Genomic DNA, 57,671 nt, shown 5'->3' on the forward strand with positions numbered 1-57,671 from the left:
ACATCTTGATCTCCCACTTGAAAGAAGTCTATTTTTTCCGAAGTATCAAACGCTGTCCGGCTCCGCATAATTCCTTTATGGTATGTTGCCAACCAAAGATAATGATCGTCATCCGCTACAATAGAACAAATCTCATTATGCCTGTCCTGATAAAAACAATTATAAAACTGCATACGCAAATCCGACCAGATAACTCCTCCACCATCCGTACCTATCCACAGAATACCATGTGAATCGTAATAAGCCGCAATCATCCTCGTTTCAAGATTGCGGTACATCAAAGAAGAAGTGTTACTATAAACTTCCGTCAATATCTCGTCCTGATTATTTTTATCTATTGTCATCACCGTATATCCATTCCACGTTACGGCCAGATATTTATTCTCATTTAATTTGATAACGCTGAAAACATCTGTATGAGAAAGTCTGTCGGATACCGGAGCCACATGATAAGTCAACTGCTTAATTTTCCCGGTTCGTTCATTATAATAAATAACCCCATGAGCAATTGTAGAAATCCATATCCGACCATCATCATACAAAACAGAATTTACAGACAGGCTACCGGTACGCCCCAAGTCAATCACCCGAAAGGAATTCAGGTTTGTCGCATCCAACAAGATAATTCTACCTTTTTCATCAATCAGGCAGATACTTTTTTTATCCGAAGAATAAGTGATGGCAACCAAAAGATTATCCTGATTATCCCAGCCTGTATATTTTTCTTGAACCCGAAGTCGAAGCTCACCCTCTTTTGATGCGCACCGCTTCATTAAATGCAGCTCACTCCCGGAAATCACCCAAACCAACGAATCGTTCTTCTGCAACATCCCCCAAGATGGAATCCTTTTTTCCGAGGAAGAAACCACAGACAAAAACCGCTCTTTTTTCAAATCAAATGCAGAAAAGACACCATTATCCACAAATGCCAGCACCCCGTCAAAAACCTCCTTTAAGTTTGAGATACTAGGATAACTATTACTTTGTTCAAAATTCGTAATCTGCCTGCCGTCATAACGACTCAGTCCGTTTCGGGTTCCAAACCAAACGAAACCTTCTTTATCCTTATAAACAGCAGATACGGTATTGTCGGCCAATCCGTTTTGCATATTGAGCAGATGCACGTCTTTTTCTAAAAAAGCATAACACACATCCGGCAGTAATATACATACTCCAATTATAACCAGTGATAAGATTTTAAGGTTCATATTTAATTCATTACCTATAGCAAAGGAATAAAATAAAAAAGAGATAGCAACAAAGATTCACGAAAAAATATAGAGATGCATTAAACATGCATGCTGAATGAAATGAACGTGTATTAAGCCACTTCACTGATTAACATACATTTGCAATGTATTAACCTAATGTCTAATTAAAAAATAGAGAAGCATGAAAAAAATCTCAATTCTATTTTTGATATTGCTTTGTAGCTGTACATTCCTGTACGCACAGCAATTCAGCATCACCGGTGTAATCACGGATAAAAAGCTCAAAGAGCCTATTATCGGTGCCAGTGTCATTGTCAAAGGGACAACCAATGGAACGGTGACAGACCTTGATGGAAATTTCACATTACAAGTTTCAAAAGAAAATGTGTTGGTTATCTCTTTCATCGGATACATCACACAAGAAATTAAAGTCAATGAAAACCAATCTTCGTATAACATCCAAATGTCTGAAGACACACAAACGTTGGATGAGGTTGTCGTAGTCGGTTTTGGTACACAAAGAAAAGCTAATCTGACAGACGCTGTAGCTACAGTAGATACTAAAGTACTAGATTCCCGCCCCGTCAGTAACTTAGGCCAATCATTACAAGGTACTGTTCCCGGTTTAAATTTATCTGTTGGAGGATTAGGAGGACAATTAGGACAAACAATGAACGTAAACATTCGTGGAACAGGTACGATTTCTACAGGTTCTAAAGCTGCTACGTTAGTTTTAATTGACGGTATAGAAGGCAATATGAACAATCTGAATCCGGATGATGTAGAGTCTATCTCCGTATTAAAAGATGCAGCCGCCAGTTCTATTTATGGTTCACGCGCAGCATTCGGCGTGATTTTGATTACTACTAAAAAAGGTAAAGCAGGAAAAGCCAGTATCTCTTATTCCGGAAATGCCCGTTATGCCGGTCCTAACCATTTGCCGGATTTAATGAATTCCTATCAATTCGCTAATTATTTTAACGAAGGTAGTATTAACGGAGGAGGAAAAGCTATTTTTGATGAAGATACCATGGAACGTATCCAGCAATACATGAATGGTGAAATTACAACCAGCACTATTGCCAATGCAAATGGTAACTGGCAATTCCATGAAAAAGCCAATGACAATGTAAACTGGTACAAAACCCACTACAAATGGGCATGGTCTCAAGAGCATAACCTGAATATCAACGGAGGCAGTGATAAAAGCCAATATTATGTATCAGCCAACTATCTGGATCAAGACGGCAACCTGCGTTACGGAAATGATTCCTATGAACGTATTTCAACCAATGCAAAATTTAATGCACAGCCTTTTAAATGGTTGGATATAGAAGTCAATACTAAATATGTTTATACCAAATTAGACAACCCTCTTTACAGCGACATGAATGGCTTATTCTATCATGATGTGGCACGCCTATGGCCTACAATGCCGTTTAAAGATCCTAACGGTCACTATATGCGCAACGGAAAATTGGGACAACTTACGAATGGAAGCCGTTCCATTACCAGTAATAATAACGTTTATCTGCAAGGACAACTTGTTTTTCATCCTTTGAAAAACTGGAATATATATGCAAACGTAGGGTTACGCTTGATTGACCAAGTACAAAGACAGAATCTGAATAAAGTATACGAACACAATGTAGCCGGAGAAGCATTAGAGCTGGCATATGGTGGAGAATATGCAGTAGGACAAACCGGAGCCATGCAATATTGGACTAAAGCCAATCATTTAACAACCAGCTTATATAGTGATTATTCTTTTTCATTCGATGAACATCAATTCAAAGTAATGGCAGGAGTCAATACAGAAAAATACAACAACCGTTATCTTTCTGTGAAACGTATGGATCTCATTACCGAATCAGTACCCGAAATCGGCACTGCAACAGGCGAAGATAAAATAAATGAAGCCAGTGCTTACACTTGGGCTACAACGGGGTTCTTTGGACGTATTAACTATGATTACTCTAATAAATATTTTATTGCCGGTAACTTGCGCTATGACGGTTCTTCTCGTTTCCTCCGAAAAGACCGTTGGGGACTGTTCGGTTCGTTTTCTTTAGGCTGGAATATGGCGGCCGAAGATTTTTTCCCGGTAGATGAAAATATTATCAACCAATTAAAGCCTCGTGTATCCTGGGGTACACTAGGTAATCAAAATACGAATTCTTATTATCCCATGTATTTATTGCAAACAGTCAAGACCAATGGAGGAAGCTGGCTAATGGGAGACTCTAAACCAACAGTTGCCGGTATGCCCGGAACAATTAGCAGTTCATTGACTTGGGAAACAGTACAATCCTTAAATATTGGTTTTGATTTAGGAATGTTCAGAAATCGACTTAACGTAAATTTCGATTATTTTATCCGTAAGACATTGGATATGGTCGGTCCGGCTTCTGAAGTTGCTTCTATCTATGGCATCGGTATGCCGGCAAGCAATAACACAGACTTACGCACCAAAGGATGGGAAGTAGCCGCCAGTTGGCGTGACAGAATAGGACAAGTTAATTATAATATAGGCTTCAACATGGCAGATTCCCGCTCATTTGTCGACAAGTATCCCAACAAATCCAAATCACTCAGCACCTATTATAAAGATCAGGAATTAGGAGCCATTTGGGGATATGTAACTCATGGAATAGCTAAAAGCCAATCGGAAATGGACGAATGGACAAAAGATAACAAGCCTTCATGGGGCTCAGGCTGGGGAGAAGGTGATATTATGTTCGAAGACCTTAATGGAGATAAAGTAATCAACGAAGGAGCTAATACAGTAGACGATCCGGGAGACCGCAAAATTATTGGTAACTCCACCCCACGTTTCAGATTTGGCTTAGATTTAGGAGTTGAATGGAAAGGTATCGACTTTAGTATGTTCTGGCAAGGAGTCGCAAAACGCGATTTATGGCTGGATGGTCCCATGTTTTGGGGAATCTCAGGAGGAGAATGGCAATCAACCGGCTTAAAAGAGCATTTGGATTATTATCGCCCAGAAAATACAACTTCTGTATTTGGTCCCAATACCAATGCTTATTTTCCCAAAATGTATATGAGCAAAGATATGAATCAAAAAGTACAAACGCGTTACTTGCAAAACGGTGCCTATGCCCGTTTAAAAAATATCCAACTAGGGTATACTTTCCCGACACAAATCATCAACAAACTACATATGCAGAAATTACGTGTATATGTCAGTGCCGAGAATGTATTGACTATCACCAGTCTACCTAGCGGTTTTGACCCAGAGACAACTTATTCAAATTATTCTGATGGAAACTCCGGCAAAACTTATCCACTGCAAACAACTATATCTTTTGGACTAAATGCAACATTCTAAATAACAAAACATATGAAAAAGATTCTATTATATACATTCATAGCCGCTGCAAGTACTCTTACGACTTCATGCAATGACTATCTGGATTGTGAACCTATCACTTCCGTCAGCACTAATGTTTATCTTTATTCTGAAACAGACCTGGCTGCTTACGCTGCTAAATTTTACAATGACAGTGAAAACGAAAATAATGGAGAATATGGCAATATTCTCCCATCCCATGGTTCTGCTACTTATAATTTAGGTCTGTTCCAAAAAGATAATGGAACCGACAATCAGACTGCCGACTCACCAAGCAAACTCTTCGTAAAAGGACAATACCATGTCGGCGATGACGACTTATGGCATAAATATTTCCGTAAGATACGTGCGACCAATTATTTTATCCAAACTGTAACCGAACGCTATGAAAACGGAGAAATATCCGGTAATGATGCCAATATCAGACACTATATTGGCGAAGTATATTTCTTCCGTGCCTATATTTATCTCACAGCATTGCAGAATTTGGGTGATTTCCCCATTCTGACTGAAATATTACCGGATGATTACGATGCCATACGTGAAGCTTCCAAACGGCGTCCACGGAATGAAGTTGCACGCTTTATCTTATCTGATTTAGATAAAGCCTATGAATATATGCTCCCCAACGCTCCCGTAAGTAACCGATTAAACAAAGACTGCGCTGCATTAGTAAAAAGCCGTACAGCCCTATTTGAAGCAACATGGGAAAAATATCATAAAGGAAGCGCATTTGTTCCCGGTGGTCCCGGATGGCCTGGTGCTTCAATGGATTATTTAAAAGATTTCAGCTTTGATATCGATGCTGAAATTAAATATTTCCTACAGCAAGCAATAGAAGCAGCTGATATCGTAGCTCAAGGACATAGCTTGCACAACAATTATGCCGCACTATTTAATTCTATTGATTTAAGCGGAATAGATGAAATTTTATTATGGCGTAAATATAGTGTCAACTCAGATGCCACTTCTTTCCACTTTGTCGTAAGCTATTTACAACGCAATGGCGGAGGTAACACAGGTTATACGCGCTCCATGGTAGATTCTTATCTGATGGCTGACGGCCTACCTATTTATGCCAGTACCAGTTATCAAGGAGACGATACATACGAACATATCTTTACCGACAGAGACGGACGCATGGGACAGACGATTTTAAAAACCGGAGATCTGTTATCCGACGATCCCAATTTCGCTACTTGGATAAAGAAGAGTGATGGATATGGCTACTTTTACCGCCCTGAAATTTTCGAGGCCCAAAAAGAAAATAGTAATCCGACCGGATATTGTCTGCGCAAAGGATTGAACACATCCGGAGATATGCAATCAACAAAAGAGTCCTATACAGGATGTCCCATCTTCCGTGCAGCAGAGGCCTACCTGAATTATATAGAAGCTTATTACGAATTAAACGGAAATCTAGGTGGCAACTGCGATAAATACTGGAAAGCTCTTCGTACACGTGCCGGTATGAGTACAGACTATCAAAAGACCATAAACAATACAGACATCAGTAAAGAAAAGCAAGATTGGGGAAGTTATTCTGCCGGTCAACAAATTAATACAACTCTGTACAATATCCGTCGTGAACGACGTATCGAATTGGTATCAGAAGGGTTCCGTATGGCAGACTTAAAACGTTGGCGTGCTTTGGATCAAGTAAAAGATGTGCATGTGCAAGGATTTAATTTTTGGGATAGCATGTATCAGCTGTACACAAATCCTCAAGCCGAAGATGCTGCAACCCCAATTGCCAAAATAACACTTTTAGAATATGGCGTAACAGACAAGACAGCCAATATTTCAGCAAAATCCGACCCATATGCAGAAGGAAAATATTTATTACCTTATCGTAAAAATGCTGCTAATATTGGTTTCAGTGGACTAAATTGGAATACAAGCAAATATCTGTATCCTATTAGTAACAAGCAATTCCGCCTGACTACCGCTGTTCCGGGTTCTAACGAATATGAAAGTTCTACCATTTATCAGAATCCCGGATGGAGCAGAAATGATGGAACTTTACCTGAAGGTGAATAAGTTTTCAAAACAATAACAAGCATTTATGGGAAGGAAAAGGAAATTTTCCGAAAAGTTTTCCTACCTTCCCATAACATATTCACATTATATGAATATCTTTGTTTTAATGATGAAGTTTTGCTGATGCTATTTATCAACGCTTAAAATAAGAGCTTTTTAAATTAAGTTTTTGACAATTACACAATAAAACACAATCAGTCAGGAATGATGAAACCTCTATTAACCCTTTGCAGATTATGAAGAAAAGACTTAATATATTCTTGCTGGCATTCCCTTTGTGTCCAGTATTCCAGATTCAAGCTCAAGAAAAACCTAACCTGGTCTTCATCATGGCAGATCAATGGAGAGGAGATGCTTTAGGTTGTCTCGGAAAAGAACCTGTCAAAACACCTTGCCTGGACCAACTGGCCCGTGAAGGAGTGAATTTCACCAATGCTGTCAGCAGCTATCCCGTATCTTCACCGGCACGAGGCATGTTGATGACAGGCATGTATCCGCATAAGAACAAAGTAACAGGCAATTGCAATTCTGCCAACGCTCCTTATGGAGTAGAACTTCCACAAGATGCACGCTGCTGGAGTGATATACTTAAAGCCAATGGATACCAAACAGGATATATCGGCAAATGGCATCTGGATGCTCCTTATGAACCGTACATAGATACTTACAACAACCATGGTGCAGTTGCTTGGAACGAATGGTGTCCAAAAGAACGCCGGCACGGTTTTGACTATTGGACCGCTTATGGCACTTACGACTACCATTTAAAACCCATGTACTGGGACACTGACGCTCCCCGGGACAGTTTTTATTATGTCAATCAATGGGGACCGGAGTATGAAGCCGACAAAGCGATTGAGTACCTCAACGGACATATAGATAAAACGCAGCCATTTGCCTTAGTCGTATCCATGAACCCTCCACACACCGGTTACGAGTTGGTGCCCGACCGATACAAGGAGATGTATAAAAACCTGAATGTAGAGGCATTATGTACCAACCGTCCCGACATTCCCGCCAAAGGCACTGAAATGGGCGACTATTTCCGAAACAATATCCGCAATTACTATGCCTGCATGACCGGAGTCGATGAAAATATAGGTCGGATAATCAACGAATTGAAACGCTTGGGTTTATTTAAAAATACTATTGTAGTATTCACTTCTGACCACGGCATCTGCATGGGGGCTCATGAACAAGCCGGAAAAGATATCTTTTATGAGGAATCCATGCGAATTCCCGTCCTTATCTCATGGCCGGAAAAAATAAAGCCGAAAACCGACCGAACAACCATGATAGCTTTTGCCGACTTGTATCCGACCCTGCTTTCCATCATGGGCTTTCAGCAACAAATACCGGAAGAAGTACAAACATTCGACCTCGCTTCCGTTCTCCTCTGCGGAAAAGAAAACAACCGCATTGTCCAACCCTATTATTACATACAGTCATCCAATCCGACAACAGGCTACCGGGGATTACGCACCGACACACATACGTTTACTATCCATGCAACCGATGGAAAGGTAGATAAGATTATTCTATTCGACAGGAGATCAGACCCTTATCAAATGAATAATATAGCTATGCAGCATCCCAAACTGGTAAACCGACTGAAAAGCCAATTAAAAACATGGCTGCAAAAAACAGAAGATCCATTTTTAAATTATTTATAACCCATGAAGATACTATATACATTCCTTCTCTTCCTTATGAACTGTGTACTGAGTGTTGCACAACCGGAAATCATTGTACCCAAACCGCATCAATTGAAATGGCATGAAGCGGAAATGGGAGCCGTATTTCATTATGACCTCCACGTATTCGACGGCATCCGCTACGGACAAGGCAATAACCGTATCAGCCCCATTGAAGATTATAATATATTTAATCCTACCCAACTGGATACTGACCAATGGATTCAGGCAGCCAAAGCCGCAGGCTGCAAATTCGCCGTACTCACAGCCACGCATGAAACCGGCTTCGGATTGTGGCAAAGTGACGTAAACCCATACTGCCTGAAAGCTGTAAAATGGCGTGACGGCAAAGGAGACATTGTCCGCGACTTTGTCAACTCCTGCCGTAAGTATGGTATCCAGCCGGGCATCTATGTAGGCATCCGGTGGAATTCACTTCTGGGTATCCATAATTTCAAGGTAGCCGGTGACGGAGAATTTGCCGCCAACCGACAGGCGTGGTATAAACGCTTCTGCGAGAAAATGGTGGAAGAACTTTGCACCCGCTATGGAGATTTATATATGATTTGGTTTGATGGCGGAGCCGATGACCCACGAGGTGACGGTCCTGATGTGGAACCCATCGTCAATAAATACCAGCCAGACTGCCTGTTCTACCACAACATAGACCGTGCTGATTTCCGCTGGGGAGGTTCAGAAACCGGCACAGTGGGATACCCCTGCTGGTCCACTTTCCCGGCCCCCTGTTCACATCATAAACGTATTGAAAGCCAAAAAGACCAAATAGCCTTATTAAAACAAGGTGACCCCGAAGGAAAATACTGGGTACCGGCTATGGCAGACAGCCCCCTGCGTGGTGCCAACGGCCGCCACGAATGGTTTTGGGAACCCGATGACGAGAATAATATCTATCCATTGACAACGTTGATGGATATGTACGAAAAATCAGTGGGTCGCAACGCTACGTTAATCATCGGGCTGACCCCAGATCCCGATGGGTTATTGCCGGCAGGTGACGAACAGCGTTTAAAAGAATGGGGAGAAGAAATAAACCGGCGCTTTGGTACACCATTGGCGGAAACCCAAGGCCGGAAGCAACGGCTTACGCTGAATCTGAATGAAAAACAACCGGTCAACTACTGCATCATCCAAGAAGACATTGCCAAAGGCGAAAGAATACGCCAATACAAGATAGAAGCGAAAGTCAACGGAAAATGGCAGACAGTATGCTCCGGCGAGTCTGTGGGACACAAACGCATTGCGCACTTCGAACCGGTAGAAACCACCGCCTTGCGCCTCACCGTAACCCAATCCGTTGCCGTACCCGAAATCAGACATTTCAGTGCCTATAACGTAACCCTCAAATAAAAAATCATGAGAGAATATAAAGCAATATTCATTTGTATCCTGATTTGCAATGTATTTGTTTGTCCGAAATCCTTCGGGCAAACAGATTACACATATGAAAAAGGAAAGTCATTCAAGAACACAAACGCTTTGTCAATGACAGATACGATTGATTTAACTTCCATTTCTTCTCCCATACCCTATAAGAAATCCATACCCGGACAAACCCAGACTATTGCCTGTCCGGTACGGTTACCCGGGTACGTCCGAGGTATTTTCTTCAGCCGAGACTCCCGTCCGGGAGATTTTGAATGGCCCAACAATACCAACCGGCTCCTACCTTGGGTGTTCAACGATTTAAAAGAATTAACCGACACCCGCTATCCGGGAATACCTTCCAATGCAGCCCCATCTACGTTGGGAGATGCATTACTGCTGGAACTGACAAACGGAGAATACTTGTTTGCCAAAGCTGTTGCCGGCCGTAACAGTTTAAGCTGGCTGCAAGTAAACGATAACGGCTCTGTCACCCTATATGTATCCACCTTAGGAAAAGACTATCTGAAACCGGAAGTCCCTCTTCTACTCATCCGACAAGGAAAAGATATTTATTCAACCATTCGGCAAGCCTATCAAGCGCTGATGAAAAATACGGAAACCGCCGACTTAAAAAGCCGTACAGCCAAGGAATATTTCGAAGCTTTCCGCTATCTCGGTTGGTGTACATGGGAACATTATCATGATGATATAAACGAATCCAAGGTAATAAACGATATGAAAACGATAGAGGCATCTGGCATTCCTATCCGGTATGTACTGATTGACGACGGTCATCTCGCCCACAAGAACAGGCAACTGACCGGTTTCATACCGGATAAACAACGTTTCCCGTCGGGATGGAAAAAAATCATGTCATACAAAAAAGAAAATAAAATCAAATGGATCGGACTGTGGTACAGCCTTTCGGGATACTGGATGGGATTATCCCCCGAAAACGGATTTCCACAAGTCATCCGACAAGCCCTATACCCACACGCCGGCAGCCTTCTGCCAGGAACGGACAGCACCCGCATCCGTTCCTTCTATCGCTACTACGTCAGCACCTTAAAAGAACAAGGATTCGATTTTCTGAAAGTAGATAACCAAGCTTTTACGCTGCCACTCTACATGGGAGGGCATGAAAGTATCCGCCAGGCAACCGACTGTAACCGAAGCCTGGAAGCCGAGATCCACCGGCAAAATATGGGATTAATGAACTGTATGGCACAGAACATCATCAATACCGACCATACGTCATACAGCAACAGCACCCGTGTCAGCATAGACTATAAGAAATATGATGAGGATATGGCAAAATCACATCTATTCCAGTCTTATACCAATACCCTGCTACTAGGACAAACCGTATGGCCCGACCATGATATGTTTCATTCCTGCGATACCGTTTGCGGCACTTTGATGGCACGTTCCAAGGCCATTTCCGGAGGTCCGGTCTACCTGTCGGACGCCCCCGGGGACTTTATCAAGGAAAACATCTTTCCTTTAATTGACAAACAAGGCAAACTGTTCCGCCCCGAAGCTCCTGCCGTACCTATGCCTGAATCTATACTGACCAATCCATTATGGAGTGGAAAAGCATATCGAGTAGCAGCTCCCTCAGGCAACGGAGCAATGACATTAATCTGTTACAACCTGAATGTTTCCCCCCGACATCAGCAAGTCCAGGCCACTATAAAAAAAGAAGATTATTCTCTTCGGAACAGTTTTGAGAAAATGTCTGCCACCCCCGAAGAACGCGTGCTGCTTTATAATTGGGAATCACAAAAGGCAGAAGAACTATCAGACAGCAGTACATTCGAACTTATCGGATTTACAGACAAACTGTTTCATCTCTGCCCCATACGGAAAGGATGGGCAGTCATTGGCATACAGGAAAAGTATCTGTCCCCGGCCACCGTCCAAACTATCTCTTTAACAGAGAACCGCTTGGTGCTGAACGTACTATGTACAGGTACACTAAAAGTATGGATAGAAAATTCCGGCAAGCAAGAACTGAGAAGTATTTCCATAGATACCCCCCAAAAAATTGTAATCGAAAAATAACTTATAAAACTAGCCGATATGAATAAAAAACTACTTGTATCTTTCGCTCTCGCTTCCTTAACAGGAATCTCGACGCAAGCAAAAGAAAAAATGTCTTCAGAAACAACCCAACAACGTCCCAATATCATCTTATTTATGGTGGACGACATGGGTTGGCAAGATACATCCTTACCTTTCTGGACACAGAAAACACATTATAATGAAGCCTACGAAACTCCCAATATGGAACGTCTGGCCAAGAAAGGGATGATGTTCACACAAGCATACGCCTGCAATATCAGTTCCGCTACCCGTTGCAGTCTGATAACGGGTGCTAACAACACCCGACATCGTGTAACAAACTGGACACTTGAAAAAAACAAAGCTACCGACAGACCAAGCAATACAATAGAATTGCCAGACTGGAACTACAACGGAGTCAGCCAAGTAACAGGAACGCCCAATACCTTTGTCGGCACTTCTTTCGTTGAGTTACTCAGACAGAACGGTTATCATACCATCCACTGCGGAAAAGCTCATTTCGGTTCTATTGACACACCGGGAGAGAACCCTACCCATTGGGGGTTTGAAGTAAATATAGCCGGACATGCCGCCGGTGGTCTGGCTACTTATCTGAGCGAACAGAACTACGGGCACACCCGCGATGGAAAGCCCTATTCACTAATGGCCATCCCCGGCTTGGAAGATTATTGGGGAACAGGTATATTTGCAACAGAAGCCCTGACACAAGAAGCCATCAAAGCATTGGACAAAGCAAAAAAGTACAATCAACCTTTTTATCTATATATGGCACATTATGCCATCCACGTTCCTGTTGACAAAGATATGCGCTTCTTCCCCAAGTATATTAAAAAAGGACTTAGTGACAAAGAAGCCGCATATGCATCCTTAATTGAAGGAATGGATAAAAGTCTGGGGGATTTGATGAACTGGTTGGAAAAAAATGATGAAGCAGACAATACCGTTATTATTTTTATGAGTGACAACGGAGGGCTAGCTGCCGAACCCGGATGGCGCGACGGACAAATTCACACTCAAAACGCTCCTCTCAATAGTGGCAAAGGCTCCTTATATGAAGGAGGAATACGCGAACCAATGATTGTAAGCTGGCCCGGAGTAGTCACCCCGAATACTCGTTGTGACAAATATCTTATAATTGAAGATTTTTATCCTACCATACTTGAAATGGCGGGTATCACAAACTATAAGACAGTCAACCCTATAGACGGTATCAGCTTTATGCCCCTGCTGAAAGGTACAGGAGACCCGTCCAAAGGACGCGCACTGGTATGGAATTTCCCTAATATCTGGGGTAATGACGGACCAGGCATCAATCTGGACTGCTCTATCCGCAAAGACGAATGGAAACTGGTCTATTATTATGAAACCGGTAAAAAAGAACTTTTCAACATACCAAATGATATCAGTGAAAAAAATGATGTAGCAAAGCAACATCCCGGCATCGTAAAACGGCTCTCCAAGGAATTAGGGAACTATTTGCGAGCAACAGGAGGACAACGTCCCACATTCAAAGCCACAGGAAAACCCTGCCCATGGCCTGATGAAATCTAATTCCCGTCAGTATATGAAATATGCCCGACTACATTTTCTTGATGTAATCGGGCATATTCCAATGTATTATGTATTCCTGCCGGACATACCCAAAACCACCGGAATAGCCAATTAATAAATTATAAACAATATCGATAAAATCCGCTAAGCGTTTTCCTTAAAAGCCTTTTCTTCCGCTTCACTGATTATCTGCTCGACCACATCCGTTTTCTTAATCTCCTCCAAAGAAAGATCCGGAGTAACGGCCCCACTGTCTGAAGGCTTACTATCAGAAACCGTTACCTCCTCCTGAGGCAACTCACGGGCAGTCTTAGCCGCAAAAATACATTCAATAAAGCCGGAATCATTCTTTATTTTTCCCAAAGCCACACGCGCAGCCATTTGCTGAGACTCTTTTTTAGAATAACCGGTTCCTTTTCCTCCCGAAATACCTTCCACCAGAACTTCACTCTCGAAAGTCGGATTATATCCCTGATCGTGTGATTGGGTTATCAGCTCAAAGGTAACCTCAAAACGATTTTTCTGGCTCCATTCTATCAACTTGGATTTAAAGTTTACCTCCTTACGGGAAATCTTCTCCAAATTTATATAAGGCCCAATAATACGATGCTCCATGAAATATTTACAGGCACGATATCCCCTGTCTAGATAAATAGCACCTACCAATGCTTCGAATGCATTGCCGCACATATAGCTGTTATGAGAAGACTGGCGGGCCGTATACTTGATCAGCTTATCCAAACCAATCTCTATAGCCAAACGATTCAATGTTTCACGCTGCACTATTTTAGAGCGGGTATTCGTGAGAAAACCCTCACGCTTTCCTTCAAACCTTTTGTAAACAATATCTGCCACCACAGCATCCAGAATAGCATCCCCCAAGAATTCCAAACGCTCATTATTAAGCAAACGCCCCTTTTCAGACTTCACTGATAAAGATTTGTGAAGCAAAGCCTGTTCGTAGATGCTAATGTCTTTGGGATAGAATCCAAGCATCTTATAAAAACGAAGATAAGACTCCCTATCCTTACGAAAAAGAAGTCTTATCCTATCCTTTATATTGCTAAACACGATTATTCAGCATATTTTTTTACGATTACACATGCATTATGTCCACCAAAACCGAAGGTATTGCTCAATGCAGCGTTTACTGTACGTTTCTGAGCTTCGTTGAACGTGAAGTTCAAGTTATAATCAATGTTTTCATCATTATCACCTTCCTCATGGTTGATAGTGGGCGGAACAATGTCATTCTTCACAGCCAATACGCTGGCAATAGCTTCTACCGCACCGGCAGCACCCAACAAGTGTCCTGTCATAGACTTAGTAGAGCTGATATTCAGTTTATAAGCGTGATCTCCAAATACATCCTTGATAGCTTTCACTTCTGAAACATCACCTACAGGAGTTGAAGTTCCATGTACATTGATATAATCAATATCTTCCGGTTTCAATTCCGCATCTTCCAATGCGTTCAACATCACCAGTTTAGCGCCCAATCCTTCCGGATGAGAAGCTGTCAAGTGATAAGCGTCGGCAGAAGCGCCTACACCGGCAAGTTCCGCATAAATCTTGGCACCACGTGCTTTTGCATGTTCCAATTCTTCCAAAATCAGACAGCCTGCGCCTTCACCCATCACAAAGCCATCACGGCTTGCACTAAACGGGCGGGATGCACGTTCCGGATCATCATTACGGGTAGACAAAGCATGCATAGCGTTAAAACCGCCCAAACCGGCTTCAAAAATAGCAGCTTCCGCACCACCTGCCACAATTACATTTGCTTTACCCAAACGGATATAGTTAAATGCATCGGCAATAGCATTTGATGAAGATGCACAAGCAGAAGTTGTTGTGAAGTTAGGACCGTGGAAACCATACATGATAGAGATCTGTCCCGATGCAATATCAGCTATCATTTTGGGGATGAAGAATGGGTTGAATTTCGGTCCGACAGTATCTTTATTCAGTGTATAATTAGCTACTTCCTCTTCAAAAGTATGAATACCTCCGATACCTACACCGTAAATTACACCTATTCTATTCAAATCTTCTTTTTCGAGGTCCATTCCAGAATCCTCCACCGCTTCTTTAGCAGCTGCAATGGCATACTGTGTATACAGATCCATTTTGCGAAGTTCTTTACGGTCAATGTAATCAGTTCCATTGAAATTCTTCACTTCGCATGCAAAATGAGTCTTGAATTTAGACGCATCGAAATGAGTAATAGGTCCTGCCCCGCTTACCCCCTTCACCAGGTTTTCCCATGTTTCTGCAACATTGTTACCTACAGGAGTAAGAGCACCAAGACCTGTTACTACTACTCTTTTTAATTCCATATTATAAAATAAGGATAATTACTTAGCGTTAGCTTCGATATAAGAAACGGCGTCACCTACTGTACCAATTTTCTCAGCCTGATCATCAGGAATAGAAATACCGAATTCTTTTTCGAATTCCATAATCAGCTCTACAGTATCCAGTGAATCTGCGCCCAGATCGTTAGTGAAGCTTGCTTCTGTTGTAACTTCTGATTCTTCTACACCTAATTTATCAACGATAATAGCTTTTACTCTTGATGCAATTTCAGACATAACTTTAATTTTTTAGTTAATAAATTGAATTATTTTATTTTCTTTGCGGTTGCAAAGGAATAAATATTTCTTGGGCTGAGCAAATATTCAGGCAAATAAATGCAGAATTTTGCACATTTTTTTGTTTTATGTGCACCAAAATAGAGAACATCATGAAGAAAATCGCAATTTTAGCTTCAGGAGAAGGCACGAATGCTGAAAGAATTATTCGGTATTTTTTAGAGAAAAGAACAGCTGAAGTAGCATTGGTTATCGTCAACAAAGCACAGGCCGGTGTACTCAAGCGAGCTGAAAGACTGAGTGTTCCGTCACTTATCCTCACAGCCCAAGACTTTGCCGACGGGAAAGCACTGGAAATACTGCACCAATATCATATTGACTTTATTGTACTGGCAGGCTTCCTCTTGAAAGTACCTGATGCCATTTTGCATGATTATCCGAATAAAATAGTAAATATTCATCCGGCCCTCCTTCCCAAGTTCGGTGGTAAAGGTATGTACGGTTCCCGCGTGCACCAAGCTGTCATAGCTTCCCATGAAAAGGAAAGCGGCATCACCATCCATTATATAAATGAACGATATGATGAAGGAAATACCATTTTCCAAGCCACCTGTCCGGTATTGCCCACTGACACGCCAGATACATTGGCAATACGGGTGCACCAGTTGGAATACGAATATTTCCCTCGGGTGATTGAAGCGACTATTCTAGGCAAAAATCTTTCAATCTAATACGAAAAAACTGAAGAGCTTTGCCTATCCGATAATTGACAGTCTGCACCGACACCTCCAGCTTGTCAGCAATTTCTTTATGGGTCAGTTGTTTATACCGACTCATAACATATACTCTTTGCAGTTCTTTAGGAAGAGAATGAAGGGCTTCCATATAGGTATTAAACAACTCCGTGCCATAACAAGAATCCAATGCCGGCAGAGATTTCAACTGTTGGCTCTGATATTCTTCATATACCTGACGGGTAATATGGGAACGGGTGATTGAATTCAAAGCCCTGTTCCTGACACTGGTAAATAAGAAAGATTTCAGCGACAAGTCCTCTACCAGCAACTCACGTTTTTCCCACACATACATCATCAAATCCTGCACTATCTCTTCAGCCTCTTCAAGAGAAACATACGAGGAACAAAACAAACATAGCGGCTTGTAATAAGAAGCATAAACCAGGGAAAATACTTTTTGATCTCCCGACTTCAAGGTTTTAATAATTAAGCGGTTATCATTAAGGTTCATAGGTCATTTTTAATTTAAGGTTACACAAACATAAGTATTTATTTCAAAATAAGAAAACAAGAATGAGATAAAATACAAAAAATATAAGTTTTTGTTTAGTAACCCGGTTATGATATTTGTATTAATAATGTTGACCGACTTAAAGAGAGATTAACAGAAACCTTAATAAATAAACCTTGATAAGTTAACCTTAAACTGAATGCCTATGCGAAAAACTATCAAATCAAACCTATTGGGTAAACATGCCCAATTATCAACAAACCTATTATTTAATCTGAAAACAAAAATCTAATAAAGAACGAACCTCAAAATCTAACCTTATGAGACGAATTTTTACTTTTTTCCTGACATTCCTATTGGGAGTGTTTGTAACAGCATTGTATGCACAAACGCATACAGTCAGCGGTACTGTAATAGATAAAGACGCTAACGAACCTCTGATCGGCGCAAACGTATTAATTAAAGGTACAACTATCGGAACAGTGACTGACCTCGACGGAAAGTATACCCTGCAAGCCGGTGACAAAGACATTCTGGTATTCTCCTATTTAAGTATGAAAACCATAGAGGAACCTGTAAACGGACGTACAGTAATCAACGTAAAAATGGCATCGGATACAGAAACACTGGGTGAAGTCGTAGTAACGGCAATGGGTATTAAACGCCAATCCGAAACACTGACCTATTCTGCGCAAACAGTAGGAGGTAAAGACGTTAATGACATCAAGAGCGTCAATATGATTAACTCCCTGCAAGGTAAAAGTGCCGGTATGATGATCACACCGAACTCAACCGGAGCCGGCGGTTCTTCCAAGATTCTGTTCCGTGGCAATAAGTCCATCAGCGGTAACAACCAACCGTTAGTAGTAGTAGACGGAGTTCCTGTCATGATGAATATCACCAACTCACAAGTAGACAGCAACTACGGAGGCCAGCGAGACGGTGGTGACGCCATGTCTACAATCAATCCGGACGACATCGCCCAAATCACTTTGCTGAAAGGTGCATCGGCAGCAGCGCTTTATGGTGCGGTAGCAGCCAATGGCGCCATTATGATTACCACCAAATCAGCACAGTCGGGTAAAGTTTCCGTTAATGTATCCAGCAACACCACGATGGAGAGCCCAATGGTGCTACCCGAATTCCAGACTACTTATGGAATGAGCGACAACGGTACTTTCAGCTGGGGTGAGAAACTAAGCAGCAAAGCTCCAAACTATGCAAAAAAATTCTTCCGTACCGGATTTACAACGAATAACTCCATCTCCTTAAGCGGAGGCAATGAAAATATCCAATCTTATTTTTCCTATGCCAATGTCTATTCACAAGGCATCACTCCCCAGAATGACTACCGAAGCCACAATTTGAATTCAAAAGTAGGTTTCAATATTCTGAAAGACATTCATATTGATTTCACGGCCAAGTTTACCAACCAGCACATCACCAATCAGGCAGCTGCCGGTTACTTATGGAATCCGCTGACCGGTGTTTATCTCTTCCCTAGAGGAGAAGACTGGAATGGCTATAAAGAGAACTTCGAGGTATATGATCCCGCAAGAGGCTGCTATGTCCAAAACTGGACAAATACACAACAACAGCAATTCGGTAATCCATATTGGATGTTGAACAGACAGACCCCTATCACCGACCGTAACCGCTATGAATTCGGCGGAAGCATCAAATGGAACATTACTCCGGATCTGAATATCCAAGGACGTATGCGTTACGAAAGAGGAGAAGAACACTGGGTACACAATGCTTACGCATCCAGCGTAGGAAACCTTTATCCGATGGGACGCATGAAAGACAACCGCTATTTCAGCGACCAACTTTATGGCGATGTTTTAGTAAGCTACAACCATACATTCAATGATTTTTCTCTATCCGCTACCGCTTCCAGTTTTACAAAAACCAAAACCTCTCATGTAGACCTATGGGGCGAGGGTTCCCAGTTCTCACAGCCCGGTTCCGGAAACATTTTTTATCCGAACATCTTTACTCCGAACAACTATTATGGCAATATGTCCACCGTGGGCAAAGATGACAACTGGATGACCCAAAAACGGCTGAACTCAGTATTCGCCACCGCACAACTCGGTTACCGTGAAGGCATATTCCTTGATATATCAGCACGTAATGACTGGTCTTCGGCATTGGCTTTCACAGAAAGCTGTTCATTCTTTTATCCCTCTTTTGGCGGTAGTGTCCTGCTGAACAAATTTGTAGATATGGGTAAGAACATTGATTTGTTCAAATTCCGTGCAAGCTATTCTATCGTAGGTAATGACGTACCTGTATTCATGAGTAATCTACTCTATTCTCTAGGTTCTCAAGGTGCCATCACTCCCCCCGACAAAGCTCCATTCAGAACATTGAAGCCGGAAAAAACCCATTCTTTAGAAATTGGTTTTGACGGTACATTCTTACAGAACCGACTGAATATCAACCTGACTTATTATAAAACCAACACTAAAAATCAGTTCTTCTCCGTTGCGGCTCCTTACGAATCAGGCTTGAGAAACCGTTATGTAAACGCCGGTAATGTAGAAAACAAAGGCTTTGAATTCAATATCGGATGGTACGAGCAGTTCACTGACAACTTCAGCTGGAGTACCAACCTGAACTTCTCTTATAATGATAATAAAATCAAAGAATTGGTAGATGACCTTCCCAACGGACTGACATTGACCGATTTCGGAGGTGCAAAAGTTATATTGAAAGAAGGCGGCCACTACGGAGATCTGTATGTACGTCATCTGATGCGTGATGAGAACGGCAAACCCTTGCAAAACGAAAAAGGAGAGCCTATCGTAAGTGGTGATTCTATGGACGAACTGGAATACGCAGGCAATATGAATGCCAAAGTAAATATGGGATGGACAAACACATTCCGCTACAAAGACTTCTCACTATCGTTCCTGATTGATGCTAAATTCGGTGGAAAAGTGATTAGTATGACCGAAGCCGCCTTGGACGGATGGGGCGTATCGAAACGTTCAGGTGAAGCCCGTGATGCCGGCGGTATTACAGTGGACGGAGTAAAATTTGATGCCGACAAGTACTATCGTACCACCGGTAACAACAACTTCAACAGTCCATACGCTGTGGAGAACTATGTTTATGATGCTACCAATATACGTCTTCGTGAAGTGACTTTCGGTTATACCTTCCGTAACTTGCTGGGTGCAGGCAAGAACCTGACAGCAGCCATCATCGGCCGCAACCTGTTTTTCTTCCATAAAGACGCCCCGATGGATCCGGATGTATCGGCAGGTACAGGTAATGGAATACAAGGTGTAGATATGTTTGCACTGCCTACCTCACGCAGCTTTGGTCTTAATTTAAAACTTAACTTCTAATGCTTGAAACTATGAAACGGAATAAGATATTAACATACGCCTTCTTAATGGCAATCCCCATGACTACAGGAAACATCTTTTCTTCCTGTACAGACGACTTCGAGAAATTGAATACCAGTAACATACAGGTAGATCCGGCAGACCTTCCTTTTGCCGCACAATGTACCGAACCGATGACCTACTGTTATCCTCCTCAGCAAAATATGTTCCAGTTTTGGACCAACCTGACTATTGACCTTTATGGAGGTTATTTTATGACTCCCAACGGTAACTTCACCAACGGTGATATGGGAGAGAACCGGGGACATAGCGGTGGTATGTACGAAAACTATTATCTCCATATTTTCAATAACACCCGCCGCATCATCGCACAATGTGACGCCAGTGGTGAAAGAGGCCTGTCAGGCGTGATGCGTATCGTACAGGCTTACGGAACATTGATGACCACAGATGCCTACGGACCGATACCTTACAGCTCCATCCTATCGGGAGAAAACGAAGTGTATTTCGAGTTCGACAGCCAGAAAGACCTGTATAAAGCCATGCTTGAAGATCTGAGTACAGCCATTACTGACATCAGTGCCATGGGAGCAGATGAAATAGCCAAATTGAAATCCTTTGACTGTTGGTGCAACGGCGACAAAGACCTATGGGTAAAAATAGCCAATACGATGAAACTACGCATGGCGTTACGCCTGTCCAAACGGGAAACCGAAGCCGGCAACGCCGGAATGAACCTTAAGGCAATCGCTACCGAGGCTGCCCAAAACACTTTGGCAACAGTCAACAAGGATATTCTGATCGATAAAAGTCTTGAGAATGAAATGTGGCTGATGTTCAATTGGGGTGATTGTGGGTTCAATGCCAATCTGGTAACTATTATGAGTGGAACCAAAGATCCGCGCCAACCGTTATATATGACCCTGAATACCGGAGATATCAAAAACGAAGCCGGTACTACCACAGTAGCTGCCAATAGTCAATACCTGGGTATCCGTTTTGCCAGTGGCCTGCCTGCCAAACCAAACAGTTGGGGTAACTTCTCCGGTTGGATTCAAGGAAACAACGGTTCCTCTTATTCCATGCCACTGCCCATCATGAAAGCAGCGGAAGCCTATTTCCTACTGGCTGAAGCAAAATTAAGATGGGATATTGGCAGTGAAAGTGTAAAGAACCTATATGAAAATGGAATCCGTGTTTCCATGACTAATGAATTAGCTTATCGGGGGGCTTATGCCGGAATCAAAGAATATCCGGAAGGAGCAGTAGATGCCTACATCAACGGAACAAGCACCCAAATAGACTATACAGATCCCATCAAAGCCGAATTAAGCACTCCGGCTGTAAATAAATTAAGTGTAAAATGGGATGAGAGCGCAAGCAACGAAGAAAAGCTGGAAAGAATCATCACCCAAAAATGGCTCGCCCTATTCCCTCTATCCACCGAAGGCTGGGCAGAACAACGCCGCACCGGCTATCCACGCTTCTTCCCTGCATTCGTCAATGAAAGTAATGGAGCCGTAAACACAGAAGAAGGTGTGCGCCGCGTAATTTATAGCAGCCAGGCTTATGATGCCAACGCTAAGGGAGTAGAAGGCGGAATCAAGCTTCTGGACGAAGAAAATTCCAGCAAATTCGGTATTTCCGGCGACAAAGGCGGTACACATCTTTGGTGGGATAATGCTGATAAAGGAAACTTTTAAAGGCAATATTTTAAGGTAAAGACTGTGATTTTTGTTTCAATAGGTATTCCATATTAAAGTTTCGGATAGGGTAGACCGTGAGGTTTGCCCTATTTTATGACTACCTCCGAAAAGCCGATACAATAACCTCCCGCACCCGAATTGTTATCATTACTAAATGAAATTAAAGACTTTTTCATCTCTTGTTGCTTGGCAAATAAAAGAAAAGCCGTAAGTTTGCTTTCCAAAAAAGAATAAAACACAGGATGCAATTATCACCCAAGGAATTTGAATACCAATTTCGCTGTCTTTACCGTCCGCTGAATATGTATGCCCTGCGCTATACTGAAAATCTGGATGACGCAGAAGACATCGTCCAACAAGCCTTCTCTGATGTATGGGAGAAGCTTGTCGGAGGCACATCTATTCAAAACCTGAAAGCTTATATGTACCAAACTGTACGTAACCGCTCACTCACACTGATAACCAACCGACAAACACACTGTGAAACAACCGAACTGACAGACTTGGAAGATTTAACAGAAGAAGAACGCATCATCCGGTCAGAACGTGACGCGCGTTTATGGACAGCCATCGACCACCTTCCTACCGAACGGAAAAAGATCTTTCTGCTTTCCAAACGTGACGGCCTTACTTATCAGGAAATTGCCACCGAACTGGGTATTTCTATAAAAACTGTCGAACATCAAATCAGTAAGGCACTGAAAACATTACGAGAAACAGCCATTAAAATATATACTTTTTTCTTCGGATAAAAAAATCGGCAAGCGAATAGGGGGATTTTGTCTTTTCCCTGTCTTAACAATAAAAAGAAAGAAGATCGCATGGAGAAAGAAGAGAAAGATATTCGTTTTGTAGCCCGGTTCTATCGGGAAAACAGGCTGGACACAACACAAGCCTGGCAAAAACTAGGTATCGGCAAACAAAGAAATAACTCTATCTTATTATATAGACTGATAACTATCGCTGCTGTCACTTTCCTGATAGCCGGATTCAGTTGGTGGTGGATATACGACAGGCAAGACTGGATTGTCATTGCCTCATCCGCACACGCTGTCAAAGAAGTCACGCTTCCGGACAACAGCCATATTACGCTGGCAGAGAATTCGGCCTTACAGTATGACCGCTTGGCATACGGTAAAAAAAACAGGAACGTCACTTTAAATGGAAAAGCATATTTTTCAGTCACACATCAAGAACAATGTCCTTTCAGGGTACAGACCGAACTGGCAAACATACAAGTACTGGGTACACAATTCCAAGTAACGGCAAATGCAAATCAGACTTCGGCAACCGTAGAGTCTGGAAAAGTCCGTTTTTATAACAAAGAACAAAAAGAGGCTATTCTGACAAAAGGCATGTATGCCTTCATTAACCAAAAAGGACAAATGCAAATAAACAAACAAAGTGACCCCAACACTTTTGCATGGAAGACCCACGTGTTTGTTTATAATGAAGCCCCCTTGAAAAAGGTAGTAAAAGAATTAGAAGAAGTCTATAAGGTCCATATCGGCGGAATTCCACAAAAAGAGTACTATCTGACCACGACCTTTGACAATACTCCGATAGAAGACATAATTGAAATCATAAACCAAACACTAGATACGAAACTAGACATAACCCAATGATGCAATTCCATTCTAAATTTTCTTTTCTTCTGCTCCTTTGCCTCATGCACATTTGTATTGAGGCAAAAGGAACAGAACATGATGAGCCCCTCGTAACATTAGATATGAAACAAACCCCCATCCGTAAAGTTTTGGCAGAAATCACCCGGCAGACAGGTGTAACCTTTTCGTATGAGTCCTCCTTAACAAAACATCTGTTACCGATAGATATAACAATAACCGCCCAGCCGTTATCCCACTGTTTGCGCATTCTGTTTCAAAAACTGCCCGTAGAATATATACAATCAGGCAAATACATCATCCTCAAGAAAAAACAGAAAAACATTGTAATCAGCGGCTTCATACGAGACAAATCCTCCTCAGAGTCCCTTATAGGCGCCTCCATCTATGATGCCAAAAGCCATCAAGGAACAACCAGCAACGCCGACGGCTTTTTCAGTCTGACTCTGGAAGCCGGAAACGATGTATACCTGAACATCTCCTATGTAGGTTATGACAGTTTCCACCGTTCATTCACACAATTGGAACAAGACACGCTGCTTCCGGTTCTGCTGAACAGCCACCAGCAATTAGCCGAAGTGGTAGTGACCGGAGAATATACCTCTTCTCCATTAGTCCAAACATCCGATATGGGACATACCCGTCTCAACAAAGACCTGATCCAACAAACCCCGGTATTATTCGGAGAAGCTGATATTATAAAAACTCTACAGACCTTGCCGGGTGTATCGGCAGGCACAGCCGGATTGGCAGGAATGTATGTGCGGGGCGGTAATGGAGACGACAATCTTTATATGATAGAAGGGAATCCGTTATACCAGATCAACCATGTGGGCGGTCTGTTTTCCTCCTTCAACGCCGAAGCCGTAAAGGATGTAGAATTCTTTAAGTCCGCCTTCCCCGCCCGTTACGGAGGAAGACTGTCCAGCGTAGTCGATATCCATACAAAGGATGGCAACATGAAAGAATATCACGGAAGCGCCATGCTGGGACTGACCTCAGGCAGCCTGAATCTGGAAGGTCCGTTGGTCAAAGACCGGACCTCATTCAACTTTGCATTACGCCGTTCATGGATTGACGCGCTTTCGGCCCCAACCATCGCCATCTGGAACGCTACCAGAAATAAAGGAGAAACCCAAATAGTGGCACGATACGCTTTTACCGACATGAACTTTAAACTCAACCACCAGTTCAATGACCGCAGCCGCGGATATGCCGGTCTTTACTGGGGAAACGATTTTTTGAAGGGAGGAGAAAAAAGAGAAGGTGACAATGGATATGAAAGCAGAAACACCGGCAGACTGCGATGGGGAAACATCATGGCATTTACCGGCTGGTCATACGTATTCAACAACCAACTCTTCGGTAATGTGAATGCCGCCTTTACCCACTATTCTTCCACCTTGAAAGGAGACTACTACCAAGGAACAGAAGCCAACTACGTATCACAGGAAAGTTCAACCCGGAACCGCATTGACGACCTCAGCATACGAGCCAATTTCGATTTCCGCCCCAATGCTTCCCACCAGTTGCATTTCGGCACTCATTATATTTACCACCGTTTTCATCCCGTAGACGAAAAATCGCATTTTTCCAATGGCATGACCACCCAGACCAGACAAAACAACGACACTGCCCTACCTGCACATGAATTAGGCATATATATGGAAGAAGACTGGAAAATGAACAAAAGAATACGTTTGAACGCTGGGGTTCACCTCGGACTATACACCATTGACGGGAAAACGTACACTTCCCTGGAACCCCGTTTTTCCAGTCGTTTCCTGATCAATCCGCAACTCAGCCTCAAAGCCTCTTATACCCGGATGAGCCAATATGTACATCAAGTCAATGAAAGCTACATCAACCTGCCCACAGACACATGGATACCGGTCAGCCGCAAGCTGAAACCGATGCAGAGCGACCAACTGGCTGTAGGAGCTTATTACACCACCGGCAACAAAATCTACTCTTTCTCCATAGAAGGATATTATAAATGGATGAAACATCTGATGGACTATAAAGACAACTACCAGTTTCTCCCTCCTTCCACCAGCTGGGAAGACAAACTGACTCAAGGAAAAGGACGTTCTTACGGCGTAGAACTTATTGCCCGCAAAGAAAAAGGGAAAATAACCGGATGGGCAGGCTATACTCTAAGCTGGAATGACAGACAGTTCACTGAGATAAATAAAGGCAAGCGTTTTCCTGCCAAATTCGATAACCGGCATAAATTCAATATAATAGCCAATTGGAAAATCAAGCCCAAACTGGAGTTGACCGGAAGCTGGACCTACGCAACCGGTAACCGGCTCACGGTTTCTTTCGAAAACTACCAGGCCGTTTCTCCCCAACATCCGTTTCCGGGAGGCAGCCTGGTTCCTCCTTATATAGATTCAGGCGGATTAGACTATTATACGGAACGTAATAATTTCCAACTTCCCGCCTATCACAGACTCGACTTGGGCATCAATATTTACCGGCCAAAGAAAAAGAACCGGATGGGAATATGGAATATCAGCATCTACAATGTCTATTCCTACATGGCACCCGTCAGCATACGCAAAGGATGGTGGTATAATAACGACTGCTTCTATACCCTGGGCATAGTTCCCATTATACCATCAGTTTCTTACACTTATAAATTTTAAATGATTATGAAACATCTGCTATATACATTACTTCTAGGAGTGTTCCTTACCTCCTGTTATCGAAAAATAGATTTGAACGAATATCGCACTACGCCCAAAATGGTAATAAACAGTGTAGTATCCCCCGACACAGTGGTAATGGCCTCCATCACCCGGACCTGGTTCTATCCAGACAAGAAGCCTTATGTCAATCTCCCTCACGCCCATGTGGAGCTCTATATCAACAATCAATACATAGAAACCATGCAATGGAAAACACTGAATAATCCCCGGAACCCAGACCAGCCGGATACCTTATTCCTTTCAAATACAATCCCGGCAGAAGGAGACCGGATAAAAATTGTTGCATCCACCCCCGAATATGGTACGGTAACGGCAGAAGATATCATACCAAAGAAAGTAGCTATAAAAAACGCCAGTCATACAATTAAAAAAGGTAACGGAGTTTATCAAGGAACAATTTCCGACTATTTTGAAATATACTATGAAGTCACGTTTGATGAATTTCCGGAAAAGAACAATTATTATCTGGCCAAAATCACACAAATAAAAACGGGCTATTACGGTTACTACGAAACAGAAATAGATTATATAGATCCTGTATTCAAGGAACAGGATGCCATATTGGACGAAAGTATGGCATTCAACGGATTGGAAAAAAGAGGAGGAGCCCTCTTTACCGACCAAAGCATTAACGGACAAACCTATACTTTACAAATAAAAGAGACAACGGCAGAGTTAGACGAAACAGAACAAAGAATCATTTCCATCTATTCCCTTTCCGAATCCTACTTTTTATACCTGTTGTCCTTACAAAAAATTGCCGGAAGCACGTTAGAAGGAGGCTTGGGTAACATTGGACTAGCCGAACCTCTACGGGTTTACAGCAATGTGGAGGGAGGAACAGGTATTCTGGGCGGCAACCAACATTCGGAAACAACTATAACATTGAATAACCCATCTAAAAAATAATTGATTATGGATACATTACAACAAGCTCCCGCCTTATGGTATTGGAGCGAACCCGCATCGGGATACAGCATTGAAGATTGCGAACAGATTGTAGCAGAAGAGATGCAAACAGCAAAAGCAGACTAAAAGTTCTGGCCACCGTAGGGGTACATTGAAATGTCCCCCTACGGTAAAAAAGAAATTTCACGCCTCAATGGATAATTCCCCCGCAAATGTTCAAATTCTTCGGGATGCCGTTTCAATGCATCACTGTCACGAGTCGGATCATACACCTGTAGAAAAGCCTCTTCCGGATCAGAAGAATAATCCATATACGGCAAAGCGGGCGGTACTATTTTAAAATCAGCCTGTATATGGAAGAAGTTACAAAGCTCCTCCAATGCCATCCGTGTAGCATTCGACTTTCCGTCAGCTGAATACCCTGCTATATGAGGGGTTCCCAAAAAAACTTTCTGCAACAAATCCGGGTGAATATCCGGTTCATTTTCCCACGTATCAATAACCGCATCACGTATCCGGCCTGTCTTCAGCGCATCAAGCAAAGCCAATGTCTCTATTACTTCTCCACGAGAAGTATTCACAATAAAAGGTTTCCGTTGCAAACCGGCAAAGAAATCCGCATCCGCCAGATGGAACGTTTTATATTTCCCATTCCTGTTCAGCGGAGTATGAAAGGTTATTATATCACATTCCCTTGCCAGTACAGACAAATCCACAAATTCCGTTTCCCCCCGGTCCGCACGTGGAGGATCATTCAGCAAGACCCGCATCCCCAATGCCTCCGCCATACGTTGGATACGGCTTCCCACATGTCCTACCCCAACAATCCCCAGACAGCTTTCTTCCAATCTCACCCCCTTCCGGCGTTTCAACAATAATAATACCGAATGCAGGTACTGCTCCACACTGCCGGCATTACAACCGGGACAATTTTTCCATACAATTCCCGCCTCATCACAATAGTCCACATCAATATGATCAAAACCGATGGTCGCAGTAGCAATGAATTTCACCTTGCTTCCTTCCAGCAGTTCACGGTTACAACGGGTACGGGTACGGATCACCAATGCGTCAGCATCCCGTACATCCCCGGCGGTAAAACCACTGCCGGGCAAATACACCACTTCATCGGCTATCTGTTCGACAGCTTCATGTATATAAGGTATTTTATTATCTACAATTATTTTCATCTTTCAAAAACTTGCTTGGGAACAAAGGTAGACACTTTTACCGAATAATAATTGGCTGATTAGAAAACTTTGCATAGATTTGTACATTCAATAAAACAGCTGTTATGTCCAAGATTCTTGTAATCTGCTTTTCATCCATCAATAATGTGGCAATGGCAATCCCGGTCATTCACTCATTGGCTACGCAATATGCCCAGCATCAAATCATGGTGCTGAGCATAGACACATTCTCCCCCTTATTCGAGAATGTGCCGGACAATGTTATTTTCCGTGGGGCAGATTTCAGAGGAGAACATGCCGGATTAATGGGTCTGGGATGGCTGTACAATGATTTAAAAGAAGAAAAATTTGATGCCGTAGCCGCTTTCCAGCCCACATTCCGCAGCCGTTTTCTTTGCTGGCGTTTTCGTCTGGCAGGCATAAAAGCAGCCCACATCAAGCAGAACAGGCGGGAACTGCAAAAACTGATACGGCGGAAACATAAAATATATACAGAGCAAGACTCCTTTTTTCAGCGCTGTGCCCATACGCTCAGTCAGATAGGTTACCCCATCCGGTTAAGTTTCCTCTCCCTTTTCGGAAAGAATAAAGGCAATATTTCCAGCCTGGCTCCGTTAACCGGTGAAAAGAACCAAGAAACATGGATTGGAATCGCTCCCTTTGCAACACATGTAGGCAAAATCTATCCGTTGTCAAAGCAAGAGCAGATCCTCAAACATCTATCTGCACGCGACCATACAAAAATCTTCTTATTCGGAGGCGGGAAAAAAGAAATCAAAGTATTGGAAGAATGGGCCCAACATTTCCCCAATGTCATCTCAACAGCCGGCAAACTAACCATAAATATGGAATTGGCCCTCATGAGCAATATGGACGTCATGCTGGTAATGGATGCCGCCAATATGCACCTTGCATCATTAGTGAACATCCCGGTTGTGTCCATTTGGGGGGCAACGCATCCCTGTGCAGGCTTTGCAGGATGGAATCAGTCTGCGGCAAACACAATACAGATAGACCTGCCCTGCCGTCCTTGTTCCTTATCCGGAGAAAAGCACTGTTATAGAAAAGATTATGCCTGTCTGCAAGGCATAACTCCCGAAATGGTAATAGAACACATAAACAAAGTCATCAGTTAAATGAAACAAATAAATCTCATATATTATTCCGTTTTCTTCTTGTGGTATTTGCTTTCGCTTCTACCCTTGCGATTCTTATATTTCATATCCGATCTTCTTTTTTATCCGCTCTATTATTGCATCCGCTACAGACGTAAAATCATACGCAATAATTTATCAAACTCATTCCCCGAGAAAGATTTAAAAGAGATTGTCCAAATCGAGAAACAATTTTACTCTTTCTTTTGCGACTATATAGTAGAAACGCTCAAGTTATTCTCCATTTCAAAAAAACAACTGATGAGAAGAATGACTTTTGAAGGACTGGACGAGATAGTGGAAAGCATGAACAAAAAGAACAAAGACTTCTGTTTTATCTATTTAGGGCATTATTGCAACTGGGAATGGATTGCATCCTTGCCTTATTGGATTTCCAAAGACATATCCTGCGGACAAATCTATCATCCACTGTACAATCAGGCTTTCGACAAACTATTTCTAAGATTACGCAACCAGTTCGGAGGCGAATGCATCCCCATGAAAACGACTTTGCGCCGCATCATTGAATTGAAACGGACAAAGCAAAAGGCAATTATCGGATTTATTTCGGACCAAGCACCCAAGTGGAACAGCATACATCACTGGACTGAATTTCTAAACCAAGAAACACCGGTTTTCATCGGTACGGAGAAAATAGGCAAACAAGTGGACGCCTTGATTTATTATGCTGACGTAACACGGGTCAAAAGAGGATACTACCACTGCCGGCTCAAACCATTGTGCGACACCCCCCGGCAAGTACCCGATTTTGAATTGACCGATTTGTTTACCCGAGAATTGGAACAAACAATAAAAGCGCATCCCCAATATTGGCTCTGGAGCCATAACCGCTGGAAAAGAACCAAAGAAGAGTGGCTGCGCAGACAACAGGAAGAAACTAAGTGATTATGGAAAAATATGATTATTTGATAGTAGGTGCCGGTTTGTTCGGCGCCGTTTTTGCCCACGAGGCAAAACGAGTAGGTAAACATTGCCTGGTAATTGACAAGCGCAATCATCGCGGAGGCAATATCTACTGTGAAGATATAGAGGGCATCCATGTACATAAATATGGTGCACATATCTTCCATACCGACAATAAAGAAGTGTGGGACTATGTAAACAGCTTTGTCGAATTCAACCGATACACCAACTCCCCTTTGGCTTACTTTGACGGGAAATTATACAATCTTCCCTTCAACATGAACACTTTTTATCAGCTGTGGGGAGTAAAGACTCCAGCGGAAGCCAAGGCCAAGATAGAAGAGCAACGTAAAGAATTTGACCATATCGCCACCCCCGCCAACCTGGAGGAGCAAGCATTAAAGCTATGTGGAAAAGACATTTACCATCGCCTTATCAAAGGTTATACAGAGAAACAATGGGGACGTTCCGCCAAAGAATTACCGGCATTCATCATCAAACGTATTCCTTTCCGTTTCATTTATGACAACAACTATTTCAATGACAGCTACCAAGGAATCCCCAAAGGCGGATACAACGCCCTTATCGATGCGTTACTGGAAGGAACCGAGGTTCGTCTCAACACCAATTATTTCAACAACCGCAATGAACTGGACGCATTGGCAAACAATATCCTGTTCACCGGATGCATAGACCAGTTCTTCGATTACCAATGCGGACATCTGGAATACAGAAGCCTGCGCTTTGAACATAAACAGCTGGAAACAGAGGATTTCCAAGGCAACGCAGTAGTCAATTATACAGAACGTGAGGTACCCTATACCCGAATCATTGAGCACAAACACTTTGAATTCGGCACACAGCCCACCACTGTAATCACGTATGAATATCCCGATGATTTCGCGCCGGGCAAAGAACCTTACTATCCGATAAACGACAAGCGGAACACCGAAATGATGAGCCAATATAAAAAACTGGCCTCTGAGCGGAAAGACGTTTTATTCGGAGGCCGTCTGGCACAATACGCATACGCCGACATGGACGATACCGTAGCCGCCGCCCTCGCCTTATGCAAAAAGACATTTAAATAAAAGGAAATCCTTGGACTCCCCAAGGTTTTCCGCTAAATTTGCATGATATTCCTAAATTGACAAACAACATAGATAACAAACCAATGAAGTGCCTTCATATCATAACACCCGTAAAAGATTCGATTGACTCCACGCTTGAAACCGTAAAAGCAATCATGGAATCGGATATTTTGGTTCCTTTCACTTATACTGTCTATAACGATTTCAGCACGGAAGAAAATACCCATCGGCTGGAAGAGGCCGCCCGTCAATGGAATTTTCGTCTGGTCAACTTATCAGACCTGACCGACCACCCCTCTCCCAACTATCTACTGGTGTTACAAACAGCACAAAAAGAAGCCATCGAAGCAGATGCAGGATTACTGATTGTGGAATCGGATGTTATTGTCAAAAAAAACACATTGCAATCACTATACAATGGAGCATTGCAACAGAAACAATGCGGAATTGCAGCCGCTGTGACAACCGATGAAAAAGGCGTAATCAATTACCCCTACCTACACGCCAAAGGACACGAGAATCAAGTGTACCCGGAAAAAAAGCATTGCAGCTTCTGCTGTTCACTACTCACCCCCGGACTGCTGAAAGCATTTGACTTTCAGACATTAGACCCAAGCAAGAACTGGTATGATGTGACCATCTCGCACGAGTCACTGAAACGAGGTTTCCAAAACTACCTGTTCACCACGTTGCCCGTATGGCACAGGCCCCATAGCAGCCGTCCGTGGAAACAACTGAAATACAAGAATCCTTTAAAATATTACTGGTTGAAATATACCAAAGGACTAGACAAAATTTAACACTATTATAATGATATGAGCAAGACAGAGCGTTTGTTTCATCCCCGCACCTTAGTGATTCACCCTGATTTCAAAAATCTGGAAGAATTTATAGTATCCATTCCCGAACGTTTCCAAAGGAATGAAGGTACTGTTATTCACCAAGGGCGCAATGAATTGCGGAAAATGGAATACAATGGCAAAGAATATGTTATCAAATCCTTTCACAGCCCCCACCTTATCAACCGGTTTGTATATGGCATATTTCGTCCATCCAAGGCAAAACGCTCTTACGACCATGCAGAAATGCTGCTGAAAATAGGTGTAGGCACTCCGCAACCGGTGGGATATATGAATATACGTTCAGGGCTGCTGTTCGATAAAAGTTATTATATCAGCCTCCTCTCCACCTGCCCCTACATTTACGACAACCTGTTCACACAGCAATTCGACTACGCCGAGGAAGTATTCCGCGCCATAGGCAAAGTGACCGCCCGTCTTCACGAACACGGATACGCCCACAAAGACTACGGACGTGCCAACATCCTGTTTCAGAAAACTCCCAATGGCATAACAATAGAAATTGTCGATTTGAACCGGATGTACATCGGCCCCATAGATATGAAGACCGGCTGCAAAAACTTTGAACGCCTGCCGGCAACTCCACAAATGCACCGATGGATGGCAGAAGAATACGCCAAGGCACGGAACTTTGATGTGGAAAAATGCTTTGAGCTCATGAGAGCCTATAGAAGCGTACAGCCGGGAAAAATAGATAACCTTTACTAAAAACTAAATGCATCATGAACATTATAGCCGTAGTTGTAACCTACAACCGAATGGAACTTCTGAAAAGAAATATTCGTTGTCTGCAACAAAACAAGCCGATATCTTCCATTGTAATAGTAAATAACGGAAGCACGGACGGTACAACGGAATGGCTTGCCGCACAGGAAGGGCTGACAGTAATCAATCAGACCAATGTGGGCGGTGCGGGAGGATTCTATACAGGCATACAATACGCTTATCAGGCGGGTGCCGACTGGATTTGGTGCATGGATGACGATGTATTTCCGCGGGCCGACTGTCTGGAACAACTCTTGCCGTATACCGGCAAGAAAGATATCGGCATACTGGCCCCTCGCAGGTTGCTCGAAGGAGAAATATTCACCCATGACTTCCAGGCATACAACCTGAGCAATCCTTTTGTATCCATGTACAGCAAGAAACTGGCAGGACGGCACATCACCTCACCGACAGAAATTATGGGAACAGCTTTCGAAGGTCCGTTCATCCGCCGCGAAGTCGTTGAGAAGATAGGTCTTCCCAATAAAGACCTTTTCATTTTCTGTGATGATACAGATTACTGTCTCCGCACCATACGGGCAGGGTACAAAATACTCTATATACCTGATGCCCTGATGGATAAAGAGAAATTCTTCTCCAACGACACATGGAATGAGCGAAGCAAGAAGAAAAAGTGGAAACGCTTTTATCAGATCCGTAATTCAACTTATTTAAACCATCACTACGGACGCAACATAGCAGTGAAATATCTTCGCGGCTTCAACGGAGTAATGGGATATATTTTCATCGCGTTGTTCACCAGTCCGTTTGCAAAAGCCTATCAATGGAAAGATATACCCCGATTATGGAAAGCCTATTGCGACGGAATACATGAAAAACTTGGAATTATGAGCTAAAAAACGGCAACACTCTTACAAGTTAATGTTTCATAATAAACTAGCATTTATATACTATATTTACAGAAAAAGAGTAAATTTGTTATATAATTAGATATCAGAATATTATGAGAAAACTAAGGATTACGTTATCTATTATAATGAGTTCAGAATAAAACAAATTCTTTTGACAATAGTATTAATTATCTCTAATATGACAGGTAGAAATCAATAATCATTGGTTATTTATGAGCAATTTATTACTATCCAAAATAGGGCACGTTATATCCGAATTTCCTTTGGCTTTTAAACAAACGAAAGAAGTCAAATTATTCATGACATTGCTGGTAAAAAACGAAGAAGGGATGCTGGAAGAGAATTTACAGTTCCATAAAGCGATGGGAGTGGACGGGTTTATCATTACTGATAATAACTCCACAGACTCAACTCCGGACATTATCCGTAAATACAAACAAAAAGGGTGGATTAAAGAAGTGATAGAAGAAAAGGCTACCAACTATGAACAAAAGGACTGGGTAGACCGTATGATTTGGAAAGCCAAAACCATTTATAAGGCCGACTGGATTATCAATGCCGATGCCGACGAATTATGGTATGCCCCTACCGGCAATTTGAAAGATGAATTATATGCCACCAATGCCAATGTGCTGAATTGTGAAATGAGAAGTGTCTATCCTGAAGAAGAAAAGCCCTTTTGGCAATGGGATAAGACTGTAAAAGCGGTAACCGAACCTGAAAAATATGACTTGTCACTCTATTCGCTGTTTGAGCGTCAGAACAAAAAAGTCATTCACCGGACTGCCGGTTACCTGCAAATTTCAATGGGAAACCATAAAGTAACCATGTTCCCACAAAACTCTGCCGACAGCCATATCCATGTATATCATTACAATATACGCGGCAAGCAGCAGTTTATGGAAAAGATGATAAATGGCGGCAAGCAACTGGAGCAACACAAGGGCAGACACGGAGGTCGCCACTGGCGCTACTTCTATCAGTTACATAAAGAAGGAAAACTAGAGGCTGAATATGAACGTGTTATCGGCAGTGCTTATTTTGAAGCACTTCGCAAAGACGGATTCATTATTCCGGATGTAACGATTCCTAATTTCTTTAAAAGATTAAAACCTGATATATAATGAAACATGCATTTCTGATTATCGCCCACAATGAATATCCGGTACTGGAGGTACTACTTTCCATGTTGGACGATGAACGTAATGACATTTATTTGCATATTGACAAACGGGCTACAGAACTGTTTCAGCAAATAAAAAAAGTCAAAATGCAGAAAGCCGGCTTTTATTTAATAGAAAATCCCATCAAAGTATATTGGGGTGATATCAGCCAAGTACAAGTAGAATATCTTCTCTTTGAAACGGCCTTATCACACGGTCCCTATGCTTATTATCATTTATTATCCGGAACGGATTTGCCCATAAAAAGCCAAGATTACATTCATGCTTTTTTCCAGCAGAATGCCGGTAAAGAATTTGTAGGCTTTTGGCAGGATGCCGCTCATCAGCGTGATTTGGAGCGCAAAGTATTCCGATACTATTTTTTTACAAAAAGGTTAAAAGATAAGGAACATCTGTTACATGGAATTACAGCATTAATCCGAAACCTCATATTAGCAGTACAGAAAATAAGCCATTATCGCAGAAAACAAACTTTTGAATTCAAAAAAGGAGGAAATTGGATAAGTATTACCGAAAACGCAGTCAAGTATCTATTACAATACAAAGAGATTGTATTAAATCGTATGAAATATACACTTTGCGCAGATGAAATATTCATTCAAACTATTTTATGGAACTCTCCTTTTCGAGAAAGAATGCATTGTACGAACAATGCCAATACCGGTAGTATGCGGGAAATTGACTGGGAGCATGGCAGCCCCTATATATGGCAAGACCATGATTATCAGACGCTTATTAACTCTAATAAAATATTTGCACGGAAATTCAATTCAAACCAGATGGGAGTTGTCTACAAGATTCAAAAATTATATTTAAAACAAGTTCCCAAATGAATATACTATTTTATACTACCAATGAAGTTGCGCCACAATACGGAGGTGTTGAAAGAGTTACTGCTAATATTGCAAATGCATTAACTACTTTTTATAATGTGAACTGTTACTCTGCCTATAAATACAACATTGACAAATCCTTTATTAAACAGCAATTCGTTAATACAATTAAAATCAATTCTTATCACAATCTCAATAATTTAATCCAATTTATAGAACAAAATAAAATTGACGTCATTATTAATCAAGGAGAGCATAAGTTAACTAAGAGTTTAAGACTTGCTTTAAACCAGTCTCAAAACAAAAAATGCAAGCTAATGTTTGCACTCCACGTAAGTCCTGCCACGGAAATTAATTTCATCACCTTAGATAATCCTAAAAAAGAACTAAAAGAAGGAAAGAACATTAGGAAAAACATCAGCAAATTTTTATCCTTTCCATATCAAAAGATAAGAAAAATAATAAAACTACCTATTTTATATAGAGAGTCATATCATTTTGCCGATAAGGTTATCTTATTATCTTCTCATTTCAAAAAGCCGTTTCTAGAATACTCTCATTTAAAAGATGATAGTAAAATAAGAATAATCCATAATGCTCTTTCATTTCACTCTTTCTATGATTTAGCCAACTATAATCACAAAAAGAAAGAAGTACTTATTGTATCCAGACTGGAAGAAGAACCTAAAAGAATTTCTCTGGCTTTAAAGATTTGGAAGGAAATTGAAACAGACCATACTCTATCCGAATGGAAGCTAAAAATAGTAGGACATGGGAAAATGGAAAGCTGGTACAAAAGTCTAGTCATACATTATGGCTTACAACGTGTCTTTTTTGAAGGGACAAAAAATCCGGAACCTTATTATAATGAAGCTTCTATTTTTATGATGACCTCATCTTTTGAAGGATGGGGGCTGACATTAACCGAGGCACAACAATATGGTTGCGTTCCTTTAGCTTTTCATAGTTTTGCTTCATTGACAGACATAATAACAGATAAAGTCAATGGGTTTGCTATCCCCAATGATGATATATCACTATATATTAAACAGATGAAGCTATTGATGACAGATGAAAAGCTACGTAAATCAATGTCTGCCAACGCTATTGAAAGTAGCAAGCAATTTTCCATCGAAATTATCATAAAGAAATGGATGGAAGTGATCAATGAATAATACTTTTATTTTTATCATACCAAATCAAAATTCTAATAATTCCATGCTCTCTTATATGCAATTACAAGATAATCAGCGCTATCCAAAATAAAATTTCATACCGTCTTAACATTATCCCCCCCTTCAAAAAATCCTGGCTTCCTTTAGGATTCACCTGAAAAATCAAGGGGAGAACCTTTGTTCTTAAAGTATCATTTTATTCTTTGGATAACATCCGAAAGTATTCTTAATATATCAGCTCACTAGAAAGTTCGGAACATTTATACCCTCATGCCCTCACTACATATATAACAAGTTAATTATAAGATATTTATGTAGTGATGATAAAAAAAATTGCTCTCACTTATACCCTCATGCCCTCACTACATTTTAAAACAGAATTTCTCATAACCTACTTACTGTCAGTTATATATTCTTTCCTGTAAGCTGCTCCGACTTGATATAAAGTATGGCATTTTCAGACTTTTTCCTTGCAAAAGTGCAATAAAGAGTGTGTACTTTCACAGAATGACGGATAACGAAGGCATGGCAACGGTGAAAAAGATCAAAACGTTTAAAAGAATTCATTATCTTTCCTTCAAAATAAGACAATCAATAATACAGGCTATCTATAAATTCTTCCAATAAATAAGGGAATGAATGGATGTGTATAGCAGTCAGCCCTATTGCATAAGCTTTTTCTATCTCCAGATTAAACCTTTTTATATGCATCTATTCTATCTCCATAGCCTTTGGAGTTATCTCCATAAGCTTTGGAGTTATCTCCCAAGACTATGGAGTTAACTCCAAAGGCTTGCGGAGATAGAACAAACAGGAAGAAAACCCTTAACCATACAGCAAGAAATGTTTAGGGATGCGGATAAGATATTTTAAGGATGAATCTGATTTTAAAACCACACAATTCCTTACGGATGAAAAAACTCCCCAATGTCCTTCTTTAAAAAAGTGAAACAATATATGACAGGAAGATATACATCTGACTATACATACAGGACAGAAATATGAAGTGAGGGCATATATGCACCCAAACTTTTTATGAAAATACAGGCACTCTTGAGAAATCGCAAGCGGCTGCATAAATGAAATTAAGAGAACAACCTAAAATTCCTGAAAAACGTAGTAAAGGCCGCCCTTTTATTAAATCTTCCCAAAGCCATAGATACCCCCCACAAACCACATATATTATAATGTTTATGCAATGAAATACGAAGGATGGTATGGATATAGCATTGCAATGCACTAATCAGCTCCGGATCATCCACATAATCGGAAAACATATTCCTCATCCATCTCAAGAAAAGAATAGTAGCGTGCAATTTATCTTTGTCATGACCGGCAGAGTTACTGATGTTTGCACCTTCAACATTCCTCCAACATACAGGCTGCCCCGGCAAAGAAATAACACCCCCCGCATGACGGGCAAAAGCAGCCCACGTAGCATCATCCGAACACCAAGCCATAGGAAAATGAACAAAACCACCCGCCGACTGCCATATCTCCCGACTGAACACGTACTCTACGGCAGCCGAATCTATCTTTCCCTGTAACTTATCTAGCAGCAGCCGGTAACAAGACACACTTCCTTCTTCCAAAGGACGATTGGCACGTATCCGCTTGTTTTCACCATCAATGACAGCTAATGGAAAACGAAAGAAATATCCTCGCTGATGGTGTGGGCGCGACAAAACCTCCATGACACGTTCCACACCATCAGCCGGCATCAAATCATCATCCGAGAAAAGCCAGATAAACGGCTCTGCAGACAGCTGGATACACCTCTCCCAATGGGCCACCAAATCTTTGCCCCCCATATTTTCGCTAAAGCGATGATACACCAGATTTACCTTATTCTGATAAGATTCCACAATCTTATCCAATCTTTCAGGACTTGCATCATCACCTATATATAACACGAACTCATCTTTATGGGCCTGAACTGCAATTGAGTCGAGCGTTTCCTTAAGGAAACGCCCCTTGTAGGCAGGAATAACAATTGCCAATTTCTTTATTTGCTCCACTTTACAAAGACTGCATATCGTTCAACTTCTTGTAATATCCATTCAAGGCTATCAGTTCATCGTGAGTTCCTCTTTCTACGATATCGCCTTCATAAAGTACACAAATTTCATCGGCATTCTTAATGGTACTCAATCTATGTGCGATAGCGATAGTAGTACGCGATTTCATCAAACGCTCCAACGCTTCCTGAACCAAACGCTCGGACTCTGTGTCAAGAGCCGAAGTAGCCTCATCTAATATAAGGATAGGAGGATTTTTCAAAATTGCACGGGCTATACTGACACGCTGACGCTGACCACCGGACAAACGCCCTCCACGATCACCAATCATCGTGTCATATCCTTTTTCCGTTTCCATAATGAAATCATGTGCATTCGCTATCTTGGCAGCTTCTATTACTTGCTCCATAGTGGCATTCTCTACACCAAAAGTAATATTGTTATAGAAGGTGTCATTAAACAGAATAGCTTCCTGATTTACATTACCAATCAGAGAACGTAAACTGTGGATGGATACATCTTTCACATTTTTGCCGTCAATCAGCAATGCACCCTCCGATACATCGTGATAACGCGGTACCAAGTCCACTAAAGTAGACTTTCCGGAACCGGACTGGCCCACCAGTGCAATCGTTTTTCCTTTAGGAACAGTCAGATTGATATGGTTCAAGACCGGACGCCCTTCTACATAGCTGAAACTTACATTTTTAAACTCTAACTTATCTGTGAAAGCGTCCAATGGCAAAGGCTGCTCCGGCTCTACGATATGATTTTCCGCTTTCAATATCATATCAATTCGCTCCATACTGGCCAATCCCTGCGGAATATTATAAAATGCTCTTGAAAATTCTTTCAAAGGATTGATGATACTATAAAGGATAATCAGATAAAATATGAAAGTAGCCGCATCCATCGGAGCATAGTTTGTATTTAAGATTAAAGCACCGCCAAACAACAGCACGGTCACAATCACACAAGTGCCTAAAAACTCACTCATGGGGTGGGCTGAACTTTGCCGGATAATCATCTCGTTCATTGCATCGCGGAAGTCATTGTTTGTTTTAGAGAACCGGGCAGACATTTTGCTTTCGGCTATAAACGCTTTGATAACCCTTAAACCTCCTAATGTTTCATCCAATTGGGACATAATATCTCCCCATTGCGCCTGTGCTGTAGAGGACTGTCTTTTCAGCTTCCGGCTGACAACCCCCATTATCCAACCTGTCAGAGGTAAAATAAAGATAACAAAAAGCGTCATTTGCCAACTTACCGAAAACAGAGTGACAAAACAAACCAAAAGAGCGATAGGATTACGGATAAGCATATCGATGGAACTGGTCAACGAGTTCTCCACCACCGTAACATCCGCACTCATACGGGCTATGATATCTCCTTTACGTTCTTCTGAGAAAAAACTCAAAGGAAGACTTAACACTTTATTATAAACCTGAATACGGATATCCCGGACAATACCTGTACGCAAAGGTACCATGACAGCCGCAGAAGCAAAATAACCGGCAGTTTTCAACATAGTCATAAAGATAAGTATTCCTCCCATCATGGCAAGTGTATAGAACGCACCATTTGTAGCCACAAAATTGCTCACAAAGTAATAGGCATTATTTATGAGTACATCCTTATCCAAATTATGAATATCCATAGGAATGTACTCATAAGACTTGGTATCAATTTTGAACAGAATGTTCAAAATTGGCACAATCGCCATGAACGAAAACACATTAAGCCATTGCGACAGAAAGTTCAGTATCAATGCCCATGTCAAATATTTGCGGTATGGAAGAATATACCGCTTCAACAAACTAAAGAACTGTTTCAGCATAATTATCAATTATATATAATGCCGCAAAGGTAACAAAAAAGAAATAATCACCCAAGATTACCCCACTTTATCCCCTAATATTTGTTCATACACGGCAAGCCTTCTTTCCTGCATCTGTCCGGGGTTATATACTTGCCGCAAACTGTCTTCCGCATGGGTAACCAACTGTCTCTGCAACTGCGGATTACTTGACAAGGCTATGACAGCTTCTGCAAATCCGGCAGGGTCATCAACAATCAAGCAATCTTCACCATCCTTAAAATCAATGCCTTCCACACCCTTTGCCGTCGTTACAAAAGGTACTTTTGACAATACAGCATCTAATATTTTCATACGCATACCACTACCGATACGTATTGGAACAACAGCAACACTGCCTTTTAAAAAAGAGCCCAGATCTTCCATATAGCCTGCCAGCTTCAATTCCGGGTATTCGGACTGCAAACGATTGATACACTCTCCACGCCATTTACCAATTACTTGCAATGTAAACGAAAAATGACGTTTACGCAGATGCGGAATCACTTCGTGACAGAACCATGCCACGGCATCCAGATTGGGAAAATGATCCTCACTTCCCACAAAAGTCAGGCGTCCGCTTTGGACCGGAACAAAAGGCTGTTCCAGCCTGTCACCCACTTGCACCACAGCCGGAGAAGTGTAGATATGGTCTTTCCGTCCTATGAAGTCCTCCATAATTTTACGGTCTACTTCAGTCAGAACAATAACATCTTTATATTTCAATAATGCACTGCGCTCAAAATCCTTTGCTATATGAAACAACATCCTGTCACCGGCAGTCTGTTCCCTGAACAAAGTAATCTCCTTTTCATTACGGATGTAGCGGAGTTCATGATGCACAAAAATAGTCTGTACATTTTCAGGCAACAAGAATCCCAATGACAACAGTTCATAAAACTCTACTTGAATAATATCAAAACCTGAATGAGCCACCTGAGAAACATACTCCACATACCCCTGGTCTAGCGGCTGGAAACAAGAGCTGAACAAAGTACTCTTTCCCCGTACTAAATCCACAACTTCGCCCGTTTCATCCGTCCATATCTGTTGCCGGTTCATTTTACGGGTTACAGACGCATGTATCTTTTGCAGCCATTTATAATAAAAAGGATGTTTAATTTTGGGTAATCTGACAGTTTTAGTTTTAGGAGTATAAATAAAGAAATCCACATTATCCCAAATTTTCTTCAATGACTCTACATCTTGCATACGTCTCCCTGTTTCAGGATAAAGCAATACAGATACGGCCATCTTATGACGCAGATATTCCACCATATTAAAGAAAGCTTGATTACCGCCCGAATCCAGCGGATAAGGAATGTACGGAATAATAAAAAGAATTTTCTTTCTCATACTAATTGAATTTAAACAATAGTCTAATGTCTAATTTAATTTTTAGTTTAATACAGCAAATGCTATGTAGTGTATAATGCAAAGATACAAGAAAGACTGCATACTAAAATGTTAATTATCGTTTCTTTTTAAAAGTTCAACAAAATTCCTGTTTTTTGAAAAAAAAACAAAGAAGCAACTTGTTTATTTACCTGTATAACATTACATTTGTAGAAATAAAACAAGAACTAACTTAACAATAAAGCATGAATGCACTTCCCTTGGTCAGTGTAGTGGTACCTAATTATAATTATAAACGATACCTCAATCTACGAATTCAGAGTATTCTGCAACAGACCTATCAGAATATCGAACTGATTTTACTTGATGATGCCTCAACAGACGGTAGCGAAGAGGTATTATCGGACTATCAAGACCATGCCAAAGTGAGCCATATTCTATTAAACGAACACAACACCGGAAATCCATTTAAACAATGGTTTAAAGGCATGCAATTAGCCAAAGGAAAATATATATGGATAGCCGAAGCCGATGACTTGTGTGAGCTTACTTTTTTAGAGAAAGTAGTTCCTTTAATGGAGAAATACCAACAAGCCGCCGTATGCTTTGCCGGTTCCAAGTATATTGATAAAGACGGTAATGTGCTGAGTTACGACATGAACAAATGGAAATCTGCCATACCTCCATACGCCGTATTCAATGGGAAGACTTATGCCGAACATAACCTTTACTGGCGCAGCTATATAGCCAATGCAAGCTCGGCCATTTTCAGAAAAAGCATGGTAAATGCCCAAAATATGGAACAATGCCTGCAAATGCGCTACAGCGGCGACTGGCTGTTCTGGTTTTATATGGCAATGCAAGGAGACATTATAGAAAGATATGAAGTACTGAACTACTTCAGACAACATAACCAGAAAGTTACCGTCAAAGCTGAAAACAACGGAGGGGGTAAGAGCGAAGATATTGAGATAGTACGCATTATGGAACAACACCTTACCCACCTGAGCAGATACAAACGGTGCATACGAAGGGGAATGCTTTACAACCGCATTGCCAAACTAAGCACAACAGACCGGGTAAAACTGCAATTATGGGAACTCCTCCGGCAGAAATTAAACGGAACGCGGAAAGACGGACGTCTGGAGCGCCTCAACCGGATAGCACGGCTATTCTGTCCTTTTGTTCTGACTATGAAAAGAGACCGCCTTACTCCTTCCCGAGAAATAGGATAAGAAACGGAAACTGCTTGCCCATATTTTCGGGCGGACTCACATGTCTGCCCCTAAAGTGAACAAATTGGCAGCCAATTTTACTTTTGGCATACCCTCTTTTGATATTTCTAAAATTCTGTTTACCTTTGTTGTCAATCATCCGGATTGATTCAAACAAATGCAAACTTTACTAAAACAAATGAAATATCTCCGTTCACTCATGCAGCAATCTGTAACAGCATGTAAGAATCAGGCTAAGCTTATCCAACAGTTTACTCTTTCTTTACTTTACTTATTAATCATACATATAGTTGCTTTACTTTTTTTCTTCCTGTTCCGGCTTGTCCTGTTCACCTCAATAGATTATCAGTTTCCTCCCGATATACAAAACAACTTTCTCATGCAAGCCACTGCATTTATAAAAGGGCTATGGTTTGACAATGTTATAGCTTGCTACATATTGCTGTTACCATTAGTCATTTTATGGATAACTGCTCTCTGCAACTATCACTCCAAGTGGGTATTCAGATTTATCTCTATCTTTTTCATTCTATTTTATTCACTGTCGTTCATTATTTCGGCAGCCAACATCCCTTATTTCTCCTATTTTTTTAAGACAATCAATTCTTCCATTTACAATTGGTTCGGATATGGAGCCACTACTGCCGGAATGGTATTGGGTGAGACATCGTTCTATTTCCCTATTTTTCTAGGACTGATATCTATTCTTCTGCTGTCAGGAAGTGTACTACGGTTATCTTCTTATTTCTATCATCTCATCAATTCGAAATCTACTTCCATCAGCCCGATAAACCGCCTATGTATATTCGCCGCCGGTGCTGTTTGTATAGGACTTTGTCTATTCGGAATACGGGGACGCATGGGATATAACCCCATCAGGGTAAGTCAAGCATACTATTGTACCGATCCATTCCTGAATCAGCTAGGGGTTAATCCTGTCTTTAATCTACTTACCAGCACACTGGATGATAACCGTAAGGAAAACCGCTATCTTCACCTGATGCCGGAACAGGAGGCAATAACCAATATGCAAAGTATATTGCAAAGAAAAGGAATAGAAGGCATCTCCCCCATTGCACGTGAAGTGAAATGCGCAGCCGTCCCTACACAAAAGAATGTTGTTCTTATTTTCATGGAATCGATGTCGGCCAACTTGATGGAGCATTTCGGATCTACCAAAAAACTGACTCCTTTCCTAGACAGCCTTTATCTGGAATCTCTCAGTTTTGACCATTTTTATTCAGCGGGCATACATACCAACCACGGAATGTATGCCACCCTCTACTCTTTCCCTGCCATCATGAAAAGGAATGCCATGAAAGGAGCAGTGGTACCTGTCTATTCGGGATTGCCCACCGTATTAAAGGATAATGGCTATCGGAACCTGTTCTTCATGACGCACGAATCACAATACGATAATATGAACGCTTTTCTCCGCACTAACGGATTTGATGAAATATATGCACAAGAAAACTACCCAAAGGATAAAGTCGTTAACAGCTTTGGTGTACAAGACGATTTCCTATATCAATATGCCTTGCCCATTCTGAACAAAAGAGCAGAAGAAAGACAACCTTTCTTTACCGTATTGCTTTCTATCAGCAACCATCCCTCGTATGTGATACCTGACTATTTCAAACCACACAGCACAAAGCTTGAAGATCAGATTGTGGAATACGCGGACTGGGCCATCCGGCAATTCATGCAAGAAGCACGCAAACAACCTTGGTTTGAAAATACAATCTTTGTTTTGCTGGGTGACCATGGGAAATTGGTAGGAAGTCCGGACTGTGAAATACCACAATCCTACAACCATGTCCCACTAATGATTTACGGAAAAGGCATCAAGCCCGAAATCAGACAAGAGCCGGGCGGCCAGACTGATGTGGCACCGACTTTACTCGGACTGCTGAACATGAGTTATACCCAAAACGACTTCGGCATAAATTTGTTAACAGAACAACGCCCGTATGTCTATTTCTCCGCCGATAATTTGATAGCGGCTACAGATACAACCCACCTATATATTTATTCTCCACATGACCGGCAGGAATTCAAATATAAGAAGCAAGGAAATGCCTTGCAACTTGTAACAGGGGAGGACAGTACATTCTACGTGATGAAAAAATACTGTTTCTCCACATTGCAGAGTGCGGAGTATCTGGTAAAAGAGCACAAGACTGTCAATAAAGCTACCGGACAATAAGGTGGGACGGGTTTCACCGCCTTGCCTTCCTTAACGGTCATACCCCAACTTCTCCTCGTTATAATCAGAGGCTATGTAGGTAGGACGGCCTTTGGTCTCCTTGAAAATGCGCCCCACGTACTCTCCTATAATTCCCAAAGAGAAAAGCTGGATGCCACCTAAAAAGAGCATGACAATGATCAAAGTGGGGAAGCCGGCCGTTTCATCACCATAAAGCACGGTCTTTATCAGAAAATAAATGGCATAAATAAAACTGGAGATTGAACAGAGCACTCCGCATACCGTGGCGATGCGCAAAGGGGCGATAGAGAAAGAGGTTATCCCTTCGACAGCCAGATTCAACAGCTTGAGAAAGTTCCAGGAGGAATGGCCCATCAGCCTGTCTCCGCGATCAAATTCAATGCTTTTCTTCTGATAGCCTATCCAGCAAAACAATCCTTTTGTATAACGCTCGCATTCGCGCAGACGACGCAACGTGAGCACACAACGACGGTCCAGAAGTCTGAAATCGCCCACATTGGGCAAAATATCAATACGGCTCATCCGCTGAAGTATACCATAAAAAGCCAGAGAGAACTGACGACGCAACCAGCTTTCCTCGCCACGGGTACGCCGTTTGGCATAAATGTCATCATATCCTTCTTCCCAATATTCCAGCATCTGGTCTACCAGTTCCGGAGGGTCCTGCAAATCAGCATCCATCACAACGCAGCAATCGCCGGTGGCGTAATCAAAACCCGCCAGCATGGCTACCTCTTTACCAAAGTTACGCGAAAGGTTGACATAATTCACCCGCTTGTCCTGCTGCCTCAGCCGGCGGAGGCATTCCAGCGTAGTGTCGCTGCTGCCATCATTGACAAACAGGATTTCCCACTCATAAACGGCATTGCGGTTGACAAGCTCTATCAAACGTTGATACAGAGTGGGCAGCATCGCTTCCTCATTATATACCGGAATCAAAAGAGTCACTTTCTTCATATCATTCTTCACTATCATAAAGACTCCTCAAAGATATTACTTTTGTTTGAAAACAAACCTCACTAATAAAAAATTTACCGGAATGGCAATGAGAAACACTGGGATGGGAGCCAACGGACGGGAAAAACCCAACCGCAGAAAGAGATTCAACAATCCGATATGTATCAGATAATTTGTCAGATGTGCCCCCCCGAAGCCAAAAGCTTTCTTCCAGGAAGGAGGCTGCCCGAAAGTAAAATAAGCCGTAAGATAAAAGTTGGCAACAAAACTCAGCACATATCCCAAGGTATAGGCTACATTGACCTGAATGAATTTTTGCAAGACAAAATAAATGCCATAGTGCAGCCCTGTAGCAAAAAGGCCTACCATTACAAATCGCAGGAACTCGGGTATCTGTTTCAGTTTATTCATTTTCATTGATTTAAAATGCAAAGTTAGGTATTACTAAAGAATTATTCGTACTTTTGCGACAGTAAATATAAAAGACCGAAAAATATATGTCAGACAAGAAAAAAGCATTTTGGTTCATAGCCTTACTAAGCACACTTGTAATAATCCCCTTTTTGGGAGAAACTATTTTTTACTCTAAAGGGGAACCGCGCGAAGCAATTGTGGCATACTCGATGTTGGAAAGCGGCAACTGGATATTGCCTTTGAACTACGGAACAGACATCGCCTATAAACCTCCTTTCCTGTATTGGTCTATTGCAGCTATTTCCGCCATTTTCGGAGGGGTGAGCGAATTCTCGTCCCGTCTGCCGTCCGCTATCGCTTTTCTAGCTATGCAGTTCGTGTTTTTCGGATTCGTAGCCCGCTATAAGGATACAAAGACAGCACTCATTACCTCCCTTTTACTGCTCACTTCATTCGAAGTGCACCGGGCGGCGGTGGCTTGCAGGCTGGATATGCTACAGGTTTCCTTCATCGTCATCTCACTTTGCTTACTATTTCGCTGGGACGAAAAAGGCTGCAAGGGAATACCTTGGACGGCTGTCGTGCTGATGGCATGCGGCACGCTGACCAAAGGACCTGTGGGTTCTATATTCCCCTGTATGTGTATCGGTATTTACCAGCTGATACGGGGACGCTCATTCGGCAAGACTTTCCTTTCCTTATTCGGAATCGGGCTGCTTTCCCTTATTCCATTGGGAATCTGGTTTTATGCGGCCTGGCTACAGGGAGGACAGCCGTTTATGGACCTGATGCTGGAGGAAAACACCGGACGCTTTGTCGGCAAAATGTCATACCCGTCGCATCACAACCCTTTATGGTATAACTTCCTGACCATTATATGGGGGTGGACACCTTGGACATTGGTCTTGCTTATCTCACTATTCGGACTGAAATGGAATGAAATGCACCTGCTGCCCGCAGGAAACTCTTTCACCGGACGCATCAGGAAGGTTTGGGATAACATCCGCTCACAATCCCCCATACAGCTGTTTATCTGGATAGTGATTATCGCTATTTTTGTCTTCTATTGTATTCCTAAAAGCAAACGCAGCGTCTATTTATTGCCTATCTATCCATTTATGGCTGTACTGATTGCCCAGTATCTGGAGGCGTTAATGCAAAAAGGGGCGAAAGTGTTCAAAATATCGGCTTATATCTTCGCCTCGCTCTGTTTGTTACTCACCGTGGTGTTTTTTGCTGTACGCTGTCAGATGATACCGGACAGCATATGGGGCAACGGACGTCATGCTGCCGAAAACATAGCGTTTATGCAAGCTTTGGAAAGCACGTCCTTTTCTATTTCCAAATGGCTGATTATAGTATTGCCGGTAGTGGCTGCCATCTGTACATTAAGGCTGGTTATCAAAAAAAGTAGTACGGGGTCACTCCTCTATGGAATCACCGGTTGTGTTCTTTGCCTGTTTGTCGCTTTAGACGGGGTATATCAGCCAACAATACTAGCTGTAAAATCCGATAAGCATCTGGCAGAGGATATCAGAAAACAGGTGCCTGAAGGAGTCGTTTATTCATATACAGACAGAATGATACGGTTTTATTGTACAAATTATTATATGAATAACCAAATGCGGAATTTCACACTGGAAAATCCGCAAGAAGGGTATGTCATACTTTCTGCAAATGCACAAGAGGAGTTTTTAAAGAATTACAATGCAAAGTATCAGCTGGAAGAGGTCTTCCATACAGATTACAGAAGTTGCGACTTACGCAATACGGTAATCATGTACAAGTTCAACGAGAAACGGAAATAGTTATATCCGGCAGATTCTGCACCGATTGGGACGCGGACTATATGAATCAGTATGGAATTCATATAGTCCGCGTCCAAGTTTTACTATCTGTTCCCTAAATCATCATAAACGGTTTGCAATATCGCCTTACCCTTATCCAGACGGGATTCGTCAGCTTCAGGCTCATCAAAAAGAATACTGCCGGAATTATTATCAAACACCGTCACCCCTGTACTGTCTCTGAATGAGAACCCATTATTGAAACTATAAAAGGCAAAAGGATACTTATAATCACTTCCCAATACATTACGGCTAAACGTAAATGCAGTATGTTCCAGCCCAAGCTGCCCCAACAAAGTGGCTGCCAAATCGGTCTGATTCATAATCTTGTCCACCTGCATAGGCTGTTTTACCGCTCCACCTAACCATAACAAGGGAATATGATAAAAACGAGGCATCGCATTAGACCCCTCACGCGGGTAATAGAAACCATGATCGGGAAGGCAGATAACTAAAAGATCTTTCCATGCGGGAGTCTGCTTCAACCGGTCAACAAACTTACCCAGACATTCATCTGTATAAGCAAAGGCATTGGGAATTTTATCTTCCAGCCGGTGATAAGGAACTTCGAAAGGTTCATGACTGCTAAGTGTCAGAAACGCAGTATGCCAAGGCCCTTCTTCCTTCCGGTTTCTTAACTGATTATATAAATATTCAAAAGTAATATCATCATTCACTCCCCAGGCATTACTGGTCTGTTCGGCCAATGAAAAATCTGTATTGGCTGTAAGACGCTGATAACCGGTACTCAGCAGATAACTCTTCATATTGGTAAAGTTGATATCACCTCCATACAGGAAATCTGTTTTATAACCCGCCTTGGACAATCCTTCAGCTATAGCAGGCAGCGTACGGCTCTTGGCAGGAATTTTCATTACCGATGCCGTAGGCAATCCAAGGTAACCGCTGAAAGTACAGACTGTTCCACGGTCGGTACGGAAACTATTGGCATAACAGTTTGTAAAAAAGATCCCTTCCTTTGACAGACGGTTAAAGTGGGGTGTCACATCAGGAAGACCGCCTAAAGGTTCTACAAAAGCACCTCCAAAACCTTCCATCAAAATAATAAGAATATTGGGACGCTTGGTATTCAGGACTTGAATAATACTATCCCCATCTGTTGTAGGATAAAGTCCGTCAAACAATGCAGCCCGCTTCTCTTCATCAAAGAAATTGAACTCTGATGCAAAATCCTGGGATTTACCCATAGAAGACAACAAACTGAAATCGGGATTGACCGCCGAATGATTCAAGAAAGGTTCGTTGCTGAAATATACTTGCCCTATATTAGAAGTGGATTCCGTTACACCACCACGTATAATGATGAAAAGCACACCTCCTAATAACAGCATTCCCGCAGTTCCCGCTATCCGTTTCCGGGTGGCGGTCAAAACGGAAGGCGTGATTTTCAGCAAGACCCAACTATTCAGGGCTATGAGTAACAAGATGGCAAGAACCCTCAGCAAGATAAATCCGACGGAAACACTCGCCAAAGCTTCCTTCGGTGAATCGATATAAAGAAAAACAGATGCGTCCAGTTTAAATCCCCAGAATGTGTATAATGCCATATCTACCACAAAAATGATAGAAATAAGCGCGGCAGCCAAAATATAATACCCGTAAAGTATTTTTTTCAAAGGGAATTTCCTAAACCAAATACTTATCAGTACCAACAAGAATGGAAATGCAGTAAGATATCCCGCCGTAGCAGCATCAAGACTGGCGCCATGAACCATTACCTGCATATAATCGGCAAACCCGAATCCTTTTTCAATGGAACCATTATAGAGCATGAATAATGGTTTCTGTAGAATAAATATCAGTAAGACCGTAAAAAAGTACAAGCTGATATAAGCAATCCTCTTTTTCATATCTTCAGTTCTTTATTATTTCCGTCCGAAATCAGCCGGGACCTCTCCCCATCGGTCGGTTTCCCACTTCAATAAAGGTGTGGTATATTTATTTTCTTTCAGCCAAATTTCGGCCCGTTCTATCATTTGAAAAAGTTTCTCCGTCTGAGGAGTCCGCTCTAGTTTAGTTTTACATTTCTTCTGTTTCACCCAGCTCAACGCATTACGGCTGTCCGAGTAAACAGGCATACTGATATTCTTCTGCTTCATCAATGCCAAGGCATGGACAATGGCAAGAAACTCTCCAATATTATTCGTTCCATAAACAGGACCGAAATGAAAAACCTCCTGTCCCGTAAGCAAATAAACGCCCCGATATTCCATCGGTCCGGGATTTCCACTGCAAGCGGCATCCACAGCCAGGCAGTTCATATCAAAGTTCTCGGGAAGTTGTTTAGGAGTATCTTCTTTTTTAACAGCATTCTTGCCTATATAATGAAAAGCGGAAGAAGCCAAGGCGTGTTCCGCCTCCTCTTTGGTCTCGAATGACTTGTATTGTGCGCCATCATAACCTTTTATCTGTAGCTGGCAGTCAGTCCAGGAGTCATAAACTCCCGGATTGACACCTTTCCATACTACATAATATTTCTGTTTCTTTGCCATTTACATACGTTCAGGCACTTCAATACCCAGCAAGCCCATTGCTGTCTTCACAATCTTGCCCACATTGGCACTCAATGCCAGACGGAAGACTTTCAACGCTTCGTTTTCTTCACGCAGAATACTGAAATCATGATAGAACTGGTTGTATTCTTTCACCAAATCGTATGCATAGTTTGCTATAATGGAAGGATTATAGTCTGAGCCTGCCTGCTTGACAACCGATTTAAAATCAGCCAGCATCTGAATCAAACCTTCTTCTTTTGCGCTCAGTTCCAAACCTGCTGGAATGATTTCGGGAATAACGATACCTGCTTCAGCCGCTTTGCGTAATACAGACTGGATACGGGCATACGTATACTGAATGAAAGGTCCTGTATTGCCATTGAAATCTATCGATTCTTTCGGGTTGAAAGTCATATTCTTACGTGCGTCCACCTTCAGGATAAAATATTTCAAAGCACCCAAACCAACAATACGGGCAATATTGTCGGCTTCTTCTTGGGTCAGACCGTCCAATTTACCTAATTCAGCAGAAGTTTCCTTAGCAGTTTCAATCATTGCTTCCATCAAATCATCCGCATCCACTACTGTACCTTCACGACTTTTCATTTTGCCCTCGGGCAGCTCTACCATACCGTATGAGAAATGAACCAATCCTTTGCCCCATTCAAAACCCAATTTGTCGAGCAAGATAGAAAGTACCTGGAAATGATAGTTTTGTTCATTACCCACTACATAAATCATCTTGTTGATGGGGTAATCCTGAAAACGTAATTTGGCAGTACCGATATCCTGGGTCATATAAACAGAAGTACCGTCACCGCGAAGAAGCAACTTATGGTCCAGTCCTTCGGCAGTCAAATCAGCCCATACAGAGTTATCCTCTTTCCGGTAGAAGAAACCTTTTTCCAGTCCTTCCATCACTTTCTCCTTACCTTCCAGATAGGTATTCGATTCATAATAAATTTTATCGAAACTAACTCCCATCATCTTATACGTTTCATCGAATCCGGCATATACCCAGTCATTCATCTTCTTCCACAAGGCACGGATCTCAGGGTCATTCGCCTCCCACTTACGGAGCATCTCGCGAGCTTCCAGCATCAGAGGAGAGTTTGCCTCTGCCTTAGCCTTAGCTTCTTCTTCATTCAAGCCTTCAGCCTGGTACTGAGCTGTCAGTTCCTTTACCTCAGCCTTGTAATGCTTGTCAAAAGCTACATAATAGTCACCAATCAAATGGTCCCCCTTCTTACCCGATGATTCAGGTGTTTCACCGTTACCATATTTCAACCAGGCCAGCATGGACTTACAGATATGGATACCACGGTCATTCACAATATTGGTCTTGACCACCTTATTGCCATTTGCCGCCATGACATTTGCCAAGGCATTTCCCAACAGGTTATTACGGACGTGCCCCAGATGAAGCGGCTTGTTTGTATTGGGAGAAGAATACTCAATCATCACCAACGGAGAGTTTTCCGTAGCCTTTTCAATACCGTATTCGGGAGCAGCCTGAATAGAATTCAAAAGTTCAATCCAACAATCCGAAGCAATTGTCAAATTAAGAAAGCCCTTCACTGCATTGTAGGCTGAAACCAATTCGGGAGCATGCTCTTTCAGGTATCCGCCTATTTCCTGTGCGGTCTGTTCAGGCCCCTTCTTAGACATTTTCAGAAAAGGGAAAACAACCAAAGTAAGATGTCCTTCAAACTCTTTCTTAGTCTTTTGCAGTTGTACCATTTTTCCGGGTACATCCTGTCCGTACAACGTTTTGATAGCGCTGATAATGGACGTGGTGAGTTTTTCTTCTATATTCATAATATGTACGTACACTTATTTGTTATTGGATTGCAAAGATAGACATTTTAGGCGAAATCCTTCCTATCTTACCTTAATTTACTATATCTCCTCTCTGCAAACGATACTTTTCCGACTGAAAAACGAATAGCCCACAAACGAATAAACATACAACAAGCAATAAAATATGTCTAAAAAATATTTTTATTCATTTTGATATTCAAGTAGATTTACTGTTGAAATCAAATTAAACAAATCAATACACAGGAATGCGATAAACAAATAGATTTGATCTATCCGCCCAATATTTAAATAAGACAATTCCTATTTTAACTACGTTAATAAAATTCCGTATAGTTTTGACTTTCAACAGGTTCACCATAAAAAAATATTAAAATATATTATCCTATTTAAATCAAAATACATATATTTGCGATTGTTATTGAATATCACAATTATAAAATACACAAGCAAAAAGAGACCCTAATGAGGTTTGGATGGCCATAAAACCACTATTAGGAAATATGATAATGATAAAAAAGGTAGCATCACAATTTTAGAAAGAGAGTTCAATATATAATGCCTGAAAAATGGCAATGTACAAACCCCCAATAAAAGCCAAGTTTATATGAGCAGATTTTCTTCATTATTATGTAGCTTGCTATTCTGCATGATTACATATGCACAGGAAATTACAGTAACTGGTAAAGTCACCGCAGGAGGCGAAGAAATGCCTGGTGTCACAGTAGCTGTAAAAGGACAAACTCGCGGTACCATCACTTCCATCGATGGCAGCTATCAGATTCAGGTTAACGGCAATGAAAGCCTGATCTTCTCTTTTGTAGGTTACGAAACAGTAACCATACCGGTAAACAGACGCAAAGTGATTAACGTAGAATTGAAGGAAACAACCCAAATGGTAGATGAGGTAGTGATAACCGTTCCTTACGGTACTGCCAAAAAATCCACATTTACAGGGTCTGCAAGCTATATTGCCGCCGGTACTATTGAAAAAGCACAGGTCAGTAGTGTATCAAAAGCACTGCAAGGAACTGTAGCTGGCTTACAGTCTTTTTCCTCCAGCGGTCAGCCTGGATCAGACGCCACGATCCTGATTCGTGGAGTTGGTTCTGTAAACGCTTCAACCAATCCCCTCTATGTGGTTGATGGTGTTCCTTACGATGGTGCTCTTTCCTCCATAGCATCTTCAGATATTGCGTCAATCACTGTATTGAAAGATGCAGCTTCCGCTGCATTATATGGCTCACGTGCAGCAAACGGCGTAATTATGATCACCACCAAACAAGGAAATAAAGATAGCGCACCCACCGTTGAATTATCTGCCAAATATGGTTTTTCAAGCCGTGCACGGGCAGACTACGACCAGTTGAATACAAACCAATATTATGAATTATATTGGGAAGCCATGCGTAACTATCGTATGGACAACGGTTACTCTGCCGAAGAAGCTGCTGTATGGGCATCAAGCAATGTTACAGGCAATCTAGGCATCAATCCTTATGGCAGTGCTTATCCTGAACCAATCGGCCATGACGGAAAACTGGTAGCAGGCGCCAAACCATTATGGGACGACAGCTGGGACGACGCCCTTTCACAAGATGCGCACTATACAGATTTAAATGTACGCGTAAGTGGTGGTAGCAAAACCTCCAAGTACTTTGTTTCAGCAGGTTACATGGATGACCAAGGTGCTTATATCTGCTCTGGTTTCAAACGCTATACTCTCCGCGCCAACGTGACTTCAGATATCCGCAAATGGTTACAGATCGGATTGAACGTATCAGGAACTCATTCTGTTCAAGACTATCCCAAGCAAGATGACTCTACCATTTCCAATGTGGTCATGTTTGCCCGTTCGGTACCATCTTTCTATCCGGTATATCAACGCGATTTGGCAACCGGAGCATACCTGTTGGACGAAAATGGTAACCGTATGTTCGATTATGGTGAGTATCGCCCGAACTCGTATGCAAAATATAATCTGCTGGCTTCCATGCCACACGATAAAAGCGAGATAAAACGTGATGCTGCCTCTTTACGTGGTTTTATCCAAATAACTCCTATCAAAGAGCTTGCTTACAAGATGTCTTTGAACATTGACTATAACAACAAAACAAATCATAACTACACCAATCCTACTTACGGTACAGGTTCTATCAGTGGTGGCAGTGTAAGCAAATACAACTACCGCACTACAGGCATGACTTTTAATAATGTCATTAATTATCAACACACGTTCAATGATGTACATGATATCCGTGTGATGGCCGGTCAGGAGTATTACGAATATAACACTTCCAATTTCGGCGGAAGCCGCAGCAAAGTCATCATGGATGGATTTTATGAGCCCGACGCAGCTTCCTCTTTAGGTGATTTTGGCGGAAACAGTGACCAATACAAGCTGTTAAGTTTCTTTGGAAGTGCTGAATACTCGTACAATCAAAAATACTTCTTATCGGCTTCTGTCCGTTCTGACGGTTCTTCCCGTTTCCATCCGGATCATCGTTGGGGTACTTTCTGGTCAGTCGGCGCATCTTGGAAAATCATGCAGGAAGAATTTATGAAGGACACATCAGACTGGCTATCCAATTTGTCATTGCGTGCCAGCTACGGAGCACAAGGTAATGACCAGGTAGGTTATTATGCGTATCAGGCGCTCTATTCCATACGCAATAACCTCGGTGAATCCGGTTTGCACGCTTATCGTCTGGCAACTCCTAATTTATCATGGGAAACCAATCTAAATACTAATATCGGCTTGGATTTTGGTTTCTGGAACAATCGTCTAAATGGTACAATCGAATATTTTGAACGTCGTTCCAAAGATTTATTATTCTCTAAAGACTTAGTTCCATCTTCAGGCTTCTCAAGTATGGACGAAAATATTGGTGCTATCAAAAATTATGGATGGGAATTCCAAATCTCAGGATATCCTATCATGACTAAAGATTGGAAATGGAAACTTTCTTTTAATGCTACTACCTATAAAAACAAAATAACCTCATTGCCTGCCGAAGAAATGTGGAGTGGCAACAAGAAATGGGTGAAAGGAGGATCATTATATGACTTCTATTTAGTAGAATGGGCTGGTGTCAATCCTGAAAATGGTAATCCTACGTGGTATCGTTACAATACCAACGGAGAAAAGATAACCACAGAAGACTATTCATCAACCACCCCGGACGACAAAGTAAAATGCGGCAATTCATTACCCGACTGGACCGGCGGTCTTCAATCAGATCTCTCATTCAAGGATTTTACATTATCATTCTTATTCTCTTATTCCATTGGTGGTAAAATCTATAATGGGGATAAAGTTTCATTGATGAGCCAAGGACCTACAGGCACTGGTTGGAGCGTAGATATGTTAGATCGTTGGACTCCTGAAAATCCCTATACCGATGTACCGCGCCTGACTACTTCTCCCAAAAGTTCATGGACAAACTCTTCAAACCGGTTCTTAGTTGATCGTTCATACTTACGTTTGAAGAATATTACATTCTCTTACAACCTGCCGAAATCATTGCTGAATACATTGACGCTGAAAGATGCAAGCATATTTTTTCAAGCAGAAAATATGCTGACATTAGCCAAACAACAAGGTCTAGACCCAGAGCAAACTTTCGGAGGCTCTACTTACTATCGTTATCCGGCAATGAAAACTATTTCATTCGGTATCAATGTGAAACTTTAATACAGAAAGAAGAATATGAAAACTATTTTAAAATATATATTTTCATTCGCACTGGGAAGTACAATGCTCACTTCCTGCGATTTGGATACAATTCCTACGACTTATGTAGATGCCGGTTCTGTTTTCGGTAAAACAGGAGATGCCGAAAAAGTACTTAATGGTGGCTGGAACTACCTGATGGAAACTTTCAA

The 57,671-nt window shown here is 41.8% G+C and carries 40 protein-coding genes and 1 pseudogene (2 of these 41 only partly in view); 27 read left to right on the plus strand and 14 right to left on the minus strand.

Annotated elements, in window-relative coordinates; genetic code table 11:
- Positions 1–1,208, minus strand: a pseudogene (locus BVU_RS05275) (two-component regulator propeller domain-containing protein) (it extends 2,867 nt beyond the left edge of the window).
- Between the two features lie 184 nt (positions 1,209–1,392).
- On the opposite strand from BVU_RS05275, the gene BVU_RS05280 reads away from it, so the two are divergent.
- The 6 genes from BVU_RS05280 (at position 1,393) to BVU_RS05305 (ending at position 13,337) form a co-directional block, all read left to right on the plus strand.
- Positions 1,393–4,560 carry a SusC/RagA family TonB-linked outer membrane protein gene (locus BVU_RS05280; protein ID WP_011965019.1) on the plus strand — a complete coding sequence of 1,056 codons (3,168 nt, stop codon included), beginning with the start codon at positions 1,393–1,395 and terminating at the stop codon, positions 4,558–4,560.
- Between the two features lie 12 nt (positions 4,561–4,572).
- The gene (locus BVU_RS05285) at positions 4,573–6,621 is read left to right on the plus strand and encodes a RagB/SusD family nutrient uptake outer membrane protein (RefSeq protein WP_011965020.1); all 2,049 of its coding nucleotides are present in this window, start codon (positions 4,573–4,575) and stop codon (positions 6,619–6,621) included.
- A 236-nt stretch (positions 6,622–6,857) separates the two neighbouring features.
- The gene (locus tag BVU_RS05290; protein WP_011965021.1) at positions 6,858–8,294 is read left to right on the plus strand and encodes a sulfatase-like hydrolase/transferase; all 1,437 of its coding nucleotides are present in this window, start codon (positions 6,858–6,860) and stop codon (positions 8,292–8,294) included.
- A gap of 3 nt (positions 8,295–8,297) precedes the next feature.
- Positions 8,298–9,683, plus strand: a complete 1,386-nt coding sequence (locus tag BVU_RS05295) for an alpha-L-fucosidase (RefSeq protein WP_011965022.1) — start codon at positions 8,298–8,300, stop codon at positions 9,681–9,683.
- A 6-nt stretch (positions 9,684–9,689) separates the two neighbouring features.
- Complete coding sequence (locus tag BVU_RS05300; RefSeq protein WP_011965023.1) at positions 9,690–11,765, plus strand: Sip1-related alpha-galactosidase; 2,076 nt, start codon at positions 9,690–9,692, stop codon at positions 11,763–11,765.
- An 18-nt stretch (positions 11,766–11,783) separates the two neighbouring features.
- Positions 11,784–13,337, plus strand: coding sequence for a sulfatase (locus BVU_RS05305; RefSeq protein WP_005850140.1), 1,554 nt, complete (start codon positions 11,784–11,786; stop codon positions 13,335–13,337).
- Between the two features lie 144 nt (positions 13,338–13,481).
- Here the strand turns inward: BVU_RS05305 and rnc are convergent, their stop codons facing one another.
- Genes rnc through BVU_RS05320 form a run of 3 tightly spaced genes read right to left on the minus strand, consistent with a single transcriptional unit; the run spans position 13,482 to position 15,931 of the window.
- Complete coding sequence (gene rnc / locus BVU_RS05310) at positions 13,482–14,408, minus strand: ribonuclease III (protein WP_005850138.1); 927 nt, start codon at positions 14,406–14,408, stop codon at positions 13,482–13,484.
- A 2-nt stretch (positions 14,409–14,410) separates the two neighbouring features.
- Entirely contained in the window at positions 14,411–15,676 is a 1,266-nt protein-coding gene (gene fabF, locus BVU_RS05315; RefSeq protein ID WP_005850136.1) for a beta-ketoacyl-ACP synthase II, read from the minus strand.
- Between the two features lie 18 nt (positions 15,677–15,694).
- Positions 15,695–15,931 (minus strand): acyl carrier protein, encoded by a 237-nt coding sequence (locus BVU_RS05320; protein WP_005844276.1) that lies wholly within the window; start codon positions 15,929–15,931, stop codon positions 15,695–15,697.
- 152 nt (positions 15,932–16,083) lie between these two features.
- Here BVU_RS05320 and purN point away from each other — a divergent pair, with 152 nt between their 5' ends.
- Positions 16,084–16,662 carry a phosphoribosylglycinamide formyltransferase gene (gene purN, locus BVU_RS05325; protein WP_005850133.1) on the plus strand — a complete coding sequence of 193 codons (579 nt, stop codon included), beginning with the start codon at positions 16,084–16,086 and terminating at the stop codon, positions 16,660–16,662.
- On the opposite strand, the gene BVU_RS05330 is transcribed toward purN, so the two are convergent.
- Positions 16,634–17,179, minus strand: a complete 546-nt coding sequence (locus tag BVU_RS05330) for an RNA polymerase sigma-70 factor (RefSeq protein ID WP_005844272.1) — start codon at positions 17,177–17,179, stop codon at positions 16,634–16,636. The two genes, purN and BVU_RS05330, sit on opposite strands and share 29 nt — an antisense overlap.
- A gap of 320 nt (positions 17,180–17,499) precedes the next feature.
- On the opposite strand from BVU_RS05330, the gene BVU_RS05335 reads away from it, so the two are divergent.
- The 6 genes from BVU_RS05335 (at position 17,500) to BVU_RS05360 (ending at position 27,492) form a co-directional block, all read left to right on the plus strand.
- Positions 17,500–20,538: a SusC/RagA family TonB-linked outer membrane protein gene (locus tag BVU_RS05335; RefSeq protein WP_011965024.1), complete on the plus strand. Its 3,039-nt coding sequence runs from the start codon at positions 17,500–17,502 to the stop codon at positions 20,536–20,538.
- Positions 20,538–22,241 (plus strand): SusD/RagB family nutrient-binding outer membrane lipoprotein, encoded by a 1,704-nt coding sequence (locus tag BVU_RS05340; RefSeq protein ID WP_005844268.1) that lies wholly within the window; start codon positions 20,538–20,540, stop codon positions 22,239–22,241. The genes BVU_RS05335 and BVU_RS05340 overlap by 1 nt, the downstream gene beginning before the upstream one ends.
- A 245-nt stretch (positions 22,242–22,486) precedes the next feature.
- Entirely contained in the window at positions 22,487–22,996 is a 510-nt protein-coding gene (locus tag BVU_RS05345) for an RNA polymerase sigma-70 factor (protein WP_005844266.1), read from the plus strand.
- A 69-nt stretch (positions 22,997–23,065) separates the two neighbouring features.
- The gene (locus BVU_RS05350) at positions 23,066–23,869 is read left to right on the plus strand and encodes a FecR family protein (RefSeq protein WP_005844264.1); all 804 of its coding nucleotides are present in this window, start codon (positions 23,066–23,068) and stop codon (positions 23,867–23,869) included.
- Positions 23,866–26,520 carry a TonB-dependent receptor gene (locus BVU_RS05355; RefSeq protein WP_008666596.1) on the plus strand — a complete coding sequence of 885 codons (2,655 nt, stop codon included), beginning with the start codon at positions 23,866–23,868 and terminating at the stop codon, positions 26,518–26,520. Before BVU_RS05350 ends, BVU_RS05355 begins: the two co-directional genes overlap by 4 nt.
- Positions 26,521–26,526: 6 nt before the next feature.
- Positions 26,527–27,492, plus strand: a complete 966-nt coding sequence (locus tag BVU_RS05360) for a DUF4249 domain-containing protein (RefSeq protein WP_008666594.1) — start codon at positions 26,527–26,529, stop codon at positions 27,490–27,492.
- Between the two features lie 164 nt (positions 27,493–27,656).
- Here the strand turns inward: BVU_RS05360 and pdxB are convergent, their stop codons facing one another.
- Complete coding sequence (gene pdxB, locus BVU_RS05365; RefSeq protein WP_005844256.1) at positions 27,657–28,682, minus strand: 4-phosphoerythronate dehydrogenase PdxB; 1,026 nt, start codon at positions 28,680–28,682, stop codon at positions 27,657–27,659.
- A gap of 104 nt (positions 28,683–28,786) precedes the next feature.
- On the opposite strand from pdxB, the gene BVU_RS05370 reads away from it, so the two are divergent.
- The 9 genes from BVU_RS05370 (at position 28,787) to BVU_RS05410 (ending at position 37,540) form a co-directional block, all read left to right on the plus strand.
- The gene (locus BVU_RS05370; RefSeq protein ID WP_005850120.1) at positions 28,787–29,818 is read left to right on the plus strand and encodes a glycosyltransferase family 9 protein; all 1,032 of its coding nucleotides are present in this window, start codon (positions 28,787–28,789) and stop codon (positions 29,816–29,818) included.
- Entirely contained in the window at positions 29,819–30,742 is a 924-nt protein-coding gene (locus BVU_RS05375; protein WP_005844253.1) for a lysophospholipid acyltransferase family protein, read from the plus strand.
- Positions 30,743–30,744: 2 nt separating this feature from the next.
- The gene (glf, locus tag BVU_RS05380; protein WP_008666589.1) at positions 30,745–31,851 is read left to right on the plus strand and encodes a UDP-galactopyranose mutase; all 1,107 of its coding nucleotides are present in this window, start codon (positions 30,745–30,747) and stop codon (positions 31,849–31,851) included.
- Positions 31,852–31,934: 83 nt separating this feature from the next.
- Positions 31,935–32,651: a hypothetical protein gene (locus BVU_RS05385; protein ID WP_008666588.1), complete on the plus strand. Its 717-nt coding sequence runs from the start codon at positions 31,935–31,937 to the stop codon at positions 32,649–32,651.
- Between the two features lie 15 nt (positions 32,652–32,666).
- Positions 32,667–33,419, plus strand: a complete 753-nt coding sequence (locus tag BVU_RS05390; protein ID WP_005844246.1) for a lipopolysaccharide kinase InaA family protein — start codon at positions 32,667–32,669, stop codon at positions 33,417–33,419.
- 14 nt (positions 33,420–33,433) lie between these two features.
- Positions 33,434–34,333, plus strand: a complete 900-nt coding sequence (locus BVU_RS05395; protein WP_005844244.1) for a glycosyltransferase family 2 protein — start codon at positions 33,434–33,436, stop codon at positions 34,331–34,333.
- 227 nt (positions 34,334–34,560) lie between these two features.
- Entirely contained in the window at positions 34,561–35,472 is a 912-nt protein-coding gene (locus tag BVU_RS05400; protein ID WP_005844241.1) for a glycosyltransferase family 2 protein, read from the plus strand.
- Positions 35,472–36,365 (plus strand): beta-1,6-N-acetylglucosaminyltransferase, encoded by an 894-nt coding sequence (locus BVU_RS05405; protein ID WP_005844238.1) that lies wholly within the window; start codon positions 35,472–35,474, stop codon positions 36,363–36,365. Before BVU_RS05400 ends, BVU_RS05405 begins: the two co-directional genes overlap by 1 nt.
- Positions 36,362–37,540 (plus strand): glycosyltransferase, encoded by a 1,179-nt coding sequence (locus BVU_RS05410; RefSeq protein ID WP_008666582.1) that lies wholly within the window; start codon positions 36,362–36,364, stop codon positions 37,538–37,540. The genes BVU_RS05405 and BVU_RS05410 overlap by 4 nt, the downstream gene beginning before the upstream one ends.
- A gap of 1,085 nt (positions 37,541–38,625) precedes the next feature.
- Here the strand turns inward: BVU_RS05410 and BVU_RS05420 are convergent.
- The 3 genes from BVU_RS05420 to BVU_RS05430 are packed head-to-tail and all read right to left on the minus strand — an operon-like array spanning position 38,626 to position 42,772.
- Entirely contained in the window at positions 38,626–39,558 is a 933-nt protein-coding gene (locus BVU_RS05420) for a glycosyltransferase family 2 protein (RefSeq protein WP_005844227.1), read from the minus strand.
- Position 39,559: 1 nt separating this feature from the next.
- On the minus strand, positions 39,560–41,398 hold the full coding sequence (locus BVU_RS05425) for an ABC transporter ATP-binding protein (protein WP_005844224.1): 1,839 nt from the start codon (positions 41,396–41,398) through the stop codon (positions 39,560–39,562).
- A 57-nt stretch (positions 41,399–41,455) separates the two neighbouring features.
- On the minus strand, positions 41,456–42,772 hold the full coding sequence (locus BVU_RS05430; RefSeq protein WP_011965027.1) for a glycosyltransferase: 1,317 nt from the start codon (positions 42,770–42,772) through the stop codon (positions 41,456–41,458).
- A gap of 245 nt (positions 42,773–43,017) precedes the next feature.
- Between BVU_RS05430 and BVU_RS05435 the strand changes: the two genes are divergently transcribed.
- Together BVU_RS05435 and BVU_RS05440 are read left to right on the plus strand one after the other, a co-directional pair.
- Entirely contained in the window at positions 43,018–44,007 is a 990-nt protein-coding gene (locus BVU_RS05435; protein ID WP_008666580.1) for a glycosyltransferase family 2 protein, read from the plus strand.
- 178 nt (positions 44,008–44,185) lie between these two features.
- Positions 44,186–46,213 carry an LTA synthase family protein gene (locus BVU_RS05440; RefSeq protein ID WP_005850095.1) on the plus strand — a complete coding sequence of 676 codons (2,028 nt, stop codon included), beginning with the start codon at positions 44,186–44,188 and terminating at the stop codon, positions 46,211–46,213.
- A gap of 30 nt (positions 46,214–46,243) precedes the next feature.
- Here the strand turns inward: BVU_RS05440 and BVU_RS05445 are convergent, their stop codons facing one another.
- Together BVU_RS05445 and BVU_RS05450 are read right to left on the minus strand one after the other, a co-directional pair.
- Positions 46,244–47,191: a glycosyltransferase family 2 protein gene (locus tag BVU_RS05445; RefSeq protein WP_008672428.1), complete on the minus strand. Its 948-nt coding sequence runs from the start codon at positions 47,189–47,191 to the stop codon at positions 46,244–46,246.
- Between the two features lie 36 nt (positions 47,192–47,227).
- On the minus strand, positions 47,228–47,602 hold the full coding sequence (locus BVU_RS05450; protein ID WP_005850093.1) for a GtrA family protein: 375 nt from the start codon (positions 47,600–47,602) through the stop codon (positions 47,228–47,230).
- An 86-nt stretch (positions 47,603–47,688) separates the two neighbouring features.
- On the opposite strand from BVU_RS05450, the gene BVU_RS05455 reads away from it, so the two are divergent.
- Positions 47,689–49,413 carry an ArnT family glycosyltransferase gene (locus tag BVU_RS05455; protein ID WP_011965029.1) on the plus strand — a complete coding sequence of 575 codons (1,725 nt, stop codon included), beginning with the start codon at positions 47,689–47,691 and terminating at the stop codon, positions 49,411–49,413.
- Between the two features lie 83 nt (positions 49,414–49,496).
- On the opposite strand, the gene BVU_RS05460 is transcribed toward BVU_RS05455, so the two are convergent.
- The 3 genes from BVU_RS05460 to argS are packed head-to-tail and all read right to left on the minus strand — an operon-like array spanning position 49,497 to position 53,786.
- Positions 49,497–51,323, minus strand: a complete 1,827-nt coding sequence (locus tag BVU_RS05460; protein ID WP_011965030.1) for an LTA synthase family protein — start codon at positions 51,321–51,323, stop codon at positions 49,497–49,499.
- 15 nt (positions 51,324–51,338) lie between these two features.
- Complete coding sequence (locus BVU_RS05465; RefSeq protein ID WP_005844205.1) at positions 51,339–51,965, minus strand: viroplasmin family protein; 627 nt, start codon at positions 51,963–51,965, stop codon at positions 51,339–51,341.
- Complete coding sequence (gene argS / locus BVU_RS05470; protein ID WP_005850079.1) at positions 51,966–53,786, minus strand: arginine--tRNA ligase; 1,821 nt, start codon at positions 53,784–53,786, stop codon at positions 51,966–51,968. It lies immediately after the preceding gene.
- Between the two features lie 607 nt (positions 53,787–54,393).
- Here argS and BVU_RS05475 point away from each other — a divergent pair.
- Both BVU_RS05475 and BVU_RS05480 read left to right on the plus strand, forming a co-directional pair.
- A complete protein-coding gene (locus BVU_RS05475; protein WP_011965031.1) occupies positions 54,394–57,480 on the plus strand; it encodes a SusC/RagA family TonB-linked outer membrane protein in 3,087 nt (1,028 codons plus the stop codon).
- Positions 57,481–57,495: 15 nt separating this feature from the next.
- Positions 57,496–57,671, plus strand: partial view of a RagB/SusD family nutrient uptake outer membrane protein gene (locus BVU_RS05480; RefSeq protein WP_011965032.1) — the start only. It continues 1,375 nt past the right edge of the window; only the first 176 of its 1,551 coding nucleotides appear in the window; it begins with the start codon at positions 57,496–57,498; its stop codon lies beyond the right edge, outside the window.

This window comes from Phocaeicola vulgatus ATCC 8482 (genome assembly GCF_000012825.1).
GTDB lineage: Bacteria > Bacteroidota > Bacteroidia > Bacteroidales > Bacteroidaceae > Phocaeicola > Phocaeicola vulgatus.

What these genes read in the sequence shown, in the direction of transcription:
- BVU_RS05280 (WP_011965019.1), top strand. Translation starts at nt 1,393, where the DNA reads ATGAAAAAAATCTCAATTCTATTTTTGATATTGCTTTGTAGCTGTACA.
- BVU_RS05285 (WP_011965020.1), top strand. Translation starts at nt 4,573, where the DNA reads ATGAAAAAGATTCTATTATATACATTCATAGCCGCTGCAAGTACTCTT.
- BVU_RS05290 (WP_011965021.1), top strand. Translation starts at nt 6,858, where the DNA reads ATGAAGAAAAGACTTAATATATTCTTGCTGGCATTCCCTTTGTGTCCA.
- BVU_RS05295 (WP_011965022.1), top strand. Translation starts at nt 8,298, where the DNA reads ATGAAGATACTATATACATTCCTTCTCTTCCTTATGAACTGTGTACTG.
- BVU_RS05300 (WP_011965023.1), top strand. Translation starts at nt 9,690, where the DNA reads ATGAGAGAATATAAAGCAATATTCATTTGTATCCTGATTTGCAATGTA.
- BVU_RS05305 (WP_005850140.1), top strand. Translation starts at nt 11,784, where the DNA reads ATGAATAAAAAACTACTTGTATCTTTCGCTCTCGCTTCCTTAACAGGA.
- fabF (WP_005850136.1), bottom strand. Translation starts at nt 15,676, where the DNA reads ATGGAATTAAAAAGAGTAGTAGTAACAGGTCTTGGTGCTCTTACTCCT.
- BVU_RS05320 (WP_005844276.1), bottom strand. Translation starts at nt 15,931, where the DNA reads ATGTCTGAAATTGCATCAAGAGTAAAAGCTATTATCGTTGATAAATTA.
- purN (WP_005850133.1), top strand. Translation starts at nt 16,084, where the DNA reads ATGAAGAAAATCGCAATTTTAGCTTCAGGAGAAGGCACGAATGCTGAA.
- BVU_RS05330 (WP_005844272.1), bottom strand. Translation starts at nt 17,179, where the DNA reads ATGAACCTTAATGATAACCGCTTAATTATTAAAACCTTGAAGTCGGGA.
- BVU_RS05335 (WP_011965024.1), top strand. Translation starts at nt 17,500, where the DNA reads ATGAGACGAATTTTTACTTTTTTCCTGACATTCCTATTGGGAGTGTTT.
- BVU_RS05340 (WP_005844268.1), top strand. Translation starts at nt 20,538, where the DNA reads ATGCTTGAAACTATGAAACGGAATAAGATATTAACATACGCCTTCTTA.
- BVU_RS05345 (WP_005844266.1), top strand. Translation starts at nt 22,487, where the DNA reads ATGCAATTATCACCCAAGGAATTTGAATACCAATTTCGCTGTCTTTAC.
- BVU_RS05350 (WP_005844264.1), top strand. Translation starts at nt 23,066, where the DNA reads ATGGAGAAAGAAGAGAAAGATATTCGTTTTGTAGCCCGGTTCTATCGG.
- BVU_RS05355 (WP_008666596.1), top strand. Translation starts at nt 23,866, where the DNA reads ATGATGCAATTCCATTCTAAATTTTCTTTTCTTCTGCTCCTTTGCCTC.
- BVU_RS05360 (WP_008666594.1), top strand. Translation starts at nt 26,527, where the DNA reads ATGAAACATCTGCTATATACATTACTTCTAGGAGTGTTCCTTACCTCC.
- pdxB (WP_005844256.1), bottom strand. Translation starts at nt 28,682, where the DNA reads ATGAAAATAATTGTAGATAATAAAATACCTTATATACATGAAGCTGTC.
- BVU_RS05370 (WP_005850120.1), top strand. Translation starts at nt 28,787, where the DNA reads ATGTCCAAGATTCTTGTAATCTGCTTTTCATCCATCAATAATGTGGCA.
- BVU_RS05375 (WP_005844253.1), top strand. Translation starts at nt 29,819, where the DNA reads ATGAAACAAATAAATCTCATATATTATTCCGTTTTCTTCTTGTGGTAT.
- glf (WP_008666589.1), top strand. Translation starts at nt 30,745, where the DNA reads ATGGAAAAATATGATTATTTGATAGTAGGTGCCGGTTTGTTCGGCGCC.
- BVU_RS05385 (WP_008666588.1), top strand. Translation starts at nt 31,935, where the DNA reads ATGAAGTGCCTTCATATCATAACACCCGTAAAAGATTCGATTGACTCC.
- BVU_RS05390 (WP_005844246.1), top strand. Translation starts at nt 32,667, where the DNA reads ATGAGCAAGACAGAGCGTTTGTTTCATCCCCGCACCTTAGTGATTCAC.
- BVU_RS05395 (WP_005844244.1), top strand. Translation starts at nt 33,434, where the DNA reads ATGAACATTATAGCCGTAGTTGTAACCTACAACCGAATGGAACTTCTG.
- BVU_RS05400 (WP_005844241.1), top strand. Translation starts at nt 34,561, where the DNA reads ATGAGCAATTTATTACTATCCAAAATAGGGCACGTTATATCCGAATTT.
- BVU_RS05405 (WP_005844238.1), top strand. Translation starts at nt 35,472, where the DNA reads ATGAAACATGCATTTCTGATTATCGCCCACAATGAATATCCGGTACTG.
- BVU_RS05410 (WP_008666582.1), top strand. Translation starts at nt 36,362, where the DNA reads ATGAATATACTATTTTATACTACCAATGAAGTTGCGCCACAATACGGA.
- BVU_RS05425 (WP_005844224.1), bottom strand. Translation starts at nt 41,398, where the DNA reads ATGCTGAAACAGTTCTTTAGTTTGTTGAAGCGGTATATTCTTCCATAC.
- BVU_RS05430 (WP_011965027.1), bottom strand. Translation starts at nt 42,772, where the DNA reads ATGAGAAAGAAAATTCTTTTTATTATTCCGTACATTCCTTATCCGCTG.
- BVU_RS05435 (WP_008666580.1), top strand. Translation starts at nt 43,018, where the DNA reads ATGAATGCACTTCCCTTGGTCAGTGTAGTGGTACCTAATTATAATTAT.
- BVU_RS05440 (WP_005850095.1), top strand. Translation starts at nt 44,186, where the DNA reads ATGAAATATCTCCGTTCACTCATGCAGCAATCTGTAACAGCATGTAAG.
- BVU_RS05445 (WP_008672428.1), bottom strand. Translation starts at nt 47,191, where the DNA reads ATGAAGAAAGTGACTCTTTTGATTCCGGTATATAATGAGGAAGCGATG.
- BVU_RS05450 (WP_005850093.1), bottom strand. Translation starts at nt 47,602, where the DNA reads ATGAATAAACTGAAACAGATACCCGAGTTCCTGCGATTTGTAATGGTA.
- BVU_RS05455 (WP_011965029.1), top strand. Translation starts at nt 47,689, where the DNA reads ATGTCAGACAAGAAAAAAGCATTTTGGTTCATAGCCTTACTAAGCACA.
- BVU_RS05460 (WP_011965030.1), bottom strand. Translation starts at nt 51,323, where the DNA reads ATGAAAAAGAGGATTGCTTATATCAGCTTGTACTTTTTTACGGTCTTA.
- BVU_RS05465 (WP_005844205.1), bottom strand. Translation starts at nt 51,965, where the DNA reads ATGGCAAAGAAACAGAAATATTATGTAGTATGGAAAGGTGTCAATCCG.
- argS (WP_005850079.1), bottom strand. Translation starts at nt 53,786, where the DNA reads ATGAATATAGAAGAAAAACTCACCACGTCCATTATCAGCGCTATCAAA.
- BVU_RS05475 (WP_011965031.1), top strand. Translation starts at nt 54,394, where the DNA reads ATGAGCAGATTTTCTTCATTATTATGTAGCTTGCTATTCTGCATGATT.